50 protein-coding genes and 5 pseudogenes (2 of these 55 running past the window's edge) are annotated in these 56198 nt (G+C 70.2%); 15 read left to right on the forward strand and 40 right to left on the reverse strand.

Annotated features, from left to right (window positions below; all coding sequences use genetic code 11):
• The 4 genes from LNW71_RS00775 to LNW71_RS00790 form a co-directional block, all read right to left on the reverse strand.
• Positions 1-1327 carry the 5' portion of a 3-hydroxyacyl-CoA dehydrogenase NAD-binding domain-containing protein gene (locus LNW71_RS00775; RefSeq protein ID WP_250966434.1) on the reverse strand. The gene continues 881 nt to the left of window position 1, outside the view, so only the first 1327 of its 2208 coding nucleotides appear in the window; it begins with the start codon at positions 1325-1327; its stop codon lies off the left edge, out of view.
• 29 nt (positions 1328-1356) lie between these two features.
• Entirely contained in the window at positions 1357-2571 is a 1215-nt protein-coding gene (locus LNW71_RS00780) for an acetyl-CoA C-acetyltransferase (RefSeq protein ID WP_250966435.1), read from the reverse strand.
• Positions 2572-2635: 64 nt separating this feature from the next.
• Positions 2636-3778, reverse strand: coding sequence for an acyl-CoA dehydrogenase family protein (locus LNW71_RS00785; protein WP_250966436.1), 1143 nt, complete (start codon positions 3776-3778; stop codon positions 2636-2638).
• Positions 3778-4938 carry a CaiB/BaiF CoA-transferase family protein gene (locus LNW71_RS00790; protein WP_250966437.1) on the reverse strand — a complete coding sequence of 387 codons (1161 nt, stop codon included), beginning with the start codon at positions 4936-4938 and terminating at the stop codon, positions 3778-3780. The genes LNW71_RS00785 and LNW71_RS00790 overlap by 1 nt, the downstream gene beginning before the upstream one ends.
• Before the next feature lie 290 nt (positions 4939-5228).
• Between LNW71_RS00790 and LNW71_RS00795 the strand changes: the two genes are divergently transcribed.
• Positions 5229-6419 (forward strand): trans-acting enoyl reductase family protein, encoded by a 1191-nt coding sequence (locus LNW71_RS00795; protein WP_250966438.1) that lies wholly within the window; start codon positions 5229-5231, stop codon positions 6417-6419.
• Positions 6420-6426: 7 nt separating this feature from the next.
• Here the strand turns inward: LNW71_RS00795 and mmpA are convergent, their stop codons facing one another.
• On the reverse strand, positions 6427-6570 hold the full coding sequence (gene mmpA, locus LNW71_RS00800) for a morphogenic membrane protein MmpA (protein WP_250966439.1): 144 nt from the start codon (positions 6568-6570) through the stop codon (positions 6427-6429).
• 87 nt (positions 6571-6657) lie between these two features.
• Positions 6658-7335, reverse strand: coding sequence for an endonuclease V (locus LNW71_RS00805; protein ID WP_250966440.1), 678 nt, complete (start codon positions 7333-7335; stop codon positions 6658-6660).
• A 56-nt stretch (positions 7336-7391) separates the two neighbouring features.
• Here LNW71_RS00805 and LNW71_RS00810 point away from each other — a divergent pair, with 56 nt between their 5' ends.
• Positions 7392-7685 carry a YciI family protein gene (locus tag LNW71_RS00810; protein WP_250966441.1) on the forward strand — a complete coding sequence of 98 codons (294 nt, stop codon included), beginning with the start codon at positions 7392-7394 and terminating at the stop codon, positions 7683-7685.
• A 10-nt stretch (positions 7686-7695) separates the two neighbouring features.
• On the opposite strand, the gene LNW71_RS00815 is transcribed toward LNW71_RS00810, so the two are convergent.
• Positions 7696-8799 carry an oxidoreductase gene (locus LNW71_RS00815; RefSeq protein ID WP_250966442.1) on the reverse strand — a complete coding sequence of 368 codons (1104 nt, stop codon included), beginning with the start codon at positions 8797-8799 and terminating at the stop codon, positions 7696-7698.
• Between the two features lie 183 nt (positions 8800-8982).
• On the opposite strand from LNW71_RS00815, the pseudogene LNW71_RS00820 reads away from it, so the two are divergent.
• The 4 genes and pseudogenes from LNW71_RS00820 (at position 8983) to LNW71_RS00835 (ending at position 13606) form a co-directional block, all read left to right on the forward strand.
• Positions 8983-9398, forward strand: a pseudogene (locus LNW71_RS00820) (SsgA family sporulation/cell division regulator).
• 332 nt (positions 9399-9730) lie between these two features.
• Entirely contained in the window at positions 9731-11362 is a 1632-nt protein-coding gene (locus LNW71_RS00825) for an ABC-F family ATP-binding cassette domain-containing protein (RefSeq protein WP_250966443.1), read from the forward strand.
• Between the two features lie 236 nt (positions 11363-11598).
• Positions 11599-12573: an acyl-ACP desaturase gene (locus LNW71_RS00830; protein ID WP_250966444.1), complete on the forward strand. Its 975-nt coding sequence runs from the start codon at positions 11599-11601 to the stop codon at positions 12571-12573.
• A 122-nt stretch (positions 12574-12695) separates the two neighbouring features.
• Positions 12696-13606: pseudogene (locus tag LNW71_RS00835) on the forward strand (chitosanase).
• 9 nt (positions 13607-13615) lie between these two features.
• Here LNW71_RS00835 and LNW71_RS00840 read toward each other — a convergent pair.
• From LNW71_RS00840 to LNW71_RS36740, 9 genes and pseudogenes are all read right to left on the reverse strand, one after another.
• Positions 13616-13870, reverse strand: a complete 255-nt coding sequence (locus tag LNW71_RS00840) for a WhiB family transcriptional regulator (RefSeq protein WP_250966445.1) — start codon at positions 13868-13870, stop codon at positions 13616-13618.
• Between the two features lie 77 nt (positions 13871-13947).
• Positions 13948-14748: a VOC family protein gene (locus LNW71_RS00845; protein WP_250966446.1), complete on the reverse strand. Its 801-nt coding sequence runs from the start codon at positions 14746-14748 to the stop codon at positions 13948-13950.
• A gap of 130 nt (positions 14749-14878) precedes the next feature.
• Positions 14879-15951 (reverse strand): annotated as a pseudogene (locus LNW71_RS00850) (LLM class flavin-dependent oxidoreductase).
• 4 nt (positions 15952-15955) lie between these two features.
• Entirely contained in the window at positions 15956-16843 is an 888-nt protein-coding gene (locus LNW71_RS00855; protein WP_250966447.1) for an ABC transporter substrate-binding protein, read from the reverse strand.
• Positions 16844-17481: pseudogene (locus LNW71_RS00860) on the reverse strand (ABC transporter ATP-binding protein).
• Between the two features lie 118 nt (positions 17482-17599).
• Complete coding sequence (locus LNW71_RS00865; protein WP_250966448.1) at positions 17600-18433, reverse strand: ABC transporter permease; 834 nt, start codon at positions 18431-18433, stop codon at positions 17600-17602.
• Positions 18430-19452, reverse strand: coding sequence for an NrtA/SsuA/CpmA family ABC transporter substrate-binding protein (locus LNW71_RS00870; protein WP_250966449.1), 1023 nt, complete (start codon positions 19450-19452; stop codon positions 18430-18432). Before LNW71_RS00870 ends, LNW71_RS00865 begins: the two co-directional genes overlap by 4 nt.
• Positions 19453-19472: 20 nt before the next feature.
• The gene (locus LNW71_RS00875) at positions 19473-20477 is read right to left on the reverse strand and encodes an ABC transporter substrate-binding protein (protein ID WP_250966450.1); all 1005 of its coding nucleotides are present in this window, start codon (positions 20475-20477) and stop codon (positions 19473-19475) included.
• Between the two features lie 142 nt (positions 20478-20619).
• Complete coding sequence (locus LNW71_RS36740) at positions 20620-20730, reverse strand: putative leader peptide (protein ID WP_365397098.1); 111 nt, start codon at positions 20728-20730, stop codon at positions 20620-20622.
• Positions 20731-20915: 185 nt separating this feature from the next.
• Between LNW71_RS36740 and LNW71_RS00880 the strand changes: the two genes are divergently transcribed.
• Positions 20916-21698, forward strand: a complete 783-nt coding sequence (locus LNW71_RS00880; protein ID WP_250966451.1) for an IclR family transcriptional regulator — start codon at positions 20916-20918, stop codon at positions 21696-21698.
• Positions 21699-21806: 108 nt separating this feature from the next.
• Positions 21807-24002, forward strand: coding sequence for a DEAD/DEAH box helicase (locus tag LNW71_RS00885; RefSeq protein ID WP_250966452.1), 2196 nt, complete (start codon positions 21807-21809; stop codon positions 24000-24002).
• A gap of 97 nt (positions 24003-24099) precedes the next feature.
• Here the strand turns inward: LNW71_RS00885 and LNW71_RS00890 are convergent, their stop codons facing one another.
• Together LNW71_RS00890 and LNW71_RS00900 are read right to left on the reverse strand one after the other, a co-directional pair.
• Positions 24100-24873, reverse strand: a complete 774-nt coding sequence (locus LNW71_RS00890) for a maleylpyruvate isomerase N-terminal domain-containing protein (RefSeq protein ID WP_250966453.1) — start codon at positions 24871-24873, stop codon at positions 24100-24102.
• A gap of 372 nt (positions 24874-25245) precedes the next feature.
• Positions 25246-26334, reverse strand: a complete 1089-nt coding sequence (locus LNW71_RS00900) for a multicopper oxidase domain-containing protein (RefSeq protein ID WP_250966454.1) — start codon at positions 26332-26334, stop codon at positions 25246-25248.
• 262 nt (positions 26335-26596) lie between these two features.
• Between LNW71_RS00900 and LNW71_RS00905 the strand changes: the two genes are divergently transcribed.
• Both LNW71_RS00905 and LNW71_RS00910 read left to right on the forward strand, forming a co-directional pair.
• A complete protein-coding gene (locus tag LNW71_RS00905) occupies positions 26597-29086 on the forward strand; it encodes a ThuA domain-containing protein (protein WP_285337909.1) in 2490 nt (829 codons plus the stop codon).
• The gene (locus tag LNW71_RS00910) at positions 29083-31320 is read left to right on the forward strand and encodes an OmpL47-type beta-barrel domain-containing protein (protein ID WP_250966456.1); all 2238 of its coding nucleotides are present in this window, start codon (positions 29083-29085) and stop codon (positions 31318-31320) included. The genes LNW71_RS00905 and LNW71_RS00910 overlap by 4 nt, the downstream gene beginning before the upstream one ends.
• Positions 31321-31340: 20 nt before the next feature.
• On the opposite strand, the gene LNW71_RS00915 is transcribed toward LNW71_RS00910, so the two are convergent.
• Together LNW71_RS00915 and ligD are read right to left on the reverse strand one after the other, a co-directional pair.
• Positions 31341-32441 carry an ABC transporter permease gene (locus LNW71_RS00915; RefSeq protein WP_250966457.1) on the reverse strand — a complete coding sequence of 367 codons (1101 nt, stop codon included), beginning with the start codon at positions 32439-32441 and terminating at the stop codon, positions 31341-31343.
• Positions 32438-33448 carry a non-homologous end-joining DNA ligase gene (ligD, locus tag LNW71_RS00920; protein ID WP_250971851.1) on the reverse strand — a complete coding sequence of 337 codons (1011 nt, stop codon included), beginning with the start codon at positions 33446-33448 and terminating at the stop codon, positions 32438-32440. The genes LNW71_RS00915 and ligD overlap by 4 nt, the downstream gene beginning before the upstream one ends.
• 97 nt (positions 33449-33545) lie before the next feature.
• On the opposite strand from ligD, the gene LNW71_RS00925 reads away from it, so the two are divergent.
• A complete protein-coding gene (locus LNW71_RS00925) occupies positions 33546-34610 on the forward strand; it encodes an ATP-dependent DNA ligase (RefSeq protein ID WP_250966458.1) in 1065 nt (354 codons plus the stop codon).
• A 17-nt stretch (positions 34611-34627) separates the two neighbouring features.
• Here the strand turns inward: LNW71_RS00925 and LNW71_RS00930 are convergent, their stop codons facing one another.
• The 20 genes and pseudogenes from LNW71_RS00930 to LNW71_RS01025 all read right to left on the reverse strand — a co-directional run bounded on the left by LNW71_RS00930 (position 34628) and on the right by LNW71_RS01025 (position 52670).
• Positions 34628-35839 carry a lytic transglycosylase domain-containing protein gene (locus LNW71_RS00930; protein ID WP_250966459.1) on the reverse strand — a complete coding sequence of 404 codons (1212 nt, stop codon included), beginning with the start codon at positions 35837-35839 and terminating at the stop codon, positions 34628-34630.
• A 22-nt stretch (positions 35840-35861) separates the two neighbouring features.
• A complete protein-coding gene (locus LNW71_RS00935) occupies positions 35862-36584 on the reverse strand; it encodes a hypothetical protein (protein WP_250966460.1) in 723 nt (240 codons plus the stop codon).
• Positions 36585-36621: 37 nt separating this feature from the next.
• A complete protein-coding gene (locus LNW71_RS00940) occupies positions 36622-37152 on the reverse strand; it encodes a nuclear transport factor 2 family protein (protein WP_250966461.1) in 531 nt (176 codons plus the stop codon).
• Positions 37153-37238: 86 nt separating this feature from the next.
• A complete protein-coding gene (locus LNW71_RS00945) occupies positions 37239-37883 on the reverse strand; it encodes a hypothetical protein (protein WP_250966462.1) in 645 nt (214 codons plus the stop codon).
• Entirely contained in the window at positions 37880-38401 is a 522-nt protein-coding gene (locus LNW71_RS00950) for a hypothetical protein (RefSeq protein ID WP_250966463.1), read from the reverse strand. Before LNW71_RS00950 ends, LNW71_RS00945 begins: the two co-directional genes overlap by 4 nt.
• Complete coding sequence (locus tag LNW71_RS00955; protein ID WP_250966464.1) at positions 38398-39660, reverse strand: MlaD family protein; 1263 nt, start codon at positions 39658-39660, stop codon at positions 38398-38400. The genes LNW71_RS00950 and LNW71_RS00955 overlap by 4 nt, the downstream gene beginning before the upstream one ends.
• Positions 39657-40817 (reverse strand): MCE family protein, encoded by a 1161-nt coding sequence (locus tag LNW71_RS00960; protein ID WP_250966465.1) that lies wholly within the window; start codon positions 40815-40817, stop codon positions 39657-39659. Before LNW71_RS00960 ends, LNW71_RS00955 begins: the two co-directional genes overlap by 4 nt.
• Positions 40814-41929 carry an MCE family protein gene (locus LNW71_RS00965; RefSeq protein WP_250966466.1) on the reverse strand — a complete coding sequence of 372 codons (1116 nt, stop codon included), beginning with the start codon at positions 41927-41929 and terminating at the stop codon, positions 40814-40816. The genes LNW71_RS00960 and LNW71_RS00965 overlap by 4 nt, the downstream gene beginning before the upstream one ends.
• 1 nt (position 41930) lies before the next feature.
• A complete protein-coding gene (locus LNW71_RS00970; RefSeq protein ID WP_250966467.1) occupies positions 41931-42950 on the reverse strand; it encodes an MCE family protein in 1020 nt (339 codons plus the stop codon).
• Positions 42947-43978 (reverse strand): MCE family protein, encoded by a 1032-nt coding sequence (locus LNW71_RS00975; RefSeq protein ID WP_250966468.1) that lies wholly within the window; start codon positions 43976-43978, stop codon positions 42947-42949. Before LNW71_RS00975 ends, LNW71_RS00970 begins: the two co-directional genes overlap by 4 nt.
• Positions 43975-45282 carry an MCE family protein gene (locus LNW71_RS00980; protein WP_250966469.1) on the reverse strand — a complete coding sequence of 436 codons (1308 nt, stop codon included), beginning with the start codon at positions 45280-45282 and terminating at the stop codon, positions 43975-43977. The genes LNW71_RS00975 and LNW71_RS00980 overlap by 4 nt, the downstream gene beginning before the upstream one ends.
• On the reverse strand, positions 45282-46085 hold the full coding sequence (locus LNW71_RS00985) for an ABC transporter permease (protein WP_250966470.1): 804 nt from the start codon (positions 46083-46085) through the stop codon (positions 45282-45284). Before LNW71_RS00985 ends, LNW71_RS00980 begins: the two co-directional genes overlap by 1 nt.
• 3 nt (positions 46086-46088) lie before the next feature.
• Positions 46089-46945 (reverse strand): annotated as a pseudogene (locus LNW71_RS00990) (MlaE family ABC transporter permease).
• Positions 46942-47937 (reverse strand): ABC transporter ATP-binding protein, encoded by a 996-nt coding sequence (locus LNW71_RS00995; protein ID WP_250966471.1) that lies wholly within the window; start codon positions 47935-47937, stop codon positions 46942-46944. The pseudogene LNW71_RS00990 and the gene LNW71_RS00995 overlap by 4 nt, the downstream one beginning before the upstream one ends.
• A 716-nt stretch (positions 47938-48653) precedes the next feature.
• Positions 48654-49607 (reverse strand): hypothetical protein, encoded by a 954-nt coding sequence (locus LNW71_RS01000; protein WP_250966472.1) that lies wholly within the window; start codon positions 49605-49607, stop codon positions 48654-48656.
• Between the two features lie 78 nt (positions 49608-49685).
• Positions 49686-50123, reverse strand: a complete 438-nt coding sequence (locus LNW71_RS01005; protein WP_250966473.1) for a hypothetical protein — start codon at positions 50121-50123, stop codon at positions 49686-49688.
• Positions 50120-50431, reverse strand: a complete 312-nt coding sequence (locus tag LNW71_RS01010) for a hypothetical protein (protein WP_250966474.1) — start codon at positions 50429-50431, stop codon at positions 50120-50122. Before LNW71_RS01010 ends, LNW71_RS01005 begins: the two co-directional genes overlap by 4 nt.
• Positions 50428-51135 (reverse strand): DUF6801 domain-containing protein, encoded by a 708-nt coding sequence (locus tag LNW71_RS01015; RefSeq protein WP_250966475.1) that lies wholly within the window; start codon positions 51133-51135, stop codon positions 50428-50430. The genes LNW71_RS01010 and LNW71_RS01015 overlap by 4 nt, the downstream gene beginning before the upstream one ends.
• Before the next feature lie 145 nt (positions 51136-51280).
• Complete coding sequence (locus LNW71_RS01020) at positions 51281-51736, reverse strand: hypothetical protein (RefSeq protein WP_250966476.1); 456 nt, start codon at positions 51734-51736, stop codon at positions 51281-51283.
• Positions 51737-52034: 298 nt separating this feature from the next.
• Positions 52035-52670 carry a hypothetical protein gene (locus LNW71_RS01025; protein WP_250966477.1) on the reverse strand — a complete coding sequence of 212 codons (636 nt, stop codon included), beginning with the start codon at positions 52668-52670 and terminating at the stop codon, positions 52035-52037.
• Between the two features lie 1181 nt (positions 52671-53851).
• Here LNW71_RS01025 and LNW71_RS01030 point away from each other — a divergent pair.
• From LNW71_RS01030 to LNW71_RS01045, 4 genes are all read left to right on the forward strand, one after another.
• Positions 53852-55066: a helix-turn-helix domain-containing protein gene (locus tag LNW71_RS01030; protein ID WP_250966478.1), complete on the forward strand. Its 1215-nt coding sequence runs from the start codon at positions 53852-53854 to the stop codon at positions 55064-55066.
• Between the two features lie 257 nt (positions 55067-55323).
• Positions 55324-55587: a hypothetical protein gene (locus LNW71_RS01035; protein ID WP_250966479.1), complete on the forward strand. Its 264-nt coding sequence runs from the start codon at positions 55324-55326 to the stop codon at positions 55585-55587.
• Positions 55588-55684: 97 nt separating this feature from the next.
• The gene (locus LNW71_RS01040; RefSeq protein ID WP_250966480.1) at positions 55685-56158 is read left to right on the forward strand and encodes an SCP2 sterol-binding domain-containing protein; all 474 of its coding nucleotides are present in this window, start codon (positions 55685-55687) and stop codon (positions 56156-56158) included.
• Positions 56159-56162: 4 nt separating this feature from the next.
• Positions 56163-56198, forward strand: partial view of an acyl-CoA dehydrogenase family protein gene (locus LNW71_RS01045; protein WP_250966481.1) — the start only. Its footprint extends 1179 nt past the window's final position; 36 of the gene's 1215 nt are visible here — the first part of the coding sequence; the start codon lies at positions 56163-56165; its stop codon lies beyond the right edge, outside the window.

Below are 56198 nucleotides of genomic sequence, written 5' to 3' on the forward strand. Positions count from 1 at the left end.
GCACCGTGATGGGCAGCGTGGAGGTGTTGGAGCAGAGCAGCGCGTCGGGCTCGATGATGTCCTGGATCTCCTGGAACACCTTGTGCTTGAGCGCGGTGTCCTCGAAGACCGCCTCGATGACGGCGTCGCAGCCCGCGAGGTCGGCCGGGTCGCCGGTCGGGGTGATGCGGGCCAGCAGCTCGTCGCGCTTCGCCTCGGTCGTACGGCCCCGGGAGAGCGCCTTGTCCAGCAGCTTCTCGCTGTACGCCTTGCCCTTGGCGGCGGCCTCCGTGGTGACGTCCTTGAGGACGACGTCGATGCCGGCCCGGGCACAGGAGTAGGCGATGCCCGCGCCCATCATCCCGGCGCCGAGGACGGCGACCTTGCGGACCTGGCGCTCCTCGATGCCCTTGGGGCGGCTGGCGCCGGAGTTGACGGCCTGCAGGTCGAAGAAGAAGGCCTGGATCATGTTCTTCGAGACCTGGCCGGTGACCAGCTCGGTGAAGTAGCGGGCCTCGATGGTCAGCGCGGTGTCGAAGTCGACCTGCGAGCCCTCGACGGCCGCGGCAAGGATGTTGCGCGGCGCGGGCATGGGCGCGCCGGCGAGCTGCTTCTTCAGGTTGGCCGGGAAGGCCGGCAGGTTGGCGGCGAACTTCGGGTTCGACGGGGTGCCGCCGGGGATCCGGTAGCCCTTGACGTCCCAGGGCTGCTGCGATTCCGGGTTGGCGTCGATGAAGGCGCGGGCCTTGTCGAGCATCTCCTCGGGGGTGGCGGCGACCTCGTGGACCAGGCCGTTCTCCAGGGCGCGCCGCGGGGTGTACTGGGTGCCCTGGAGCAGCACCTTCAGCAGTGCGTCGGCGATGCCCATGAGACGTACGGTGCGGGTGACGCCGCCGCCCGCGGGCAGCAGGCCGAGGGTGACCTCGGGCAGGCCGATCCGGGAGCCGGGTGCGTCGAGGGCGACGCGGTGGTGGGAGGCGAGCGCGATCTCGTAACCCCCGCCGAGGGCGGCGCCGTTGATGGCGGCCACGACCGGCTTGCCGAGGGTCTCGATGCGGCGCAGCGACCTCTTGATAGCGGTGCCGGTGTCGAAGGCGGCCTGGGCGTTCTCGGGGCCGACCTTGATCATGTCCTTGAGGTCGCCGCCCGCGAAGAACGTCTTCTTGGCGGAGGTGTAGATGATGCCGCGGATGGAGTCCTTCTCGGCCTCGGCGCGGTCGGCGACGGCCGCGATGGAGTCCTTGAAGGCCTGGTTCATCGTGTTGGCGGACTGGTTGGGGTCGTCGAGTACGAGGGTGACGACGCCGGTCCCGTCCTGTTCCCAGCGGATGGTCGTGCTCTCGGTCATTGCTGTCTTCTCCGTTAGCAGGGGGACGGTCAGAGACGCTCGATGACGGTGGCGACACCCATGCCGCCGCCGACGCAGAGGGTGGCGAGCCCGTACCGCTTGTCCTGGCGTTCCAGCTCGTCGATGAGCGTGCCGAGGATCATCGCGCCGGTGGCACCGAGCGGGTGGCCGAGCGCGATGGCGCCGCCGTTGACGTTGATCTTGTCGAGGGAGAGCCCCATGTCCCTGGCGAAGCGCAGGACGACACCGGCGAAGGCCTCGTTGATCTCGACGAGGTCGATGTCGTCGATGGTGAGCCCGGCCTTGGCGAGCGCCTTGCGGGTGGCGGGTGCCGGCCCGGTGAGCATGATGGTGGGCTCGGAGCCGGAGACGGCGGCGGAGACGATCCGGGCGCGCGGGGTGAGGCCGTAGCGCTCCCCGATCTCCTTCGAGCCGATCGCCACCAGGGCGGCTCCGTCGACGATGCCGGAGGAGTTGCCCGCGTGGTGGACGTGGTCGATCTTCTCCACCCAGTGGTACTTCTGCAGCGCCACCGCGTCGAAGCCGCCCATCTCGCCGATCGCGGCGAACGACGGCTTGAGCGCGGCGAGGGAGTCGGCCGTGGTGCCGGGCCGCATGTGCTCGTCGTGGTCCAGGACGACCAGGCCGTTGCGGTCCTTGACCGGGACGACGGACCGGGCGAAGCGGTTGCCCTTCCACGCCTCGGCGGCCCGCTCCTGCGACAGCGCGGCGAACTCGTCGACGTCGCGGCGCGTGAAGCCCTCGACGGTCGCGATGAGGTCGGCGCCGATGCCCTGCGGTGCGAAGCCCGTCTCGTAACTGGTCATCGGGTCCATCGCCCAGGCGCCGCCGTCGGAGCCCATCGGGACCCGGGACATCGACTCGACGCCGCCCGCGAGGATGAGGTCCTCCCAGCCGGAACGGACCTTGGCGGCCGCGAGGTTGACGGCCTCCAGGCCCGAGGCACAGAAGCGGTTCTCCTGGACTCCCGCGACGGTGTCGGGCAGGCCCGCCGCGATCGCCGCGATGCGGGCGATGTCGGAGCCCTGGTCGCCGAGCGGGCTGACGACGCCGAGGACGATGTCGTCGATGGCCGCCGGGTCCAGGCCCGGGAAGCGGCTGCGGATCTCGTGGATCAGGCCGACGACGAGGTCGATCGGCTTGGTGCCGTGCAGGGCGCCGTTGGACTTGCCGCGGCCGCGCGGGGTGCGGATCGCGTCGTAGACGAACGCTTCGGTACTCAAGACAGCTGCCTTTCGGGGGAGGTGACGCAGCGGAGGTGGTGGCTCGGCAGGGATCGGGACGGGTTCAGGCGAGCAGGGAGCGTCCGATGATCTCCTTCATGATCTCGGTCGTTCCGCCGTAGATGGTCTGGATGCGGCCGTCGGTGAACGCCCTGGCCACCCGGTACTCCGTCATGTAGCCGTAGCCGCCGTGCAGTTGGAGGCAGCGGTCGGCGACACGCTTCTGCAGTTCGGTGGCCCACCACTTCGCCATGGAGGCGTGGACGGCGTCGAGCGTCCCCTGCGAGTGGTCGACGATGCACCGGTCGAGGAAGGACCGGGTGACGGCGCACTCCGTGGCCATCTCGGCGATCTCGAAACGGATGTGCTGGAGCTTGGAGAGCGGCCGCCCGAAGGCCTCGCGCTCCTTCACGTACTCGGTGGTGATCTCCAGCAGGTACTCGGCGGCGGCGATGCCGGCGACGGCGATGCCCATCCGCTCCTGGGCCAGGTTGGTCATCAGGTGGATGAAGGCGCCGTCGAGCTCGCCGAGGAGGTTCTCCTTGGGGACGCGGACGTCGTTGAAGAACAGTTCGGCGGTGTCCTGGGACTTCTGGCCGATCTTGTCGAGGTTGCGGCCCCGCTCGAAGCCCTCGGCCCCGCGCTCGACGACGAGGAGGGAGAGTCCCTTCGCGCCGCCGTCCGGCGTGGTCTTCGCCACGACGACCACCAGGTCGGCGAGGATGCCGTTGGAGATGAACGTCTTGGAGCCGTTGAGCAGCCAGTGGTCACCCTTGTCCTCGGCGGTGGTGCGGATGCCCTGGAGGTCGGAACCGGCGCCGGGTTCGGTCATCGCGATGGCGGTGATGATCTCGCCGCTGCAGAAGCCGGGCAGCCAGCGCCGCTTCTGCTCCTCGGTACCGAGACCCGTGAGGTAGGGGCCGATGATGTCGTTGTGCAGCCCGAGCGCGAGACCGGGGGCGCCCGCCCGGGTGAACTCCTCCGCCAGTACGGCGCTGTAGCGGAAGTCGGCGTTGCCGCCGCCGCCGTACTCCTCGGGCACCGCGAGGCCGAGCAGTCCCTGCCGGCCCGCCGCGAGCCAGGCCTCGCGCGAGACGATGCCGTCCTTCTCCCACTGCTCGTAGTGCGGGATGACTTCCTTGGCCAGGAAGGTGCGCACCGCCCCGCGGAACGCGTCGTGCTCTTCGGTGAAGATCTGCCGCTGCATCAGTCGGTGGTGTCCTTCCGGATGGTCCGCAGGCCCGGTACGTCCCAGTCGGCGGCGACGGCCTCGGTGTCGGCGCCCGGCCGGGCCGGGCCGCTGTGCACCGATGCGGGCGTGGCCGAGAACCGGGGTGCGGGCGCGGGCTGGGTGAGTCCGCTGTGTTCGACGAAGGTGGCGCGGGCGGCGAGGTGCGGGTGGTGCGGTGCCTCGCGGAGCGAGAGGACGGGCGCCACACACGCGTCCGAACCGGCGAAGACCTCGGTCCACTCGCTACGGGTACGGGTGCGGAACCGGGCGGCGACGACCGCGCGCAGCTCCTCCCAGCGGGAGGGGTCGCCCCGGTCGGGTGCCGTCGCCCCGAGGCCGAGCAGCTCGGTGAACTCGTCGTAGAACCGCTTCTCCAGCGGGCCGACCGCCATGTACTCGCCGTCCGCGGTCTCGTACGAGCCGTAGAACGGGCAGCCGCCGTCGAGGAGGTTGGAGCCGCGCCGGTCCTGCCAGCTGCCGGCCGCCAGCATTCCGTGGATCATCGTCGCGAGGTGGGCCGCGCCGTCGACGATCGCCGCGTCGACGACCTGGCCGGTGCCGCCGGGGGTACGGGCGTGCTGGAGGGCGGCGAGGACGCCGACGACGAGGTAGAGCGAGCCGCCCGCGTAGTCGCCGAGCAGGTTGGCCGGGACGGTGGGCGGCTCGCCCGGCTTCCCGATCATGGACAGGGTGCCGGTGAGGGCGATGTAGGAGATGTCGTGCCCGGCCCGGTCGGCGAGCGGCCCGTCCTGGCCCCAGCCGGTCATCCGCCCGTAGACGAGCCGCGGATTGCGGTCCAGGCAGGCGGCGGGGCCGACCCCGAGGCGCTCGGCGACGCCGGGCCGGTAGCCCTCGATCAGGATGTCCGCCCGCTCGGCCAGGCCGAGAACCGTCTCCGGGCCGTGCTCGGCCTTGAGGTCGACGAGCACCGAGCGCTTGTTGCGGTTGGTGAGGTCATGGGCCGGATCGATGCCGAGCCCGGCGCCGCCGGGCCGGTCGACCCGCACCACGTCGGCGCCCAGATCGGCCAGGAGCATCGCGGCGAACGGGCCGGGGCCGATGCCCGCCAGTTCGACCACGCGCACCCCGGCGAGCGGGCCCCGCGGGCCGTGCGCGCCGTTGCCTGTCGTTGCCATCCAGGGCCTCTCGTTCGGATCGTGCCGGGCTCGCGTGCCCTGGCGCCGCGCCTCGTGGCGTTGTCGTCAGTCGCCGACGCTCAGCGTGGACTCCCAGCGGTATGACACAACCGATGTAACACCGATGATGCTAAGAACCCACCGCGCTCCGCACAACCCCTTGGGGCGAGCAAGCGCTTAGTTCTTTTCGGCCGATCCTCCCCCACGAAGCCCTCCCGGCTGCACACCGCCACGTCCGGCTCCGCTACCCTCTGCCTGCTACATCGGCGCCGGCCCCTGCGGAGGCACTCGTGAACAGGCAGAACGGGGCACAACGCCCCTATGACGTAGTCCTCTTCGGCGCCACGGGGTTCGTGGGCGTCCTGACCGCCGAATACCTGGCCTCCCATGCACCGGACGGCTGCCGTTGGGCCCTGGCCGGCCGCAACCGCGCCAAACTGGAGCAACTGCGACACCGTCTGACGGCCCTGGATCCACGCTGCGCGGACCTCCCCCTGCTGCACGCCGACGCGGACGACGCCGGATCGCTGCGCGAACTGGCCGAATCCACTCATGTGGTGGCCACGACGGTCGGCCCGTACGTCTGGTACGGAGAGCAGCTCGTCGCCGCCTGTGCCGAGGCGGGGACGGACTACGCGGACCTCTCCGGCGAGCCGGAGTTCGCCGACCGGATGTACCTGGAGCACGACGCCAGGGCGCGTGAGACGGGCGCCCGGATCGTGCACGCCTGCGGCTTCGACTCCGTACCGCACGACCTCGGTGTGTACTTCACGGTCCAGCAACTGCCCGAGGACGTGCCGCTGCGCATCGACGGATTCGTCCGCAGCAACGCCGCCTTCTCCGGCGGCACCTTCGCCTCCGCGCTCACCGCGATGGGCCGCGGCCCGCAGATGCTGCGCGCCGCGAAGGAGCGCCGGCTGCACGAGCCGCGTCTGGTCGGCCGCCGCGCCCGCGCCCCGCTCGGCGCGCCCCGCTTCAGCACGGAGACCGGCACCTGGGCGCTTCCGCTGCCCACGCTCGACGCCCAGATCGTGGAGCGCTCGGCCCGCGCGCTGCCCCGCTACGGCCCCGACTTCCGCTACCGGCACTACGCCTCGGTCAAGCACCTGCCGGTGGCCCTGGGCGGTACGGCGGCGATGGGTGCCCTGCTGGGTGTCGCGCAGGTGCCGGCCGCACGGGCCTGGCTGATGGACCGGTACGAGCCGGGCTCGGGCCCGGACGCGGAGCGCAGGCGGCGCAGCTGGTTCACGGTCCGGTTCGTGGGCGAGGGCGGCGGCCGCCGGGTGTTCACCGAGGTATCGGGCGGCGATCCGGGCTACGACGAGACGGCGAAGATGCTCGCGGAGTCCGCGCTGTGCCTGGCGCTGGACGAGCTGCCGACGGTGTCGGGGCAGGTCACCACGGCCGTCGCGATGGGCGACGCGCTGGGGGAACGGCTGCGGGCGGCCGGACTGGGCTTCCGGGTGGCATCGGTGCGCTAGCGCGGTGTCAGAGGATCCATGAGGTCAGGGTGTAGAGCATCGCTCCGGCCCAGACGGACGCCACCGCACCCCCGAGCAGCATGCCCACCGCCACACGGCGCTGAGCAGGGTGGAGGGGTGCGGTTCGGGCGGACGTACGAGATGCGTTCATGTGTCCAGACTGCCCGCTCATGATCGTCTGACGCCATCCGTACGGATACTCAGACGGCCGCACGTCCGTGCCCCCTCCCGCCGGCCCTCAGGCGGTCGCCTCGCGCAGCGCCCGCCGGCAGAGTGCGTCGGCCCGCCGGGTGGTCTCGGGCTGGCGGAAGTCGCGGGCCAGCAACAGCGTGTGCGCACAGGCGTTGTCGAGGCCGGTGCGGTGGCCGACGGAGACGAACACCGGTTTGGTGCCGTCCTGGGTGCGCAGTGCCCGGCCCACCTCCTCGTCGCCGTCGAGCAGCGGCGAGCAGTCGCCGCGACGCGGGCCCGGCTGTTCGTACGAGAAGGTGAACGGGTTCTTCGCGACGCCGATGACCGGAAGGCCGGTCAGCACGCCCAGGTGGCTGGCGAGCCCGAAGCGGCGCGGGTGCGCCCGCCCGTATCCGTCGCAGACGACGAGCCCGGGGTCGACCGGCAGGGCCTCCAGCGCGGCCAGCACGGTGGGGATCTCACGGAACGCCAGCAGCCCCGGGACGTACGGGAAGGTGACCCGGCCGGCGGCGGTGGCCTCGGCCACCACGTCGAGCGTGGCCGCGTCGAGCACGACGGCCGCAGCCACGACGACATCGCGCGCGTCGTCGTAGGCGACGTCCACCCCGGTGACCCGGCCGGTGCCCGGCGGCGGTCCCGGTTCACCGAGCACCACCCGGGCGCGCAGGGCGTCCTGGACCGCGCGGGCCCCGGCCTCGTCGGAAGGCATCTGAAGTGTTGTCATGGTGGCGACCAGCGTAGATCGTCCGGCCGCGGACCCCGTCCCGTAGCCTGGCGATCATGTTCGTACTTGAGCTGTCCTACACCGCCCCGCTGGACCGCGTCGACGCGCTGATGAAGGAGCACGTCAGCTGGCTCGACGCGCAGTACGCGGCAGAGGTGTTCATCGCCTCCGGCCGCAAGAACCCGCGCGACGGCGGGGTCGTTCTCGCGGTCGGCGACGACCGGGCCGCGATCGAGCGGCTCGCGGCGACCGACCCCTTCGTCGTGAACGGCGTCTGTGCCTACCGGATCACGGAGTTCATCGCCACGAAGACGTCGCAGGCGCTCGCCCCGTACCGTCAGCAGCCGTGACCCGCTTCGGTCACAATCCGCTGAGCCTCGCCGCACGCCCCTGCTCGCCCGCTGCCCAGCAGCTCCCGTCCGCGGTGCAGTCGACCGTGTCGTAGGAACCGGTGTCGACCGTGCGCCAGGTGCGGCCGCCGTCCGTGCTGAGGTCCGTGCCTGCCGGGCCGACCGCCACCGCGGCCGACCGGCTGTGCGGCAGCCAGGCGACGCCCGAGCGGTAGGCGGCGGGAGCGGCGGCCGACTGCCGCCAGCTGCGGCCGCCGTTGTCCGTGACGGCGGAGGCGAGGGGCGACTGCTGGTCGGGGCGGTAGTCGCCGCCGACCGCGATGCCGTGGGTGCGGTCGCGGAAGGCCAGGCCGAAGACCCCGCGGGCCGGGTCGCCTGCCGGGACGGTCGATTCAGCGGCCTTCCAGGTGAGTCCGCGGTCGCCCGAGTGCAGGACGCGGGCGGTGGCCGCGCCGCCGGTGGCCAGCCAGACGTCCCTGGGGCCCGAGCTCACCAGGCACTGCCCACTGGCCGCGAACCCCGCCTCGCCGTCCTGTGCGGCGGGCATGCCCTTGTCGGGGAGTACCCGCCAGCTGCGGCCGCCGTCCGTGGTGGACAGGATGCGGAACCGCCCGTCCACGGGATCGCTCATGGCCAGCCCGTGCCGGCTGTCGAAGAAGGTGAGGCAGTCGTAGAAGGCGCGGGCGTCGCTGTTGCGGAAGGACTCGGTCCAGGTCGCTCCCCCGTCGTCGGTGCGCAGCACCCGGGACGCCTCCCCTTCGCCGATGGCCAGCACCACGGCCCGCCGGGCGTCGAAGGCCTCGATGTCGCGGAACTCCAGCTCCGCCACGTCCGCCCCGGGCGGGGAGACGTCGCGCCAGTGCCGGCCGCCGTCAGCGGTGCGCAGCACCGTGCCCTTCGTGCCCGCGAGCCAGGCCGTGCGGCTGTTCACCGCAGCCAGGCCGCGGAAGCGGGCATCGGTTCCGGTGGCGGTAGGCGTCCGGACCGGACCGTGAGGGGGCCGGTGCCGCTCCCCGGGTGTTGCGTGAGCTGCCGGTGCGGCCAGAGCGGCGGCCAGCGCCGCCCCGCACAGGCCCAGTGACATCAGTCGTCGCGTCTTCCCCTTGGCCCTCATGGCGCTGGAAGCTAACCGACGGACTGCGCCGCGTCCAGGGTGCACCGCCTGTGAGCGGGCAGGTGATCAGCCAGCGGGGTGCGGTGACGCAGCTCACTCGGTACCCGGGTGCACGGAACGGTGAATTCCGTCGTCTCCATGAATGCCGGGAACCGTTCATCCGGTCGCGAGAGGGAGCAGGTCGTGTCCACCGTTATCGAACAGTCCGTTCAGGCCCGCATGGTCGCATCCGCGCCGCAGATGGAAACACTTCCCGCCGTGCTGCAGTACGACCGCACCGACCCCTTCGCCGTCCGCATGGCGTTCCCCGCACCCGCGACGCTGGAGGGCACCGAGGTGTCCTGGGAGTTCTCCCGCGAGCTGCTCACGGCGGGGATGGAGACTCCGGCGGGCGTGGGTGACGTACGGATCAGGCCCTTCGGGTACGACCGTACGGTCCTTGAGTTCCACGCCGCCGAGGGGTCGCGATGGTGCACGTCCGCACGGCCGACCTGCGCCGTTTCCTTCGGCGGGCGCAGCATCTGGTCCCCGTCGGCGCCGAGCACCGGTTCCTGGATCTGGACGCGAGCCTGGCGGACCTGCTCGGTGACGCCTGCTGACCCGTCCTTGCTGCCCCCGTCCCTGCGGGGCCGGCCCGCCCGGACCGGGGCCCGTTAATTGGGTTGCCCCGCCCCGGGCCCTGCGTACCGTTTGCGTTGTCCTTGTCGTCGCCGATCGGAGCAGGACGTTGCTCGTCTGAGGTCTTGAGACACCGTGTCGCACCGTCTCGTGTTCTTTACACGTCCGTGTGCCCGAGTGTGACCTCAGCTCTTCGAGCCGTCCTCCGTGACCAGGGCCTTCCTCTTCCGTAACCGGAATCCTTCCGTGGAACGCCAGTGACCGGTGTCTCATCCCGTTGCCCCTGACCTTCCTCGCAACCGGGAGATTCCTCATGTCATCCCCTCTCGCCCACATCACCTGCTCGTCGCTCTCCTTCGCCTGGCCCGACGGCAGCGAGGTGCTCGACGACTTCCAGCTCACCGTGGGGCCCGGCAGGACGGGCCTCATCGGTGTCAACGGCGCCGGCAAGTCGACCCTGCTACGGCTGATCGCCGGTGAACTCACCCCTACCGAGGGCCACATCAGGATCGCCGGCGAGGTCGGCTACCTGCCGCAGAATCTGGTCCTGGACACCGGTCTGCGGGTCGACGCGGCCCTGGGCATCGCCGCGACCCGTGCGGCGCTGCACGCCATCGAGGCGGGCGACGTCGGCGAGGACCGGTTCGCGGCCGTCGGTGACGACTGGGACGTGGAGGAGCGGGCTCGCGCCACGCTCGACCAGCTCGGTCTCGGACACGTCGGGCTCGACCGCACGATCGGTGAGATGTCCGGCGGGGAGTGCGTGCTGCTGCGGCTGGCCGCGCTGCTGCTGGCCCGGCCGGAGGTGCTGCTGCTCGACGAGCCGACGAACAACCTGGATCTGTACGCGCGTGAACGCCTGTACTCCGCGGTCGACGCGTGGAGCGGAGTCCTGGTGGTCGTCAGCCACGACCGGGAGCTCCTGGAGCGCGTCGACCAGATCGCCGACCTGCGGGACTCCGCGGTCACCTGGTACGGCGGGAACCTCTCCGCGTACGAGGAGGCGCTCGCCGTGGAGCAGGATGCCGCCGAGCGCATGGTGCGGGTCGCGGAGGCCGATGTGCACCGGCAGAAGCGCGAACTCGCCGACGCGCAGGTCAAGCTGGCCCGGCGCAAGCGTTACGGGCAGAAGATGCAGGAGAGCAAGCGCGAACCGAAGATCGTCATGGGCGCCCGCAAGCGCGCCGCCCAGGAGTCGGCCGGCAAGCACCGCATCATGCACGCCGACCGGCTGGCGGAGGCGAAGGAGCGCCTGGACGACGCGGTCGAGGCGGTGCGGGACGACGACGAGATCCGGATCGAGCTGCCGCACACCAAGGTCCATCCGGGCAGCGGCGTGCTGGTCCTGCGGGATCTGGAACTGGCCTACGGGGCACGGGTCCAGGGCTCGCTCGAGGTGCGGGGTCCGGAGCGCATCGCTCTGGTGGGACGCAACGGGGCCGGCAAGACCACCTTGCTGCGGACGCTCGTCGGTGAGCTGGCACCGGTGTCCGGCGAGGCGACCGTGCAGCTCCCGACGCGGTTCCTGCCGCAGCGGCTGGACGTGCTCGACGACGGGCTGAGCGTGGTGGAGAACGTGGCACGGTTCGCACCGGAGGCCACGGACAACGGGATCAGGGCGAGGCTGGCACGCTTCCTGTTCAAGGGGGCACGGGCGGACAGGCTCGCGGCGACCCTGTCGGGCGGGGAGCGGTTCCGCGCGACCCTGGCCGCGCTGCTGCTGGCCGAGCCGGCGCCCCGGCTGCTGATGCTGGACGAGCCGACGAACAACCTGGACATGGCGAGCGTGCGCCGGCTCACCGCGGCACTGGACGCGTACGAGGGAGCACTCATCGTGGCGAGCCACGACGTGCCGTTCCTGGAGTCCCTAGGGGTCACGCGCTGGCTGCTGCTGGACGGCGAGCTGCGGGACACCACGGCCGAGGAGGTGCGGGCGGGGATGTGAGGGGCAGGAGCGGGAAAGGGCCTGGCAGGGCCTCGGGCCGGGCCCGGCCATTTCCTCTTCCTGAAGCCGCTTCCCGCGCTTACCTGACCCTCCGCACACGCCACTGACCTGGACAGATGACGTAACGTGACCTACCTTCGCCGGGACGGGCTTGGCGTCGGCCTTACTGCCGCTTTAACCTACGGTCTCGTAACCTACGAAGCCGTAGGTAATTCTCCCGTCCCCAGGAGCCCCCCGTGACTATCACCTCTCCCCACCTCGGCAGTTCACAGGCGTGGACTGACGCGCAACTGCTGTACGCGCTGGAAGAGGTGGTGGAGAAGGAGCTCAACCGCCATCTCAAGGTCGCCAAGGACTGGATGCCCCACGAGTACGTGCCGTTCTCCGACGGCCGGAACTTCCCCGGCATCTTCGAGGACGGCCAGGCCTGGGAGTCCGAGCAGTCCAAGGTCACCGACATCGGCAAGATCGCCCTGGTCGTGAACCTGCTGACCGAGGACAACCTCCCCAGCTACCACCACGAGATCGCCTCGCTCTTCGGCCGCGACGGCGCCTGGGGCACCTGGGTGCACCGCTGGACGGCCGAGGAGGGCCGCCACGGCATCGTGATGCGTGACTACCTGCTCACCTCGCGTGCCGTGGACCCGGACAAGCTGGAGCAGTTCCGGATGACGCACATGGCGGAGGGCTTCGAGTCCGACAACCGCCACTCGATGCTGCACTCCGTGGCCTACGTGGCCTTCCAGGAGCTGGCGACCCGGGTGTCGCACCGGAACACCGGCCACCAGTCGGGCGACCCGGTCTGCGACCGGATGCTGGCGCGGATCGCGACCGACGAGAACCTGCACATGGTCTTCTACCGCAACCTCCTCGGCGCGGCCTTCGAGCTCGCCCCGGACCTGACCATGCAGTCCGTGCGCGACGTCGTCGTGAACTTCCGGATGCCCGGCCACGGCATGCCCGGCTTCGAGCGGGCCGCCGCGCAGATGGCGATCGGCGAGATCTACAACATGCGGATCCACCACGACGACGTCATCCAGCCGGTGCTTCGCTACCTGAAGGTGCTGGACATCGACGGTCTGGGCCCGGAGGGCCTCCAGGCGCAGGAGGAGCTGGGTCTGTACATGAACGGGCTGGACAGCGAGGCCTCGAAGTTCGACGCGAAGCTGGCCGCGCGCAAGGCCCGGTTGGCGGCCCGCGCCGAGGCCTGACGGTCCGCGCCACCCGGCTGCCGGGCGGAGCGCGCCCGTGCGGCCCGCCCCGCACCGTCACGTCCTGGTGGGGTGGCCCCTGCCGGCGGGCGCGTGAACCGTACGCTGGGCCGGTGAAGCCTGTGACCCGTCTTGCTCTCTTCGGTGCGCCGATAGCGATCGCCGCCTCCATCCTCTTCAACAGCGGCGGTGACGAGTCCGAGGCGCCCAAGAGTCCCCCGGCGGCGGCGGATCCGGCCGACGCGTCCGTCGGGCCCGACCCGTACGCCGCCGCGGACGACGAGGGCGGCGGCAGCTGGACGCACGCGTCGACGGCATGCCGGCCGGACTGGCCGCGCCGAAGATGCGCGAGATCGCCTGGAAGCTGCTGGCCAGCTCGGAGGGTTCGACGCTGGACTGGCGCAGCCAGTACGCCGCGATCGACGACAACGGCGACGGCACCGGCTACACGGCGGGGATCGTCGGTTTCTGTTCCGGTACGCACGACATGCTGACGTTCGTCGAGGCGTTTACCAAGGACCACCCCGACAGTCCGCTGACGCCTTTCGTCCCGGCCCTGCGCAAGGTCGACGGCTCCGGCTCGCACCAGGGCCTCGACCCCGGCTTCACGGCCGCGTGGAAGAAGTCGGCCACTGACCCGGCGTTCCGCGCCGCCCAGGACCGGGTCAGGGACGAGCAGTACTTCGAGCCGGCGGTACGGCTGGCCAAGCTGGACGGGCTCGGCACCCTGGGTCAGTTCATCTACTTCGACGCGATGGTGCTGCAAGGGACCGGGACGGACGCGGACGCCTTCTACGGCATCCGGAAGGCGGCGCTGGCCGAGGCGGACACCGTCGACGAGGGCGGGGACGAGAAGGCGTATCTGGACGCCTTCCTGGACGCCGCGCGCGCCGTGATGAAGTCGAAGAAGAACCAGCAGGACACCTCCCGCATAGACACGGCGCAGCGGGAGTTCCTGTACGACGACAACCTGGGGCTCAAGCCGCCGCTGACCTGGAAGATGTACGGCGAGACGTTCCGCGTCCCGTCCTGACCCCGGGCTTCAGCCCTGCTCGCGCCCGACTCTGCGCAGCCGGTCCCGCTCCTTCTCGGAGAGCCCGCCCCAGACACCGAAGCGTTCGTCGTTGTCGAGGGCGTACTCCAGGCAGGCCAGCCGCCCTTCGCAGGCGTTGCAGAGCTGTTTGGCCTCCCGGGTGGAGCTGCCGGGGGCCGGGAAGAAGAACTCGGGTCCCGCTTGCGCGCAGAGCGCTGTCTCCTGCCAGGCGAGAGCGGGGTCGGTCATGGTGTTGATCTGCATGCGGCACACAGTGCCCTGCCGCGATAAACGACTGATCAACGAGGCATCAATCCCGGGCCGATGGCGCCGGCGCCGGATCAGCCGGCCGGCGTCGGCGCGCTCTTGATCACGGCGAACGCCGCACCGTACGGATCGGTGACGTCGGCGAACGTGCCCACGCCCCGCACCTCCAGCGGTTCCCGCGTCAGCCTGCCGCCCAGCCGCTCGGCCTCCGCCACCGCGGCGTCGCAGTCGTCGACCTCGATGTACGGCAGCCAGTGCGGCCCCACGACGGCCCGTACGGGCACGGCTTCGAGCGGGACCAGGCCGCCGAAGCCGGCCTCCTCGCCGCCGCCCGAGGTCCGGATCAGTGTGTACGAGCCGCCGCCGTCCGGGTAGGGGACCTGTGCGCTCTCCCAGCCGAAGACGGCGTGGTAGAACGCGGCGGCGGCCGGCACGTCCGGCGTGCAGAGCTCCGCCCAGCACAGGCTGCCGGTGTCACCGACGACGCCGAGTCCCGGAATCAGCTTCGGCTGCCAGACGCCGAAGTACGCCCCGGCCCGGTCGGTGAACCCGCCCATCCGGCCGAACTCCAGCACGTCCATCGGGGCGAACGCCGCCGCCCCGCCGGACTCCCGCACGAGCTGTGCGGTGGCGTCGGCGTCCGCCGTCTGGAAGTACACCGACCAGGAGGGCTTGGACTGCTCCTCGGCGACCGTCATCGCGCCGCCGACCGTCCTGCCGTCCAGCGTGAACATCCCGTAGCCGCCCGTCTCGGGGCCGCCGGGCTCGTACTCCCAGCCGAAGAGAGCGGTGTAGAAGGCCGTGGCCCCGTCGAGGTCCGGTGTACCGAGGTCCATCCAGTTGGGGGCTCCGTCGACAAAACGGGTGGTGAGCATGGTGCGCTCCTTCGGTCGTCCCGGTCCCGGACGCATGGGTTCTCCGCCCCTCCGAGTCTTGCACCGGGCACCGACAACCGCAGTCCGTCGGCGGCGCGGTGCCCGCGCCGCCGACGGACGGATCCCCCGTTCAGCGGGTGACGCCCAGCGCCGGCAGCACCGTCTCGGCCACCCGGTAGGCCTCCTCCAGCAGGGGGTTGCCGGAGAGGATGAAGGTGTCCACGCCCAGCTCCTCGAACTCCTTCAGCCGCTCGACGACCTGGGCGGTCGATCCCACCACGGCCGTGCCGGGGCCCGGGCGGAAGAGGCTCATGCCCGGCCACATGTTCGGGTGCACCTCCAGCTCGCGGGCGCGCGCGGGGACCTTCCCGCCGTGCTGGCGGAACTGCCGCTGCCAGCCCACCCCGTCCTCGCCCGCCCGGTCGCCGAGCTGACGGGCGTACGTCGCGTCGCTCGTGACGTCGAGCAGCCGGTCGGCCGCGGCCCAGGCCTCGTCCTCGGTGTCCCTGACGATGAGGTGCAGCCGCAGCCCGATCCTGAGCGTGCGGCCGTACGCGGCGGCCCTCGCCCGGACCTTCGCCAGCTTCTCCGCCAGCAGGTGCGGGGCTCGCCCCAGGTCAGGAAGACATCGACGTGCTCGGCCGCCATCTCGATGCCGGGGTCGGACGAGCCTCCGAACCAGAGCGGGATGTGCGAGTCCTGGACCGGCTTCAGCTCCCGGAAGGAGGCACCGGCGTTCTTCAGGTCGTAGAAGCGGCCCTTGTGGTCGAACACCTCGCCGGCCGTCAGCCGCTTCACGATCGACCAGTACTCCGCGCTCAGCTCGTACCGTTCGTCGTGCTCCACATGGAGGCCGTACTCCTGCAGCGTCTTGGTCGAGCCGTTGACCACGTTGAAGCGCAGCCGCCCTCCGAAAAGGGTGTCGAAGCTGAGCGCCATCTTGGCCAGCAGGGTCGGCGGGATGAGCCCCGGGTGGACGGCGAGCAGTGGTTTGAACCGGGTGCTGGTGGAGGCGGCGAGTGCGCTGCCGAGCGGCCACACGTCGTACAGGTCGGTGGCCAGCAGCGCGCCGCTGTAGCCGAGGCGTTCGACCGTTCCGGCCAGCTGGGCGAGGTAGCCGAGATCGACCGGGCGCCGGCCCGCCGGCTCCCAGGGATAGGCGCCCTCGCGCGGGATGATGTACCAGAGGACTTCGGTCGCCATGTCGTCATACCGCCTTTTCCGCGGCCGTACGGGCGCGGGCGTGGCCGACGGTGACCGGCCGGTCGATGAAGCCGGTGCGCAGGAAGATGTCCGCGGCCTCCTGCTGCTCGGCGATGAACGCGTCGGTGACCGGTTCGATCGTCCAGGGCAGGGATTCGAGCGCGGTCTCCCAGTCGTCGGCCGATCCGCCCAGGTCGGCCGCGGCGATCTCGGCGGCCTGCCGAGGATGCGCCGCCGCCCAGTCGTCGGCGCGCTGCAGGGCCCGGGTGAGTGCCTCGATGACCTCGGGCCGTGATTCCGCCAGCTCGCGGCGGGCGAAGAAGACGGAGCGGTCGCTGATGACGTCGCCGGTGCGGATCAGGGTCCGCAGTCCGCCGGTGCGCCGGGCCGCGGCCAGCCGGTCGCCCTGGGCGACCCAGGCGGCGATCTCCCCGGTGCGTACCAGCTGTTCGCTGTCGTCGGTGCTGCGGACGGCTGTGATGTCGTCGGCGTAGGAGAGTCCGGCGTCGTCGAGGGCCTTGGCGATCAGATGGGTCTGCCAGGAGCCGATGGCGAGGTGCACGGTCGAGCCCTTGAGGTCGGCGACCGTGCGCACGGGGCTGTCCTCGGGGACCAGGAGCGCGCCGTGTTCGGGGCGCGGGGCGGAGACGGCGGTGTAGACGATGTCGTGACCGGCGGCCTGGGCGGTGATCGGCGGCGTCGACCCGGTGCCGCCGAAGTCGATGACGCCCTGGGTCAGGAGTTCACCGGTGCGGACGCCGTTGGTGTACGGGTGGAAGACGACGCTCTCGCCCAGCGGGGCCAGCTCCTCCTGGGCGAAGCCCAGGCGGGAGAGGTGGTACAGGTGGTAGAGGGACGGATTGCTGCTGTGGACACCGATGGTCAGGGTCATTCAGATCACTCCGGCTTCGGCACGGTCGTGGGACGGGGTGGGCTTCGGGGCGGTCGCGACCCCGAGGTCGTCGAGCAGGCGGCGGCGCAGGGCGGCGAACGCGGGATCACCGGGGTCGCGGGGCCGGTCGACGTCGACGGTCTCGTCGGTGACGAGCCGGCCCTCGCGCAGCACGGCGACCCGGTCGGCAAGTCGCACCGCCTCGTCGACATCGTGGGTGACCAGCAGAACGGCCGGCCGGTGCCGGCGGCACAGCTCGCCGACCAGGTCCTGCATCTTCAGCCGGGTCAGGGCGTCGAGCGCGGCGAACGGCTCGTCGAGCAGCAGGAGTTCGGGCTCCCGGACCAGGGCGCGGGCCAGTGCGACGCGCTGCGCCTCGCCGCCGGAGAGAGTGGCCGGCCAGGCCTCGGCGTGACTCTCCAGTCCGACCTCGGCCAGGGCCCGGAGCCCGTGCGCGGAGCGGCTGCGCGGCAGCGCGACCGTCACATTGGCGAGGACCTTCTTCGACGGTACGAGGCGGGGCTCCTGGAAGACGACGGTGCGGGCCCGGGGACGAGCACCTCTCCCCCGTCGGCTCCGTCGAGGGCGCCGAGAATCCTGAGCAGCGTCGTCTTCCCGCTGCCGCTCGCGCCCAGCAGGGCGACGAACTCCCCCGGGCGATGTCGAGTCGCAGTCCGTCGAGGACGGCCCGGTCGCCGAAGACGCGGCGCAGGCCCCGTACCCGTACGGCGGGACCGGCGGTCGGCTCGGTGGTGGTCATCGGGCGGCTCCCTGGGGGGTGCGCCACGGCATCAGCACGCGTTCCAGCAGCCGCACGACGATGTCGGCACTCAGGCCGAGGAGTCCGTAGACGAGGATGCAGACGGCGAGGATGTCGGTGCGGGCGTAGCTCTGTGCCTGCGACATCAGATAGCCGATGCCCGCGGTGGCGTTGATCTCCTCCGCGGCGATCAGCGCGATGACGCTGAGTGTCATGGAGAGCCGCAGCCCGGCGAGCAGGGACGGCAGCGCCCCGGGCAGGACGACCTCGCGCACCAGGGCGAGGCGCCCCATGCCGAAGCTCCGCATGGCCTCGACGAGCTTCGGGTCGGTGTTGCGCACCCCGCTCGACGTCGAGACGTACATCGGGAACGTGGTGGCGACGGCGATGAGCAGGATCTTCGCCGTCTCGTTGATCCCGAACCAGACCATGAACAACGGCACCAGGGAGAGGAAGGGAACGGTGCGCAGCGTCTGGAGCGAGGAGTCCAGGAGTTCGTCGCCGAGCCGGGTGAAGCCGGTGGTGATACCGAGCGTCAGCCCGGCGGCGAGCCCGATCAGGAGGCCGAGGCCGGAGCGGGTGAGGGAGGTGGTCAGGGCGTCAGGCAGCTGGCCGTTGCCCCACAGTTCCCCTACTGCCCGCAGCACTTCGCCGGGGGATGCCAGCACATCCGGGGTGAGGAGTCCGGTCGCCGAGGCCACCCACCACAGGGCCAGCAGGGCCACCGGCCCGATGGTGCGGACGGCGAGCGCGTAGCCGCGGCTGCGGGCCTTGCGCAGCTGGGGACGGGGCCGGACGAGCCCGGTGGGCGGCGCCGCGGTGTCGCTCATGTCAGTTTCCCGACATCGAGCAGGTGCGCGGCGACATCGACCTCGGTCCTGGTGACCTTCTGCTCGGCGTAGAAGGCGGCGACGTCCTTGAAGCGCGCGATGTCCCGCGGGCCGATGGGCTCGACCGTGCCGCCCTTGGCGGTGAACTCCGTCTGGACCTGCTCGGCCTTTCCGGTGACGGCGGTCGGGCCGACGTCCGTGAAGACATTGAGGTACGCGGCCGGGTTCCGCTTCTCCTTGGCGCTCGCCTCGTGGAGGTACTGGTAGAGGGCCTTCACGACCTTCGGGTGCTGCTCGGCGAAGTCCGTCCGCACGGCGTTGAGGCTGTAGTTGTCGGAGCCGATCGCCGCCCCGTCGGCGACGAAGTGCGCCTTGCCGCTGCCGATCTCGGCGACCGCGTAGGTGGCCCAGACCGCCCAGGCGTCTACCTTGCCGGCGTTGAAGACCGCCGCGGTCTGGTCGGGCCGCAGGTAGACCCGGGTGACCTTGTCCGCCGGGATGCCGGCCTTGGCGAGGGCCTTCAGCAGCAGGTACTCGCCCGTGCCGCCCTGGTTGACGGCGACCTTCTTGCCGACCAGATCCGCCACCGACCCGATTCCCGAGCCGTTCCTGACCAGGATGCCCTCCCCCGCGGCGTCCGGGGCCACGGCGGTGAAGAACTTGAAGCCGGGGCGCTGGGCGAGTGAGGTGATGCCGGAGGTGATGGAGCCCGTGGCGATGTCCAGCTGACCGGCGTTCATCGCCTGGGCGGCCGGGGCGAAGGGGCCGGCGCTGCCGGTCCACTGCACCTTGGCGCCCACCGCGGACAGGGCCGCCGCGAGGCTGCCGTCCTTCTTGCCGAGGGCGAGCACACCCGAGTTGCCCGGGTCGGGGATGCGGACGGACACCGTGGACCGGCTGCCGGAGACCTGACCGGCGCTCTCGCTCCCGGACGTGCCGCAGGCGGTGAGGGCGACGAGCGCGGTGGCCGTCAGGAGTGCCGGAACGAGCGTGGTGCGCAGTGGTCGGGGGAGATTCATGATGAGGGGTTCCTCCGGGCTCAGGGGGCGGGGGTTCGGCGGGTCAGTGCGGCCGCGCGGCGCAGGGGCTCCGGGTCGGCCCAGGCCGCCACGTCGACGGGCTCGGGCAGGAACCCGTGGGCGCGCAGCCCGGACTCCTGTGCGGCGAGCAGGGCGAGGCGTTCGGCGGACAGGTCGGGGTGGAGGGTCAGATGGGTGCCGGGCCGGTAGGCCCCGGCGACACCGTCGGCGCCCGCCCCGGTCTCCGCGCCGAGGATGCGGTCGACCTCGGCGGGCTGCCCGGCGGCCCAGTCGGCGGCCCTCAGCAGCACGGCGAGGAAGCGGTCGACGAGTCCGGGGTGGTCGTCGAGGAGCTGCTGATGGACGGTGATGGGACGCGGGGTGCCGTTGTTGACGCGGAACCGGCGGTCGGGCAGGTCGTCGAGTTCGACGGCCACCTCGGCGCCGGCCCGGCGTGCCGCCTCCACCGCGAGCGCGCCCTTGACGTACACGGCATCGACCTCGCCGCGGCGCAGCGCGGCCAGTTCGGCCGCCCACTGGCCCTGGTGCCCGGTGGCGGGCACGTCGACGAGCGCGGCGTCGTCGAGCGCGAGGCCGGCGGAGGCGAGCGCCCCCTCGAAGCCGCGCAGCGCCATGGCCCGCCAGAAGTCGATGGCGATGTCGTGCTTCGGTACGGCCAGCCGCAGTCCGCGCAGGGCGTCGGCGCCGCGGATCCCGGAACCGGGCGCGACCAGTACGGTCTGCCGTTCCTCGATCCAGGTGAGGCCGACCAGCCGGGTGCGTTCACCGCGTGAACGGGCCCACAGGGCCGGGACGTTGCCGCCCTCCCGGAAGAGCCCGGTCAGGGCGTGGGTGTAGTGCGCGGCACGGTCGGCGTCCGGGGCGGCCTCCTGGAGGGAGCGCACGGTGATGCCGTCGGCGGCGAACTCCTCGGAGAGCCACTGCCGGTCGGCGGCGATGCCGGTGGCGGTGGGTACGGGACAGCGGGTGAACCAGAGCGTCCGGGGCAGGACGGCATGCGTCATGGGGGTCTTCCCGAGGATCGGCGGAGCAGGGGGTGGCGGCGTGGCACGTACGTCCCGGTTCCGGGCAGCGCGTACGGCAAGGGCCCGTGCCGCGTCGGAGCGACGCGGCGGGCGGGGAAAGGGTGTGGGAAGAGCGGGAAGGTCAGCGACAGGCGGCGCTGGACACGCGGGCCAGGTCGATGTGACGGCGCAGCGTGAGGGCGAGCAGGACCGGAGCGGTGCGGTCGGGGGTCGCGATTCGGCGGCCGGCCATGGCACTGCTCCCTTCAGCTCGTCGGTGGTGACGGGCTGCAGCCTGCCACGGACCGGGGCCGCCCACAACTCGCTTCCCATGATGTGGGATTGAGTGTGAACACAGTGTTTCCCAGCAGGGATGAGTGCCTGTGCGACTCCCGTAATGTGGCAACGTCGGGCACCCCACGAGTGGAGAGTGAACCCATGACCGAGGCCGCCGCAGTACGCGCTCCGGGTGGAGCGCAGGCGGTTCAGCGCGCCCTGGACGTCCTGCACTGTTTCCACGACAACGGCCCCGACCTGAGCGCGTCGGATCTCGCCCGCCGCCTCGCCCTGTCGGTCTCCACCGCCCACCGGCTCGCGCGCACCCTGCTCGGCGCCGGTTTCCTGGAACAGGACGCCCGCACGTCCCGCTACCGGCTCGGGCCCGCCGTCACGGAACTGGGCCGTCTCTCGTACCACCAGCGGGGCCTGCACCTCGCCGCCCCGGAGCTGGCCGACCTCGCCGAACGCACCGGCGTCACGGCCGACCTGGCGCTGCGCAGCGGACCGCACGCGGTGATCGTCGCGGGCGGTTCGGTGACCCCCAAGGTGGGGCTGCGCCGGCCGCTGCACTCCACCGCGCTGGGCAAGGTGCTGCTGGCCTGGGCGGGGCCGGGCGAGGGCGGTCCGTCCTCGCTGCCTCCGCTGCCCGCCTTCACCGACCGCACGATCGTCGAACCGGCGGCCCTGGAGGCAGAGCTGGCCCGGGTGCGGTCCGACGCGTACGCCGTGAACGATGGCGAGTCGGCCCACGGGGTACGCACTCTGGCGGTGCCGGTACTGGACGGCGCCGGGCACGCCCGTTTCGCGCTCGCGGTGCGGGCCACCCCCTCCGTGATCACCGATGCGCGCAAGGACTGGTTCCTGACGCAGGCCCGCTCCTGCGCCCGCGCCCTGGAGGTCCTCCTGCTGTCACCTGCCGAGCGGCGGCCGCCCACCCCCTGACCGCCCCGGGCCTGCTCCCGGCCGCTGCCCGCGCATGGGACGATATGTGTCGCTCCGGCCGGCTGCCGGGCGGGGCGGCAGCGAGGCTGCGGGGACAGAGGGACGTACATGACTGAGGCCGGGTCCACGGAGGGCGGGGCGCCGACCGGGCGGGCGGCCCGGGAGCTGCTCGCGCGGGCCGAGGGACTGCTGGGCGCGGCACAAGGGGTGCTGGCCGATCACCGCCGCGCCGTCGATGCCGTACGGGCGGCTCTTGACCCGCTGCTCGACGCCCTGGTCCGCAGCGAACTGTCGGCCATCCCGGTGTCCCGGCTCAAGGACGTCACCGAGGGGCGACTGCGCATCAGCGCGGTCGAGCAGGCCGGTTTCACGACCGTCGGACAGGTGCACGGGGCGAACCGCTACGAGCTCCGCCAGATCCCCGGGGTCGGCGCCCAGACGGCCGACCAGGCGCTCGCCGCGGCGGGCCAGATCGCCCATGCGGTACGGGACACGGTCACGGTCCGGATAGCGGTGGACACCCCGGACGAGGCCATGACCGCCCTGGTCAGCGCGTTGTACCGGCTGGTCGAGGCCGGGCCGGACGTGCGGCGGGCCGTGGACGGGGCCCGCCGGCTGACCGAGCGGCTGGGGCCGTTGCTGGTCGAGGCCGGACCCGTGCGGGGGCGGCTGCGGATGCTCTTCACGCACCGGCAGGCCCGGGCGCAGGCGCTGGCGGCGGTGGCCGCCGCCCATGCGGTGGTCGCCGACGCGGTGGAGCGTGAACTCCCGCTGCTGTTCGGGCAGGTCTCGGTCGACCTGCTACGCGATCCGGACTCCGCGGTCGCGGCCTGGGTCGACTTCGAGGTGCGGTCCGCCGAGTACTACAGCCTGCTCGCCGAGATGTCCGGCAGCGGGCCCGACCGGGACGCCGCCGAGGGGTTCCTGCCGTCCGGGATCGCCGACCGGGTGCGCGGGCTGCGGCTGGACGACGCCCGGCTGCGGGTGTCGCTGCGCGGCTACCAGTCGTTCGGTGCACGCTTCGCGCTCGCGCAGAAGCGGGTGATCCTCGGTGACGAGATGGGGCTCGGCAAGACCGTCCAGGCCATTGCCGCACTGGCCCATCTCGCGGCGCAGGGAGAGACCCACTTCCTGGTGGTCTGTCCGGCGAGCGTGCTGATCAACTGGACGCGGGAGGTCCGCGCCCGTTCCACGCTGCGCGCGCTGCCGGTGCACGGCCCCGAGCGGCAGGGCGCGTTCGCGCAGTGGCGGACGGACGGCGGGGTCGCGCTCACCACGTTCGACGCCCTGCACACCCTGCCCGTCGCGGGCGACAGCGGCATCCGGCCCGGCATGCTCGTGGTCGACGAGGCGCACTACGTGAAGAATCCCGCCACCCGCCGCTCGCAGGCGGTGTCCGGCTGGTCGCAGCGGACCGAGCGGGTGCTGTTCCTGACCGGTACCCCGATGGAGAACCGGGTGGAGGAGTTCCGCAGCCTCGTCCGCCAGATCCGGCCCGAACTGGCCCCGTCAATCAGCACCAGCCACGGCGCGGCCGGTTCGAAGGCGTTCCGCCGGGCCGTCGCCCCCGCCTACCTGCGCCGCAATCAGCAGGACGTCCTCACCGAACTCCCGGCGCTGGTACAGGTCGACGAGTGGGAGGAGTTCAGTGCGGCAGATCTGCTGGCCTACCGCGAGGCGGTGAGCGCCGGGCAGTTCATGCGGATGCGCCGGGCCGCGTACGCCCGGCCGGCCACCTCCGCGAAACTGAACCGGCTGCGCGAGCTGGTCGCGGAGGCAGCGGGCAACGGCCTGAAGGTCGTGGTGTTCTCGTACTTCCGCGAGGTGCTGGAGACGGTCCGCCAGGCCCTGGGCGAGGGCGTGATCGGCCCGCTGTCCGGGAGCCTGCCGGCCGCCCGGCGCCAGGAGCTGATCGACGGGTTCACCGCGGTGGACGGCCACGCGGTCCTGCTGAGCCAGATCCAGGCCGGCGGGATCGGGCTGAACATGCAGGCCGCCTCGGTGGTCATCCTCTGCGAGCCGCAGATCAAGCCGACGATGGAGCACCAGGCAGTGGCGCGTGCCCACCGGATGGGGCAGATACGCACGGTCCAGGTGCACCGGCTCCTCGCCGCGGACAGCGTCGACCAGCGCATGCTGGACATCCTGGCCCGCAAGGAGCGGCTGTTCGACACGTACGCACGGCGCAGCGACGTCGCCGAGACGACGCCGGACGCCGTGGACGTGTCGGACGGGTCGCTGGCCCGCCGCATCGTCGAGGAGGAACAGCAGCGCCTCGCCGCGGTGGCGGACGCGGGAAACTAGAAACATTTCCCTGTGAGGCTGGGGTCGCGGTCGGCGGCAACCGAGGCGGCGCCCGCAGGGGCGCGCACCACCGACAGACGCGTCACAAGTGCGCGTCCTACGCGTTCGGGTCCCAGTCTGCGAGCTGTTCCATCGGCTCGGTGTCGCCGGTGATCTCCAGGCCGTCGAACGGGAGGCGCTCGTAGAAGTAGAGGACCAGTTCGCTCGCTGCGCCTCGCATCACCATGTCGCCCGGCTCCGCGTCGGCGGCGAGGTCGTCGCAGCGGACGCCGTCCGCGTCGAGGGTCAGGCGCCAGGAGCGGCCCTCGGTCGCGTGCAGGTCGATGGTCGCCGGCTTGAACGGCCAGGGGACGCTCGTTGCCGCGACGGTCGTCAGGAACTCGTCCACGCCCTCGACCGCGACGTCCGTCGGCAGCGGTTGTGCGGCGCCCTGGGTGAGCTGGGCGTCGTAGGTGTGGAGGGCGATCTCCTGGATCTGGTGCCGGGCCACGGCTCCGCTGGTCTCCGGGGCCTGCGAGCGGCCCCACCAGGTCCAGCAGCCGCGGTCCGGACCGGCCTCGCGCATCGCGTCGAGCATGAGCTCGGTCGACTCGGCGAGCCAGGCGTCCAGGGCTTCGCGGTCGCGGGGCGCGGTCGGGGCGCCCTTCGGGTCCGTCCTCGCCGGGGGCTCGGCGCCCGGGCCCGCCGCGATGACGGCGGCCTGGCGGCGGCGGCCGTCGCCGAGGTGCTGCACCAGTTCACGCAGCGTCCAGTCCGGGCAGGTCGGGACCTGGGCGTCGAGGTCGGGGGCAGACGCTATCGCGGCCCGGAAGGCGGCCGAGCGGTCTTCGATCAGCCGCAGGACCTCGGGGAACTCCAAGATGTATTGCACGTCGGTTGTGTATCACGGCGCTCCGGCCGCCAGGTAGCGAATTTGTCGGCCGAAGCGTCGGCGGCCGGGCGGAGCGCCGGCGCCGGTTCGTCCGCGTGCCGGTCCGACCCTTGGGGTGAACGACCTGGCAGAGGACGGCCGTTGATGCCGAGCGGGCCGAACTCGTCGCACGCGGATGTCCGGTCGGGGAAACGGTCCAGGACACGCTCGATCCGGTCGAGTCCGGCGTGGTGGCCGGGGTCGGTGGACTCCGTCCAGAGTTTGGTGCGTGGGCAGGTGACGCCGCGTCGGGCGAGCGGTTTGCGGATTGCTCAGCGGGTGGGTGGTGGCCGTCCTGACGACGAGGTCCTCGTCGTCAGGACTGAGCAGGCACTAGTGACCGTCGTGCGACGCGGCCTTGTCGGGCGTCTTCGGGGCGGCCGGCTTCGTCGCGGCCGGCTTCATCGCGGCCGGCTTCTTCGCGTCCGGCTTCATCGCGTCCGGCTTCATCGCGTCGTGCGAGGACATGGCGTGCGCCTCGTGCCCCGGTACCGTCCCGTCCGCCTTGGCCACCAGCAGCATCCCGGCCATGCCCATGTCGGAGTGGCTCTGCACGTGGCAGTGGTACATCCACGCGCCCGCGCCCACGTGTTCGCCCGCGATGACCTGGAAGCCGAAGGAGTCCGCTGGCCCGACGATCTTCGTGTCGATCACCCGGGTCGGGTCGTCGGGCCCGGTGAGCAGGCCCGTGCGGTTGTCCGCCCAGCGGTGACCGTGGACATGGAAGGTGTGGTAGTACTCGCCGTGCGTGATCATGACGACTTCGAGCCGGTCACCCACCGTGGCCTCGAAGTCGGGGCTCTTGTCGGCGGCCTTGTTGTTGATCGTCATGTCGTTGAAGACGATCGTGATCGTCTTGTCCGGCAGGATGTCGCCCTTGCGCCGGACGATCACCGGTCCGTAGAGCCCGTTGCGGATGCCGCCCGTGCCGTGGTCGGTGCCGACGACGTGGTCGTGGTAGTGCCAGTAACCCGCGCTGCCCGGCTGCCAGGTGCCGTCACTGCGCCGGCCCGGGGCGTGGGTGCGCCAGGTGTACGTACGGGTGCCGCCAGGTTCGACGATGCTCTTGTTCATCCGGGTGCCGTCGCTCGCGATGTCGTAGTCGACGCCGTGCGCGTGGAGACTGGCCGCCACGTCCATCGTGTTCTCGAACTCGATGTGCAGGGTGTCGCCCTCGTTGATCTCGATGAGCGGGCCGGGGATCGACGCCTTCCCCTTCTCGAACCCGTACCCCATCTGACCGTCCGCCAGCTTCTCGGCGTACATCTTGAGATGGCGGACCACGCCTCCCGCGGGGGCGGTGCGCGGCGGGTTCTCGGCCGAGGTGGCCTCGATCGCACCGAGGGACAACGATGTCACGCCGGTCGCTGCCGCGACTGAACCGCCCATCAGAATCCGCCGGTTGAAGCTCCTTCGGTCCATGTCGAACTCCCCACTGTTGGACGGGTGTTGCAAAGACAGTCAAGACAACTGCGGCGCGCGACGCGGAGGCGGCCAGGTCGCGGAGGTCGACTCCGCCAAGGACGGTGGTCCTCCGGGACGGGCCACACCGTAGCCCGGGGATCTCCGTTTATCCACACTAAGGACAAAGTTCGTTTCATTGCTGCCATAGCTATTGGCGAGTCGCGAAAAGAGGTCTAGCTTCATGCGCTGTTGCAGTGACCAAAGAGGGGTGGGTGACCACATGCAGCGCACACCACATCACAGGTCCAGATCGCGACGCGGACTTGCGGCGGCCGTGGCGGCCGGCGCACTGACCGCATCCTTGCTCGGCGGCAACGCCGCCAGTGCCAGGCCGTATCCCGGACCGACCGAGTCCTTGTCGACAACGTTGTCCCTGCCGTCGCCGCCCGGCGGCGCGAACGTCAAGGTGCTCGTCTTCCATGCCTCGGCGACCGAGGAGTCGCCGACCGTCGACGCCGGTATCGCGGCGATCGAGAAGATCGGGCTCAGCGGTCCGGAGGCGGGCCGGTTCAAGACCGTGGCCACCGACGACGCGGCCGTCTTCACCAACGGCAAGCAGCTCGGCAAGTACAACGCCGTCGTCTTCCTGACCGGCGGCGGCGACGTCCTCGACCCGGAGCAGGAGGCCGGTCTCGAGTCGTACATGAAGGCCGGCGGCGGCTTCCTCGGCATCCATGACGCGGCACGTACCGAGCCGTACTCGGACTGGTTCACCGGTCTGGTCGGGGCCCGCCCCGCCGCCGACAGTCCCACCTCCGTACAGCGTGCGACGGTGGAGATCGGCGACCGGCAGCACCCGGCTACCAAGAACCTCCCACTGGAGTGGAAGCGTCCGGACAAGTGGCTGAACTGGACGGAGAACCCGTCCGGCGACGTGCACACCGTGGCGCGCGTCCGGGAGATCACGTACAAGCCGGGAGCGAGCGCCAACGGCTGGGACCACCCGGTCTCCTGGTGCCGTGACTACGACGGCGGCCGGTCCTTCTACACCGCGATGGGCGGTACGGTCGACAGCTTCGCCGAGGCCGACTTCCGCGACCACCTGCGCGGAGCGCTGGACTGGACGACCCGGATCTCGCAGGCCGACTGCAAGGCGACGATCACCTCCAACTACAAGGCGGAGCGGGTCACTCAGCCCAACCAGCCCGGCCAGAACGACCAGATCGGCGAACCGCACGGACTGGTGACGGCCCCCGACGGACGGGTGCTGTACATCGGCCGCGGCGGCGCCGACAGCAGCGTGCCGGTCGTCACCGACTGGAAGGACCCGAACGTCGGAAAGGGTCTTGGCCAGATCCACGTCTACGACCCGAAGACCAAGAAGGTCACCCTCGCCGGTGCCCTGACGGTCTTCGGCAACAAGGGCGGCGGCGACGAGCTCGTCAAGGTCGAGGAGGGCCTGCTCGGCATCGAGCTCGACCCGGACTTCGAGAAGAACGGCTGGGTGTACCTGCACTACACACCCCACGACAAGATCGACCGCGACAAGCAGATGGCGGTCCGTCAGGTCTCCCGGTTCACACTCGACCTGGCGACGAACAAGCTGGACCTCTCGTCCGAGAAGGTGCTGCTGCACTGGCCGGTCCAGATCCACAGCTGCTGCCACGCGGGCGGCGGCATGGCCTGGGACTCCAAGGGCAACCTGTACATCGCGGCCGGTGACAACAACTCCTCCGGCTTCAGCGACGGTTACTCCGGCAACAACCCGGAGCCGAACTACAAGGGCGTCTCGTTCGCCGATGCCCGGCGCACCGCGGGCAACACGAACAACCTCAACGGCAAGATCCTGCGGATCCACCCCGAGGACGACGGCACCTACACCCTGCCCGAGGGCAACCTCTTCACCGGCAAGGAGACGGACGAGGGAGGCGGCAAGACCCGCGGCGAGATCTACGTGATGGGCGTGCGCAACCCGGCCCGGATCGCCGTCGACAAGACGACCGACACGCTGTACGCGGGCTGGGTCGGCCCCGACGCGGGCGCGCCGAGCACCACCTGGGGCCCGGCCAAGTACGACACGTTCGCCGCGATCACCAAGGCGGGCAACCACGGCTGGCCGTACTGCATGGGCAACAAGCAGCCCTACCGGGACCGCAATCTGCCCGATCCGAGCAAGCCGCTCGGCTGGTACGACTGCGACCACCCCAAGAACGAGTCGCCGAACAACAACGGTCTGGTGAACCTGCCGCCGATCACCTCCAACACCATCTGGTACTCGCCGCAGGGCGGCGGCGTGGACTACCCGCGCGACGAGAACGGCATCCCGAGCTACAAGGTGGAGGACCAGAAGGAACTCCTGCCCTGGCTCAAGGGCGGCGGCCAGGCCACGATGAACGGCCCGGTCTACCGGTACGACCCGAAGGCGGGCGCCGACAAGTGGCCCTCCTACTGGGACGGCAAGTGGTTCGTCGGTGACTTCTACGACGACACCCAGCCGCGGCACGCCGTGCTCACCGACCCGAAGACGGTCGGCAAGGGCGGACTGCCCACGCACGCCGAGTCGCTCAAGGAGATCATCCCGGTCGGCGCGGACGGCATCCGCAACCTGATGGACTGGAAGTTCGCGCCGGACGGTTCGCTGTACGTCCTGGACTACGGGCGCGGCTTCTTCACCTCCGACTCCAAGTCCGCGCTGTGGCGTGTGACGTACAAGGGCGGCGCACCGACCCCGGCCGTCAAGGATCTGGCCAGGAAGGCGGCAGTGCAGTGAGACACCGTTCGATCTTGTTCCGAAGGCGTTCGCGGCCCGCGCGGCTGTGGCTCGCGCTGCTGGGATCGCTCCTGATGGTGCTGGGGCTGACGTCGACGGCGGCGTACGGCCGTACGTCCACGCCCGTCGACGCGGCAGCCGACCAGGTGCTCAACTGGACGGCCGGCAACCCCATCGACCACTATCTCTCCGCGCCGAAGACGGCGGTGGCCGGCAAGGCGACCATCGTCTTCGAGAACAGTGAGGCCACCGGGAACACCAGCGGCATGCCGCACACGCTGACCTTCAGCGTGTCGGACCCGGAGTTCAACAACGACGTGCCGCTGAACCTGCTGGCCAACCCGGGCGACGCCAAGGGCGGCAAGCAGACCGCGGAGGTCACGCTCACGCCCGGCCGGTACTTCTACCACTGCACCATGCCGGGGCACGAGGCCATGCAGGGCATCCTGACCGTGACCGACGGCGGCGGCGGTGAGGACACCACCGCGCCCGAGACCTCGGCGAAGGTCGACGGCGACAAGAACGCCGACGGCGCCTACATCGGTCAGGCCACCGTCACCGTCGCCGCCACCGACGAGGGCTCGGGCGTCGACACCGTCGAGTACGCGGTCGGGACGGACGGCGCCTGGCAGCCGTACACCGCGCCGGTCGTGGTGGACGAGGTCGGCGCGCACGCCATCCGCTACCGCGCCACCGACAAGGCGGGCAACGCGGCCGCCGAGAAGACGGCGGAATTCACCGTCGCCGCACCGCCGACGGACGACACGACGGCGCCGGAGACCTCGGCGACCGTCTCCGGTGAGAAGGACGACCAGGGGCGCTACCTGGGCATGGCGACGGTCACCGTGACCGCCTCCGACACCGGCTCAGGCGTCAACACCATCGAGTACGCGCTCGGTGCGGACGGCGCCTGGCAGCCCTACACCGCGCCGGTGATGGTGCACGAGGTGGGGGCACAGAAGGTCCGCTACCGCGCCACCGACAAGGCGGGCAACGCGGCCGCCGAGAAGGCGGTGGACTTCACCGTCGTCGAGCCGCCGACCGAGGACACCACGCCGCCGGAGACCTCCGCGAAGGCCGAGGGCGAGAAGAACTCGGACGGCGCCTACCTCACCAGCGCCAAGGTGACGGTCACCGCGACCGACGCCGGCACCGGGGTGGACAAGGTCGAGTACTCCCTCGACGGCGGCCCCTACCTCGCCTACTCCGGCACGGTCATCGTCGACCGCGTCGGCTACCACACCGTCGCCCACCGGGCCACGGACAAGGCGGGCAACACCTCCGAGGCGAAGAAGACGTCGTTCACCATCGCGCAGAGCGGCGGCGTACCGGCGCCCGATTGCCCGGAGTTCGACGAGCGGCTCACCGTCATCGTCGGCACCGTCGACACCGGGGTCCCCAACCGGATCACCGGTAATCGCTGCACGATCAACGAGCTGATCGAGGACGAGAAGGACTGGTCCTCGCAGGCCCTGTTCCTCAAGCACGTCGACAAGGTCCTCGACAAGCTGCTCACCGCCGGGGTGATCGACGCCCGCGAGCAGAAGAAGATCTACAAGGCCGCCAAGCAGTCGGCGATCGGCAAGCCGGGCCAGGACGAGGGCTACCGCAAGCTCTTCGACGGCACGGCCGCCTCGCTCGCCAAGTGGCAGCAGGTGGGTGGCGGGCAGTTCGCGCTGAACGAGGCGGACGGCGCGATCACCAGCTCCACCACGGTGGACGGCATGGGCATGCTGTGGTTCCCGGGCCGGCAGTACGGGGACTTCTCGCTGAAGCTCCAGTTCCGGGACGACGCGCCCGGCACGGGCAACGCCAACGGCGGTGTCTTCGTCCGCTTCCCGAACGTCCACGACAACCCGGAGGAGCCGAATCCGGAGTGGGTCGCCATCAAGTACGGCCATGAGATCCAGATCAACGACCGGCCGGACGGCGACATGTACAAGACCGGTTCCGTGTACGGATTCGACCGGGTCGGTCTCGGCGGCGCCGGGGTCACGCCCAAGGGCAGCTGGAACGACTACGAGATCCGCGTGGTGGACCAGCACTACTCGATCTACCGCAACGGTGTCCTGCTGAACGAATTCGACAACAACGGCGGTCAGGTCTTCGAGCCGCCGCGGGGCGACGACCCGGGCACCGACGGCCGGCGGTACGCCTCCGGGTACATCGGGCTCCAGGTCCACAGCACCTCGGACGTGATCTCCTACCGGGACATCCGGATCAAGGAGCTGTAGCAGCGGCGTCCGGGAACGGTTCAGGTGGCCGCGGCCGCATGCTGAGGCATGTGGTCGCGGCCTCCCGGGTGCCGGTGGCGCCACACCCAGAAGACGGTGCAGGAGACCAGCGCCCAGACCGCGAGCACCAGGAACGGGAAGATCCGCTGGTACCCCTGGTAGTAGACGGCGGTGTGCTGGGCGTTGACCGAGGCGCCGGGCGGCAGCCAGCGCCCGATGTGCCCGAGCAGCGACGGCAGCAGCGGCCAGGAGACCGCTCCGCCGGAGGACGGGTTCCCCAGAAGCACCATCACACCCCAGGTCGGGATCATCGCCCAGCGCCCCAGCAGGGTGTTGAACATGGTGAAGACCATGCCCGAGGTGAACATCGTGAACGCGAGGATCATCCAGGACTCGAAGAAGGGCAGGTCGACCGCGCCCAGCCACCAGTCCACCACCGCCGCGATGGCGAACGCGCCGAGCAGCGCGTACCCGATCGTGAAGGCGATCCGCTCCAGCGGGATCAGTGCACGGGCGTGCACGCTCAGCTGGATGGCGCCGACGAAGCCGATGATCACGGCGGCGAGCGAGATGTAGAAGAGCGCGAGGCCGCGCGGGTCGCCCTTCTGGAGCGGTTTGACGTCCGCGACGGCGACCGGGACGTCGAGCGCTCCCCCCACCTTCACCGCTGACTCGGCGAGCAGCTGCGCGACCGCGGCGCCCGACGCGCCGGCGACGTCCATCGCCACCCCCCGGGGGCCGGGCCGCACGATCGCGAAGACCTCCTGTTCCTCCAGGGCCTCGCGCGCCGCGGCGACGGTGTCGTACCTGTGGATGTCCAGGGACGCGTCGAGCGCCTTGTCCATCCCGGTGACGAACTCCTTGCCGCGGGCGGTCTCCTCCAGGCTGACCACGGCGGCCGGAATCCGGTGCGGGGTCGGGTTGGCCATCGCATACGTGTACGAGCCGGCGAAGAGCCCGGCGGCGGCCGCGAGGATGAACAGCAGGACCGTCGCCGGGAAGTACGGCGAGTCCTTGTAGGCCGCCCAGCGCTGTCCTCGGCTCTGCGGCCTGCCGTGCGCGCCGTGCTGCGGGGCGGACCCGGGACCGGGCGCGGCCGGGTCCGGGCCGGGTTCACTCATGCGTCGCCGTCCTCGTCGTGCCGGGCGCGGCTCGGCTGAACCCGCTTGGGTTCGCCGGGCATCTTCGGGTACTCCGGCGGGTACGGCATGTCGCCGAGGCCGCGCTCCTTCTCGTCCCGGTCGGCCAGCTCCAGCAGCGCGTCGATCCGGAAGGCCTCCTGGTCCATGTCGGCGTGCACGTCGCCCAGCTCCGCGTACCTCGTCGTCATGGTCCGGATGTCGAAGTCGCGCGGTTCGGCGTCGTCGATCTCCTCCCAGCGCAGCGGCGCCGAGACGGGGGCGTGCGGAAAGGGGCGTACCGAGTAGGCGGAGGCGATCGTGCGGTCCCGGGCGGTCTGGTTGAAGTCGACGAAGATCCGTTCGCCGCGCTCCTCCTTCCACCAGGCGGTGGTCACCCGGTCCGGCATCCGGCGCTCCAGTTCGCGTCCCGCCGCGATGGTCGCGCGGCGGACCTCGGTGAACGTCCAGCGGGCCTCGATGGGGACGAAGACATGGATGCCGCGACCGCCGGAGGTCTTGGGCCAGCCGCGCACCCCGTGGTCCTCCAGGACGGAGCGCAGCTCGTGGGCGGCCCGCACCGCGTCGGCGTAGTCCGTGCCGGGCTGAGGGTCGAGGTCGATGCGCAGTTCGTCGGGGTGGTCGGTGTCTCCGCCCCGGACGGGCCACGGATGGAAGGTGAGGGTCCCCAGGTTGGCCGCCCAGATGACGGCGGCCACCTCGGTGGGACAGATCTCGCGGGCGGGGCGGCCGCTGGGGAAGGCGATCTCGGCCGTGGGAATCCACTCGGGAAGGTTCTTCGGGGCCCGCTTCTGGTAGAAGAACTCGCCCTGGACACCGTCCACGAACCGCTGGAGGGTCGTCGGCCGGTTGCGCAGGGCGCGGATGATCCCCGGGCCCACGGCGATGAAGTACTCGGCCACGTCCCTCTTGGTGTAGCCCTTCTCCGGGAAGTAGACCTTGTCCGGGTTGGACAGCCGGACGGCCCGCCCGCCTGCTTCCAGCTCCACCGCTTTGACCGCTGCTGCCATGTCGGCCACGGTAGGCCGGGCGCACATATGCCGCATATCGGGAGACTCCGGTCGCGGGACGGTCCACAATCGGAGCATGGACCTGCCGGTGATGCCGCCCGTGAAGCCGATGCTCGCCAAGTCCGTGTCCCGGATCCCGCCGGGCATGAGTTACGAGGCCAAGTGGGACGGCTTCCGGGCGATCGTGCACCGGGACGGCGACGAGGTGGTGATCGGCAGCCGCACCGGCAAGCCGCTCACCCGCTACTTCCCCGAGCTGGTCACCGCGGTCCGGGACAACCTCCCGCCGCGTTGCGTGATCGACGGGGAGATCGTGATCGCGTACGACGGGCGGCTCGACTTCGACCGGCTCAGTGAGCGCATCCACCCGGCCGACTCCCGGGTACGGATGCTCGCCGAGCAGACCCCGGCCAGTCTGGTCGCCTTCGACGTCCTCGCGGTCGGCGACGACTCGCTGCTCGCCACGCCGCAGGCGGAGCGCAGGGCGGTGCTGGAGGCGGCACTGTCCGACGTGTCGGCCCCGGTCCACCTCGCCCCGGCGACCACCGACCCGGCCGTCGCCCAGCAGTGGTTCGAACAGTACGAGGGGGCCGGGCTCGACGGGGTCGTCGCCAAACCGCTGGATCTGCCCTACCGGCCGGACACCCGGGTGATGTACAAGATCAAGCACGAGCGGACCGCCGACTGCGTGGTGGCGGGGTACCGCCTGCACAAGAGCGGGCCGGTCGTCGGCTCGCTGCTCCTCGGCCTGTACGACGAGGAGGGAGTCCTGCAGCACGTGGGGGTCTGTGCGGCGTTCCCGATGAAGCGCCGCGCGGAGCTCATCACCGAGCTGGAGCCCCTGCTCACGGATGTCGCCGGCCATCCCTGGGGCTCCTGGGCGGACGCCGCGGCGCACGAGCACGCCCGGCTGCCCGGCACCCCGAGCCGGTGGTCCGGCAAGAAGGACATGTCGTGGGTGCCGGTGCGCCCGGAGCGGGTCTGCGAGGTGGCGTACGACCACATGGAGGGTGACCGGTTCCGGCACACGGCGCAGTTCCGCCGGTGGCGGCCGGACCGCACCCCCGAAAGCTGCACGTACGCGCAGCTGGAAGAGGTGGTGCGGTACGACCTGGCCGCGGTGCTGTCGCCGGACGGCTGACCGGCGGGCCCGGGGGCTCAGTCGGCGGCGGGCGGCACCGTGGGCGTGGAGCAGGGCTCGTCGGTCCCGGTGGGGTCCGGTGACGGCGACCCGGTGGCCCCGGTGGTGTCGCTGGGCGACGGTGACGGGGACCCCGTGGTACAGCCCGGCTCGGGCTTCGTGGTGCTCGGGTCCGGGTCCGGGGTGGTGGTCGGGCCGGGGCTGTCGGTGGGGTCGGGTGTGGCGGATCCGCTGTCGGTCGGATCGGGTGAGGGGCTCGGGTCCGGGGAGCCCGATTCGCCGGGGGTGGGCTCCGGTGAGCCCGGAGTCGTCGGGTGCTTCGTGTGGCCGGGCTGCGGGCCGACCTCGATGCCGCCGCCCTTGTCGCCGCCGCTCCCGCCCACCGGGTGTTCGGGCTCGGCCGGGCCGCCGGCGCCGGGGCTCCTGGGCACGGGGCCCTCGCCGTCGGTCACCGGGTGGGTGCCCTTGCGGTAGAACTCCAGCCAGGACAGCACGGTGCGCAGATAGGTGTCCGAGTGGTTGTAGCTGAGGATCGCGCGGTCGAGATCGGCCCGCACCTTCAGGTCACGCGGCCCGGCGCACAGGTAGGACCCGGCGGCCAGGGCCGCGTCGTACACGTTGCTCGGGTCGCTGCGCCCGTCGCCGTTCCCGTCCCTCCCCCAGTGCGCCCAGGTCGACGGGATGAACTGCATCGGGCCGACCGCCCGGTCGAAGGTCTTGTCCCCGTCGTACGCACCGCCGTCGGTGTCCGGGATGTCGGCGAAGCCCGCACCGTTGAGCACCGGTCCGAGGATCGGCGAGAGCGTCGTGCCGTGGGCGTCGACCCGGCCGCCGCCCGCGTGTCCCGACTCGACCTTGCCGATGGCCGCCAGCAGCTGCCACGGCAGCCCGCAGCCCGGGTCGCTGCGCCCCAGGGAGCTCTCCGCCTTGCGGTAGGCGGCGAGCACGGTGGCGGGGACGCCCGCCTCGGCCCACGACCTGACGACGGCCGGGCTCCGCTTCTCGCCCGCCTTCGGCGGCTCGGGGCTCTTCAGCGGCGGCAGTTCGGTGTGGTAGGAGTCGTCGTTGGCCACCTCGGACCACTTGACCTCGTCCGTCTCCTGCCGCTGCTTCGGTGACTCCTGGTGCGCGACGAGTCCCGGCGCCTGGGACGCGGTGAGCGCTGCCATCGCGGCGACGGCGGCTGCGGTGCCGCCGAGTCCGCGGCGCACGGTGCCGTTGAACCTCATGCGTGCTCCCCTCTTCCCCGGATCACCGGGTGAACGTGTCGATGGCCGAGATCCGCCAGGCTCCGTCGCGGCGGACCGCGTCCACGGCGAACATGGCCGCCGCGTAGGTCGTCTCCGCCGACTTACCGGTACGGGTGTTGCTCTGGTCGGCGAAGACCAGCAGCCGGGCCCGGTCGCCGTCCAGCAGCTCCACGCCGCTCTCGGTGACGGTGGTGGTGAGCACGAGCTTCTGCTTGGGCGCCTGGGCCCGTACGTCGGCGAGCATGGCCTTGTGCTGCTGGACTGCCTTGCCGACCAGATACTTCTTGACCGCGGTGTCGGCCTTGGCGGGCGAGGCGTAGTTGTACGAGAACACCGCGCCGACCGCCTCGGTGATCTGCCCCTTCACCTCGCTGGTGCGGCCGATGTCGGTGAGCGAGGTGTTCTGCCGGCTCGGGTCGTCGCGCAGGCTTGCGGCCGAGGTGAACTCCCAGGCGGCGAGGGCGCCGAGCAGCACGGTCAGGGCGCACAGCACGGCGGGCAGGGTGATCCGGAGCCGGGACGGCCGCCGCCTGGAAGGCGGCTCGTCCGGCGCCGGTTCCGCGCCGGGTTCGACGGCGTCGTCGGCGGCGCTCTCCTGCGCGGTCGTCCCGGCCTCGGTGTCCGGCTCGGCGGGCCGGCGGACGGTGGTGGGCGTGGCGGTGCGTTCCGCGGCGACGGTGGCCAGGCGGCGCTGCCTGTTGACGAGGTGACGGGTCGTCGACATGTCCGGGATCCTCTCGGTGCGGGTGGGAGTCGGTGGCTCAGGAGGCCGTGTTGCCGACGGGCGCCTGGCCGAGGGCGCTGAGCTTCCACCCCTCGGTGGTGCGGGTGAGCTGCCCCAGCATCCGGCTCTCCTTCACCGCGGGCTTGCCCTTCGGCGCGGTCACGGTCACCCGCAGCGCCACCATGACCCCGGCCTTGCCGGCCCGGTCGTCGAGCTCGGTGACCGCGCCGGACAGCACCTTGGCCGTGCTCACCGTCTTCGCCTGCTGGATCTGCTTCACGAACGCGTCCCGCCCGTCGACGAGTTGCTGGTGCAGATCGCCGGTGGTGGACTCCTCCCAGCTGTCCAGGCCCTGGTCCAGCCTCTGGTGGTCGAGCGTGTTCATGTTCTGCACGGCCTGCTCGCCCGCGGCCAGCGCGTCGTCGCGGGCCTGCGCGTACGCCGCCGAGCCGTCGTGCGATGCCTGGTACCGGGACACGCCGCCCCAGCCCGCCGCGCCGGCCGCCGCGACCGTCAGCACGATCGCCGCCGCCACCAGCGGATTCCTCGTCATCCGTACCCGTGCCATTGCTGCCTCTCCCCTGCCGGCTCTGTGCCGCGTCGTGCGATGCGGTGCTGTCGTGCGTGCGCGCTGCGCTGCCTTGAGGTGACGCGCTATCTGGAGGTGATCTCGACGATCGTCCAGCGCCCGTCGCGCAGTTGGGCGGTGACCGAGAGCTGCGCCGCCGCGGTGCTGGCGGCCTTGCCCTGGCGCTCGTAGACCTGGTCGAGGAAGACGAGCAGGTGCGCGCTGTCGTGGGTCAGCCGGGTCACTCCGGCGCGCACCACATGTGTGGTGAGGGTGAGCTTCTGGTCGGCGGCCTGCTTCTCGACCTGCCCGAACAGTGCCGCGTACTGCTGGAGCGCCTTGCCCGCCAGCACCTGTTTCGCGGACTCCTTGGTGACGGCGGTGGCGGAGGGGCTGTAGGAGAAGGCCTTGCCGAGCGCGTTGGTGACGTCTCCCGCCACCCGGGTGGTCGCCGCGCTGTCCGTCAGCGCCGCGTTGGAGGTGGCGGGGGTGTCACGCAGCTGACGGCCCTTGGCGAACAGTCCGCCGCCCGCCACGAGCAGCGCGACGACCAGGATCCCGGCGACGACGCGCAGCCGGCGGCGGCCCGGACCGGGCGTGGGTTCAGCGGGCTCCGGCCGGTTAGCCTCGGGCCCGGCCGGGTCCACCCGGTCCGCGCTGGCGTCGAGTTCCGCGAGGTCCTGCGGGTCCGTGGCGGTACTCACGACCGCCGTCCCTGACTGCCGCCTCATGTGCCGCTCCCGACCGGTATCGCCGTCAGTGCCTTGACCTTCCAGCCGTCCGCGGTCCGGGCAAGGGTCGCCTCGAAACGCTTGCGCTCGGTGCCGCCCTTGCCGGTGCGCGGGGTCACCTCGACGTCGACGGTCGCGATCATCTCCGCCGTACCGGTCCGCTCGTCGAGCGCGGTGAGCGCCGCGTCGGTGACCTCCCCCTTCGCGGTGGAGGCGGACTTCGTCAGCTCGGTCGCGTCCTTGCTCCGGGTCCGCTTCAGCTGGTCGTGCAGCGGGCCGGTGGAGGCGGCGAGCCAGGCGCCGAGGCCGGCGTCCACGCTCCTGGCGTCCTTGCCGTCCAGGCTGTTGAGCCTGGCGAGGTGCCGCTTCCCGTCGGCCAGCGCGGTGTCCCGGCTCTTGGCGTAGGCCAGGTCGCCGTCACCGCGCGCCTGGGCGTACGACCAGCCGCCGAGTGCGCAGATCAGTGCCGCGGCGAGCAGGACGGCCCAGCCGCCCAGCGTTCTCGTACGGGTGGTCATGAGCGCTCTCCCTGGCCGAGTCCCAGCAGTCCGGCCATTCCGTCGGCGGCCGGGGCGGTGTCCGCGGTGACGCCGAGTGCTCCGGGGAGCCGGTCCGCCCTGTCGTCGCCGAGGAGCATCGAGCCGGGCCTGGCGGGTTCGGGCACGGGGCCGCCCTTCGGGGCGTTGGCGCTGCCGCGGACGTTGACGCCGGTACCGGGTGAAGAGGTGCACCGGGCCTTGGTGTTGAGCGAGGGACCGGCGGAGACGTCGAGCCCGTTGCGATAGGTGGTGGAGCCGTAGCCCGAGGTGCAGGGCAGCGGCTCGAAGAAGGTGACCGACATGCCGAACCGGGCACCGTTCTCGTCGACCGCGCTGGCGCCCGCGGCCGCGACGGCCGGGACCTTCACCAGCAGTTCCTCCAGTCCGCGCTGCCGGGTGACGGCGACGTCCGAGGTGGTGAGGAGGTTGGCGACGACGACACCGAAGCTCGGGTCGAGGTCCCGAAGCAGGCCGCTGATCTGGCCGGTGGCGTCCGGGGTGACGGCGATCAGCTTGCGCAGATCGGTGTCGGACCCCTTGAGTTCGGCCGCCAGTTCCTTGGCGCCGGAGGCGAAGCCCTTGAGTGCCTCGCCCTGTTCGGCCTGGGTGCGCAGCACGGTCTTGCCGTCGATCATCAGCTTGGTGTTGACCGGAAGTGCGTCGTCGGCCGCCTGGACGAAGTCGCTGCTGGTGTCCAGCAGCACCTGGAGGTCGTCGCCGCGCCCCTCGAAGGCGGTGCCGAATTCGTCGACGACCGTGCGCAGCGACTCCAGGTCGACGGAGCCGGCGAGATCGTCGACGCTGGTGAGGACGTCGGTGACGGGCGCCGGAATGGTGGTGTCGGCCTGGTCGATCACGGAACCGTTCGCCAGGTACGGGCCCTCGGTGCGGGTCGGCCGCAGGTCGACGTACTGCTCGCCGACCGACGAGAGGTTGGCGACGACGGCCTTCAGGCTGTCCGGGATGGGCGGGGCGTCCTTCTCGATGCGCAGTTCGGCCTCCACCCCGTCGTCGGTCAGCTCGATCGGTCCGACCCGGCCGACGGAGACGCCGCGGTAGGTGACGTTGGAGTGGGTGAACAGGCCGCCGGTCTGCGGCAGCTGGACCTTGACGGTGTAGTAGCTGCGCAGGCCGATGTAGTGGCCGAGGTCGGCGTAGCGCACTCCGAGATAGCCAAGGACGAGCACCGCGATGATCAGGAAGGCGATGTTCTTGAGCCGGGTGGCCATGGTGATCATCGGCTGCTCCCTTCCGTGGCCGGGGTGGTGACCGAGGGAAGCGGCAGCGGAAGTGCCGCGCCGGACTTCTTGGCGGTGCTGCCCGCGACGGCGGGCGGCGTGGAGCCGGCCGGTTCCAGCGGCGGGATGATCTGGGTGCCGGGCACGGCCGTCACGTCCAGGTAGACGTTGAGGTAGTCGCCCTTCACCCCGCGCAGCACCTCGTCCGTGAACGGGTAGGTGAGCAGCACCTGGAGGGAGTCCGGGAGGTCCTGGCCCGAGTCGGCGAGAGCCTGGAGGGTGGGGGCGAGAGCCTTGAGGTCGGCCACCATGTCCGCCTTGCTCTTGTTGACCGTGTCGACGGCGACGGTGGAGAGCGTGTCGAGCGAGCTCAGCATGGTCATGAGCGAGCCGCGCTGCTTCTCCAGGACCTTCATGCCGGGGCTGAGCTTGGTCAGCACGGTGCCGACGTCCTGTTTGCGGGTGGCGAGGGTGGCGGAGAGCCGGTTGACGCCGTCGAGGGCGTCGGTGATGTCCCCCTTGTTGTCGTCCAGGTTCGTGACGAGGGTGTTGACCCGGCTGAGCATGGAGCGGACCTGGGGTTCCCGCCCGGTGAGGGCCTTGTTGAGCTCGGTGTTGATGGTCTTGAGCTGGTTGATGCCACCGCCGTTGAGGAGCATCGACAGGGCGCCGAACACCTCCTCGACCTCCGGGTTCCGGTTGGTCCGGGTGAGCGGGATGCGGTCCCCGTCGGCGAGTGCGCCCTTGGCGGTGCCGGCCGCGGGCGGCGAGAGCTGGATGTACTTCTCGCCGAGGAGGCTGGACTGCTCCAGGTGCGCGTAGGCGTTGGCGGGGAGCTTGATCCGGCCGTTGACCCGCATGGTGACCTTGGCGTTCCAGCTGCCCTGGGCCAGGGAGATCTTGGTGACGCGGCCGACGGCCACGTCGTTGACCTTCACCGAGGACTGCGGAGCGAGGCTGAGTACGTCCCCGAACTCGGCGGTGATCTCGTAGGGATGGTCGCCGAGGTCAGCGCCGCCGGGCAGCGGCACCTGGTCGATGCCGGTGAACGTCGGCAGGTCGACCGTGGTGACGATCAGGGCCAGCCCGACGCCCACCGCGAGCACAGCGGCGACGCCGGTCGCGCGGGCGCCGGGTCTGCGCAGGACGCGGCTCATCGCTTCGCCCCCTTCTTCTGCGTGGCGGTCTTCTCGGGGGTGCCGTAGACGGTGCCGACGGCGGGCAGCGGCAGCGAGGGCAGCGCCTTCTGCCGGGTGGCGTCCGCGGGCGAGAGTCCGCTGAGGGCGGTGGACTCGTCCGTGAGCGGTCCGCCCATGGAGAGTTCGTTGAGGTTGGTGCGCCCGTTGAGGGTGCGGTTCAACGGGTCGTAGGCCTGGATCACGTTGTCCGCGGCGAGCGGCAGCGTGTCCATGGACTCGGCGAGCGAGGCCCGCTGGTCGACCAGCGCCTGGGTGATCGGGACCAGGGCGTCCACGTTCGTCTTCAGTGCGCCGCGGTTCTTCTTGATGAAGGTCTTGACCTGGCCGAGGGCGGTACCGAGTTCCTTCAGGGCCGCGCTGAGGTTCTCCTTGTCGTCGGCCAGGAACCCGGTGACCGAGTTCAGCTGCTGCTCGGCGGCGCGGACGTCACCGTCGTTGTCCTTGAGCATGGTGGTGAAGGTCTGCAGGTAGGACAGCGTGTCGAAGAGGTTCCCACTGCTCTTGTCGAGGGTCTTCGTCGCCTTGCCGAACTGCTCGATGGAGTCCCCGATGGCCTTTCCGTTGCCGTCGAGGTTCTTCGCTCCGGTGTCCAGGAGCTTGGCCAGCGCGCCGTCGGCGTTGGCCCCGTCGGGGCCGAGCGCGGTGGAGAGTTCGGTGATGGAGGCGTAGAGCTGGTCGACCTCCACCGGGGTCGCGTTGTTCGACGCGGGCAGTTCGGCCTCGTCCGCCAGCACCGGTCCGCCGTCGTACGCGGGGGCGAGCTGGACGTACCTGTCGGCGACCAGGCTGGGGGCGACGACCACGGCATGGGCGTCCTTGGGCACCTTGACGCCCTTGTCGACGCGGAGCGTGACCTTGACCTCCTTGCCCTTCGGCTCCACCGATTCGACCGTGCCGACCTTCACTCCCAGGATCCGCAGGTCCGATCCGGCGTACACGCCGGTGGCCTGGTCGAAGTAGGCGGTGACGGTCGTCGTCCCCGCGTCGTCCATGGCCATCACACCGGAGCTGGCCGCGACGGCCACGACGGCGAGTCCGGCGCCGATGCCGACGATGCGCGTGAGTCTCATGTCAGCGGCCGCCTTGCTGCTTGGGTGGCATGCATCCGGTCGCCGGGGGCGTGCCCGCGGGCAGGTAGTCCTTCGGGACGACCCCGCAGACGTAGTTGTCGAGCCAGCGGCCGTTGCCGAGGGTGTTGCCGACGAGCCGGTTGTAGGAGCCGGCCAGCGAGAGCACCTTGTCGAGGCTCTTGCGGTTCTTCACCAGGACGGCGGTGACCCGGCCGAGCGAGTCCAGGGTGGGCTTCAGCTGCTTGTTGTTGTCCGCGACCAGGCCGGTGAGCTGGGTGCCGAGGTCCCGGGTGCCGGTGAGCAGCAGATGGATCGAGTCGCGGCGGGCCTGGATCTCGCCGAGGAGCAGGTTGCCGTCCTCCAGCAGCGTCTCGAAGCTGCTCTTCTTGTGGGCGAGTGTCTTGGTCAGCTGCTTGCTGCCCTTGAGCAGGGTGGCCAGCTGGGCGTCGCGCTCGGAGACGGTCTTCGAGAGCGCGGAGAGCCCGTCGGCGGCGCTCTTCACGTCGGGCGGCGAGTCCTTGAAGGTGGCGGAGATCGTCTCGAAGCTCTTGGCGAGCTGCTTGGTGTCGATGTCCCCGATGGTCTCGCCGAGTCCGTTGAACGCCTGGGTGACGTCGTACGGGGAGGTGGTGCGGCTCGCGGTGATGCGCCGGTCCGGGTCCTGGGGCCCGGTGCCGAGCGGATCGACGGCGAGGTACTTGTCGCCCAGCAGCGTCTTGATGGCGATGCCCACGGTGGAGGAGTTGCCGATCCAGGCGTCCTTGACCCGGAAGCTGACCTTCACCACGGACCCGTCGAGCGAGACTCCGGTGACCTCTCCCACCTTGACGCCGGCGATCCGTACCTCGTCGCCGTCCTCAAGTCCGGCGGACTCGGTGAAGTCGGCGGTGTACGTGGTGCCGCCGCCGATGAAGGGCAGCGAGTCGGCGCGGTAGGCGGCGAGGCCGACGAGGACCAGGACGAGGAGTCCGACGATGCCGATGGCGACGGGGTTGCGTTCCCGCAGGGGTCTGATTGTCATGCCAGGCACCTCGGCTGGGTGATCGCGATGCCGGTGGGCGGGGCACTGCCGTCCTCGGTCGTCACACCGCTGACCTTGGCCTCGCAGAGATAGAGGTTGAGCCAGGAGCCGTACGACGCCAGGCGGCCGATCGCCTCCATCTTGGCCGGGGTCTTCTTCAGGAAGTTCTCGATCTGCGGGGTTCCCTTGCCCAACTGATCGGAGAGACGCCCGAGTTGCTTGATGTCGTCCTTCAGGGGCTTGCGGCCGTCCTGCAGCAGGTCGGCGGTGACCGTGGTGAGCGCGCCCATCGCGGTGACCGCCTCCCCGAGCGGTTTGCGGTCGCCGGAGAAGCCGGTGACCAGCTGCTGGAGCGTGTCGACCAGGTCGTTGAAGCCGGCCTCCCGGTCGTTCACGGTCTTGAGGACCGTGTTGAGGTTCTTGATCACCTCACCGATCACCTTGTCCTTGGCCGCGACCGTGCTGGTCAGGGAGCCGACGTGCTGGAGGATGCTGTCGACGGTGCCGCCCTCGCCCTGGAGCACCTGGACGATGGAGCCCGCGAGCTGGTTGACGTCGGGCGGGGAGAGGCCCTCGAACAGCGGCTGGAAGCCGTTGAAGAGCTGGGTCAGGTCAAGGGCCGGTGTGGTGCGCGAGAGCGGGATGGTCGCTCCGGCTGCGAAGCTCCGGCCGACGGGTCCGGCGCCCTGGTCGAGGTCGATGAAACGCTGGCCGACCATGTTGAGGTACTTGATCGAGGCGGTCACCGACGCGGGGAGCCTGCGCCCCTTGCGGACGGCGAAGCCGACCTCGGCGAGCCGCTTGTCCGCCACCTCGATCGACTCGACCTGCCCGACCTTGACCCCGGCGATCCGGACGCTGTCGCCGACGATCAGTCCGGTGGCGTCGGTGAACCTGGCCTTGTACGTGGTGGTGTCGCCGACCCCGGTGTTGGCGATGGACAGCCCGAGGACGGTGGTGGCCAGGACGGTCACCAGAATGAAGACGATCGATTTCGCGAGCGGTCCCGCGAGGGAGCGGCGCTTCACTTGAGCTTCACCTCCGCACCGCGGAAGGCCGGACCGATGAGCACGCTGCTCCAGTCGGGCAGGGTCTGCGGCTGGACTTTCAGTGAGGGAGCGACCAGCTCGTTGACGAGCCGGCTCTCCTGCGGGGAGTTGGGCATGCCGAGGGAGGTGTCCGTGGCCCCGGCCCCGGTCCCGGTCTGCTTGTCGCCGGTCCGCTTGTCGCCGGGGGCGGGAGATCCGGCCGCGCGTCCGGCGGCCGTCGGCTCGGTCGCTCCGACGTACGGCACCGAGTAGCAGTGCGGTCCGCCGGTCGCGTCGTAGACCGGGGTGTCCCGGCCGGCGACGTACTTCCCCTTGGACTTCACGGACTTGACGGTGACGTGGAGACCGGGCTGCCCGGTGCCCTTGCCCAGCGCCTTGTCCATCGCCGGCACGAATCCGGCGACGGTCCGCAGGGTGCAGGGGAACTCGTCGGAGTACCTCGCCAGCAGCTCAAGCGTCGGCCTGCTCGTGGCGGAGAGCCGGATCAGGTTGTCCTTGTTCTCCTGGAGGAACGTGGTCACGTCCTGCGCGGACGCGGTCGTGGACCCGTACAGGTCGGCGAGCTGCGCCTGCTGGTCGGCAAGGGTGGAGCTGGTGGTGGTGAAGTCGGTGAGTGCGTCCAGGACGTCGGGTGCGGCGTCCCCGTACACCCTGCTCACCTTCACGAGCTCCTTGATGTCGGCGTTGAGCGTGGGGAGCTGGGGGTTGAACTTCTGCAGGTGGGCGTCGAGCCTGACGAGCGTGTCGCCGAGCTTCTCGCCGCGTCCCTGGAGTGCCTGGGAGACCGCGTTGAGGGTGACGGAGAGCTTCTCCGGCTTCACCGCGGTCAGCAGCGGCAGGACATTGTCGAGGACCTCTTCCAGCTCGATGGCGTTGCTGGAGCGGTCCTGCGGGATGACGGCTCCGGCCCGCAGGGTCTGCGCGGACGGTACGGCAGGGGGTACGAGCGCCACGAACCGTTCGCCGAACAGGGTGGTGGGCAGCATCTGGGCGGTGACGTCGGCCGGTATCCGGTCGAGCTTGTCGGGCTTGATGGCCAGGGTGAGACGGGCGCCCTCGCCGTCGGCCGTGATGTTGCGGACCTGTCCGATGACGACTCCGCGAAGCTTGACGTCGGCGTTGTCGTGCATCTCGTTGCCGACGCTTCCGGTGCGCACGGTCACCGTGGCGTCATCGGTGAAGTCCTTGTTGTACACCGAGACGGACACCCAGATGAGTACGGCGGGCACGAGCAGGAAGGTCACTCCGGCGAGCCTGCGGCGGGTGGACTGCGTGGACTTCATCAGCCGGCCACCTTCACCGTCGTCGTGGCGCCCCAGATGGCGAGCGAGAGGAAGAAGTCGGTGACGCTGATCAGGACGATCGCGTTGCGCACCGACCGGCCGACCGCCACCCCCACCCCGGCGGGTCCGCCGGTGGCGTGGTAGCCGTAGTAGCAGTGCGCGAGGATCACCATCACGCTGAAGATCAGCACCTTGAGCACCGACAGCAGTACGTCCTGCGGGGAGAGGAAGAGGTTGAAGTAGTGGTCGTAGGTGCCCGCCGACTGCCCGTTGAACAGGACGGTGACGTAGCGGGAGGCGAGGTACGAGGAGAGCAGCCCGATCGCGTACAGCGGGATGATCGCGACGACGCCGGCGATGATCCGGGTGGTGACGAGGTAGGGCATCGAGCGCACGCCCATCGACTCCAGGCCGTCGATCTCCTCGTTGATCCGCATGGCGCCGAGCTGGGCGGTGAAGCCCGCCCCGACGGTCGCGGAGAGGGCCAGCCCGGCGACGAGGGGAGCGATCTCCCGGGTGTTGAAGTACGCGGAGATGAAGCCGGTGAAGGCGGAGGTGCCGATCTGGTTGAGGGCCGCGTACCCCTGGAGGCCGACGACGGTACCGGTGGCCAGCGTCATCGCGATCATCACGCCGATGGTGCCGCCGACGACGCCGAGGCCGCCGCTGCCGAAGGCGACCTCGGCCAGGAGCCGCTGCACCTCCTTCAGGTAGCGGCGCAGGGTTCTCGGGATCCAGACCAGTGCCCTTACGTAGAAGGTGAGTTGGTCACCGGATCGGTCGAGCCAGCTGAGCATCGACATCGGTCAGCTCCCCTTCGCGGGGACGACCTGGAGATAGATCGCCGTGAGGACCATGTTCACGAAGAACAGCAGCATGAAGGTGATGACGACGGACTGGTTGACCGCGTCCCCGACCCCCTTCGGGCCGCCGCGCGGGTTGAGGCCGCGGTAGGCGGCGACGATGCCCGCGATGAAGCCGAAGATCAGCGCCTTGATCTCGCTGATGTACAGGTCGGGCAGCTGCGCCAGGGCGGAGAAGCTGGACAGGTAGGCCCCGGGGTGCCGTGCTGCAGGATCACGTTGAAGAAGTAGCCGCCGAGCGTGCCGACCACGGAGACGAGTCCGTTCAGCAGGACGGCCACGAGCATGGTGGCCAGCACCCGCGGGACGACGAGGCGCTGAATCGGTGAGACGCCCATGACCTCCATCGCGTCGAGCTCCTCGCGGATCTTGCGGGACCCGAGGTCGGCGCAGATGGCGGACCCGGCGGCGCCGGAGACCAGCAGCGCCACGATGATCGGGCTGGCCTGCTGGATGACGGCGAGGACGCTGGCGCCGCCGGTGAAGGACTGGGCGCCGAGCTGCTGGGTGAGGGAGCCGACCTGGAGGGCGATGACCGCGCCGAACGGGATGGAGACGAGTGCGGCGGGCAGGATCGTGACGCTGGCGACGAACCAGAACTGCTCGATGAACTCCCGCACCTGGAAGGGCCGGCGGAAGGTCTCGCGGCACACGGTCCCGGCGAGGGTGAAGAGCTTCCCGGTCTCGCGCAGCGGGGCGAACAGCCGGCTCGGGCGTCGCACCTCGGGCGCCTTCTCCGGCACCCGGTCCACCGGCGGGTCGGGCGGCCCTGGCGGCCGGACCGGCATGGGGGCGGTCACGGGCGCCCACCGCCGGCGGCCGGGCTGTAGCTGTTCAGGATGGCCGTACGGGCGGACTCCGGCAGCTGCCCCATCATCGACATGACCCGCTCCCGGCGGCGCAGCGCGCCCTGCCGTACGGGCATGCCCGGGGAGGGCTCCAGCTGGGGCACCACGGTGCGCGGGGCGTTGGCCGAACTGATGCCCTGTCCGTAGCCGTTGAGCTCCTCGGCGGCCAGGGTGGCGGCGTCCTTCTCCTCCGACATGCCGATGGGCCCTTCGCGGCGCCCGGCGAGGAACTGGGAGACGACGGGCAGATCGCTGGTCAGCAGCACCTCGCGCGGCCCGAAGGTGACGAGGTTGCGGCAGAACAGCATGCCCATGTTGTCCGGGACGGTGGAGGCGATGTCGAGGTTGTGGGTGACGATCAGCATCGTCGCGTCGATCTGCGCGTTGAGGTCGATCAGCAGCTGCGAGATGAACGCGGTGCGGACCGGGTCGAGTCCGGAGTCCGGCTCGTCGCAGAGGATGATCTGCGGGTCCAGGACGAGCGCCCGGGCCAGACCGGCCCGCTTGCGCATGCCGCCGGATATCTCCCCGGGCAGCTTGTCCTCGGCGCCGAGGAGGCCGACTATGTCGATCCGCTCCATGACGATCCGGCGGATTTCCGATTCCTTCTTGCGGGTGTGTTCACGCAAGGGGAAGGCGATGTTGTCGAAGAGGGACATCGACCCGAAGAGCGCGCCGTCCTGGAACATGAGCCCGAACAGCTTCCGGGTCTCCATGATCTGCCGCTCGGGGCTGTTCACCATGTCTACGCCGTTGATGAGCACGCGCCCGTGCTCGGGCTTCAGCAGACCGATGATGGATTTCAGGAAAACGGTCTTGCCGGTGCCGGAAGGACCGAGCATGACACTCACCTCGCCGGCCGGCAGCGTGAGGCTGACGTCCTGCCAGATGTTCTGCTTGCCGAAGGATTTCGTCAGACCCTCGACGACTACTTCGATTCCCATCAGCCCTCCCTCGAAGTGGTGGTGAACAACGTCATCTGTCAGCGCTCCGGCTCCGGTGAATCCCAACGGCGACTCGCCACACATGCACCAGGAGGCGCACGCTATGTCCGATGAATCCGCCCGGACAAGCCGTTGAGCAGCGGAAATCGTCGGACTTTGATCTCTGTGCGGATCACTTGTCACCGAGTGACAAACTCCGCCCGGGAGTTTGTCGTCAACTGCGCAAGTGCTCCGTTCCCGCCGGGTCGCACGGTCCGGGGCCGGAGCCACACGATCTCGACGGCGGGAGTACCCGGCCCGGAAGGTCGCGCGGCCGCCGAACTCCCGGAGGAATCCCGGGTCAAGAGGGTCGCGACCAGGACTCCAGGTGTTACGGACGATCAGGCACGGACGCTATTCCCAGCCGCCCAAGCGGGACGCTACGGGTCAGTAACCTTGGTTAGCAATAGCGGTTCACAAATTTTCTGCGCCACAATCGCCCGGCCTTGTTTTCTTGTGGCCCAGTGAGTGATGGGTGCGCGAAACCTATCGAAAAGTGAGGGCATTCGAGCTCGGGAGCGACCAGCTGAGGAATTACCCCCGGGCACGCCGAAGCCCGCCCCGACCAGGCTTCCTTCGGTCGGGACGGGCTCGGTGGAACGGCACACGGGCGCGCACCAAGTGACAAGAAGCGAGCGTGACGGACTCCTTGCCTTTCCCGGCCCTGCCCCCGGCGGTTACTTCACCGCGGAGTGCCAGGCCTGGGCGAGCTCCTTGCCGGCGTTGGGCACCGACAGACCCGGGGCGGTGAGACCGGCCGTGTAGGTCTTGGCGTCGTTCAGGACGAGGTTGTTCGAACCCGCCCCGGCGGGCAGCCCGACCTTGAGGTCGATCGCCCAGCTGAGGATGCCGCCGAGGCCGCAGCCGTTGGCCTTCGGCACCGAGAACTGGCTGTCGCCCTGCGCGGCTCCGGTCAGGCCGAGCTGGATGATCGAGCCCTCATCGGCGTTGGCCGATCCGTCGCCGTTGTAGCGGGTGGCGGCCAGGGTCGGGGCGCTGAGGTTTCCGGGGTGCAGCACGACCGGGGCGCTGTTGGAGCCTATGTAGCACTTCGACCCGAGCAGCGGGTTGTCCAGGCGGATCTTGACGGGGAGCGACACGATCGGCCCGGAGGAGATCCCGGCCACGAGGCTGAAGTCGGTCGGCGTACCGGCCGATTCGACCGTGGCGGTCACCTTGTTGAGGGTGGCGTCGGTGATCTGCCCGCAGACCGCGGAGATCACCGGAACGTTACTGGGACACATGATGCCCAGCAGGCCGCCGGGGATCGTGGTCTTCCCGCTGATGATCGAGCCGGCAGCGGGCGGGACCACGGTGTACGTGCCCTCGGCGGGGTGCTGGATGACACCGAACTGGAGGTTCGTCGACCCGGTGGTCGCCGTGACGTTGCCGAGCTTGATCGTGCCGTTGGGCGAGCTGGACGACACGCACAGCGGGACGTCGGTGTCGCCGTCGGTCGCGAGCATGGCGCCGGCGTCCACCGGGCACCGGTCGAACGGAGCCCAGCCGCCGTTCAGCTGGGTCGCGGCCGCGGCCGCACCCGCCGGCGACGCACTCAGCGGCATGATCAGTGCTGCGGACGCGACGGTGGCGCCGGCGGCCTTGATCCAGGTCTTCGGGGCAGGTCTCATCGTTCCCTCAATTCAGTAGCGATCGGGGTTCTGGGTACTGCTGATGGGTGAGGCGGTTCTTCGGGGGGAGCGGGGAGGTCAGCGGGTCGGCTTGGGGATGTCCACCGGTTCGTACGCGTCGGTGCAGCCGCTGTCCTCGGTGCCCGGCGTGTGCAGTGAAGCCACGCAAGGGAATCCCTGGACCTGTTTGACGTAGCCGGGCACACCGGACAGTGAGGCGGTGAAGAGACGGTCGAGGTCTTCGGCGGCACCGCAACCGCTGAACGGGGGGAGCGTCACCGATCCCGTCAGTGCACCGCCAGTCGCCAGCGTGTAGCCCTCCGTGACTCCGTTCTGCGCCCTCATCTTGCCCTCCAGGGACAGCGTGAAAGGCTTGGAACTCCGGCAGTTGTCGCCCACGTCCAGCGGCACACCGTTCACCTTGACGTCACGGAGTCTGAGCATGAGGTCGAGGTTGATGGTCGTGACGCCCGTGCTCGTAAGGGTCACCCAGTCGAACCTCAGCTTCGATTTCACGTTGTAGTCCGGGGTCCCGTCAGCATCTGTCCCAGGGGAATCTGCGTCATTTCGAGGGTCGCGGTGGTCGGCATGAAGCCGAAGGTCAGGAACGTCCCCTTGGCGGGTGGAAGCTGAGTCTTTCCCTTGTAGTCGAGCAGGACGGTCGAGACCTGATAGATATTCGAGAAACCCGGTTCGGAGACATCGACGGTGGTCGGCCCTTGCTGGACCTGTGAGCAGGCCACAGGGAACTTGGTCGCTCCGTGCAGCTTCGTCACATTGGCATAGCCGGCCACATACGCGGCCAGGTTGAAGCCGTCAGTCACATCACCGACGCACGGGGGGCATCAGGCGACGCCGGCGGCTCAGCCTTGGCGCCGACCTCAGGCGCGATCTTGGTGCCCTTACCGTGCTTCTCGGCGGACGGGGATGCGGGCGAGGCCGGCGACTCCGGGCTATCGGTGCCGGAGTCGCCGATGTCGAGCTTCGCCAGGTTCGTTTCCTGATCCGCGTCCAGAAGACAGTTCAGGGAGACAGAACGAGGCTCGGCAGGCGTGCCCTTGGCCGTTTTCAAGGAGACTTCCACCGAGAGCGCCCCCGCCGCGAACGTGAGATCGCCGGATCCCCCAGGTTTCACGTACGGCACAGAACCCGATGTGCTCAGTGACAGGCCGTCCTCCTCAGACACTGGGACGGAGTCGGTGGTCCTGCCGATCCACTCGGTCCGGGCATGCTGGTCATCCTGCGACACATCGACGACGAGCCGAGTCTCAGCGGTGACGGTCGCCACACCGGAACCGGGCGTTGCGGCGAGGATCTCCTTCGGCAGCGTCACGTCCAGCGCCACTCCTTCGGGCTGAATCGCGTCGCCGGCACGGGCCGAGTCCGGAAGCTCGGCGGCGACAGCGACCTTCACAGGCTGCTTGCCCTGGGGAGAGTCGCAGGTGTACGCCAGCTCCGCGTCGATCGTCCGCGCCTGGGATGCCTGCGCGCCTGGAATCATGCCGCCCAGCAAGACCGCCGTGGCCACTGCGGCTCCTCGCGCCGTACGCCGTCCTGGCCCCCTCATGTGCCTGCCCCTCACTGATGATCTCCGCTCGGCTGGACGATGTGCGATTCGCGAGGGGTGAACGCCCCGCGCCCTTCATCTGACGCACAGTTGAGGTGATACACCGTCAGTCGGCGTGCACGATAGTGGGCTTGACCGTGCCGCCGGCCGGAGTGGCAACCACGTAACTCGTGCTGTACTTCCAGTTGTCACCTGGAGCCAGGAGCCCCGCGCAACCACGGGTGGCTGTGTCCACAGTCAGTTTGTAGGTGGCGTCGTCGCTGACGTCCAGCTTGCCGGTGGCGTTGGTGTACTTCACCGCGAGTCGGCCTGACATCTTCGCGGTACAGGTGAGCATGTTCCAGGTGAATTTCACACCGCTGAGGTAGCCGCTGGTGACACCGTTGCTGTAGGAGTTCGCCATGACCTTCCACGGCGTGGACGTGTCTGCCTGCGGGTTCAGCGGACCGAACGGGCTGGTGCAAACGCTCCAGGTCAGCGGGGCGATGGTGCCGACCTGCACATTCGTCGTGCCGGCTGCGGAGGCCAGGTTGCCCTTCGCCGCGGACGACTGACACGTCATGGGAATGCCGTTGAAGCTGAAGGCGACTACACCGGAACTGGCGGAGAACGTCTCCGGCGAGTGGGGGCCCACCGTCCACATAGGCGCAGCAACCCCCGCGGTGGCAGCAGGTGCCGCAAAGGCGGCCGAGGCGACGGCGACACCGGCCGCCAGGGCAAGCTTTCTCAAGGACCTGCGCACAGCGACTTCTCCGATTCGTCAACGAGTGGGGCCCTCACAGGCAGTCCGGGGCGGGGTTCGCGCGGCAGGCAGACCCACCGCGCGAACCCCGCTCAGTCCTTACCGGCTGTCGGCCCGATCAGGGGGTGTAGACGATGGTCGGCTTGGTGGTGCCGCCGACCGGGGTGACCGCGTTGTAGCTGGCGGTGTACGTCGGGTTGTTGCCCACGGCCGCGATGCCCGCGCAACCGGCGGTGACGGTCGTGACGGTGAGCTTGTAGGTGGCGTTGTTGCTGACCGCCAGCTTGCCCGTCGAGTTGGTGTACGTGGCGGCGGCGTTGCCCGTCACGGTGAAGGAGCAGGTGAGCACGCTCAGCGTGGCCTTGATGCCGCTGATGTACCCGCTGGTGACACCGGCGCTGTAGCTGTTCGCGTTCAGCTTCCAGGCGGGTGAGGTGTTGGCCGTCGGGGTCACCGGGCCGAACGGGCTGGTGCAGCCGCTCCAGGTCAGCGGAGTGATGGTGCCGACCGTCACGTTGGTCGTGCCGGCGGCGGTGGCCAGGTTGCCCTGGGCCGCGGACGACGTACACGTCAGCGGGATCCCGTTGAGGGCGAGAGTGACGGTGCCGGCGCTCGCGGAGAACGCCTCCGGCGAGGTGGGACCGACCGTCCAGGTCGGAGCCGATACCCCGGCGCTGGCGGTGGTGGCTCCGAGGGCGATGGCGGCAGTGGCGGCGCCGACCGCCATCGTGAGCTTCTTGAGGGAGTTGCGCACAGTAGTTCCTCCGATTCGACAGTGCGGGTGCACTGTTGCGGGGACGCACTCGGGCTCCTGCGCTGAGGCAGGAAGTGCGGCGATGAACCGTGTTGCGTGGGGGCCGTGCATGTTCTTCAGCCACACACGTTCTGTGACAGGCCGTGACGTTACTTGCGGGAAACTTCCAGCACAATCCTGCTGGTCAAGATTCTCCGTAAGAGATTTTTTCCTCGTCCGCGAGTCACTAATTCCCGCGAACGGCTTAGCACTTACTGCGCAATTTCCCGGCCACGGCGGGGCACCGCGCCCCGGCCGCGCGACTCGGCGGCCCATGTCTCCGCGCAGTCATTCCGTACCGACCCGGGCTTCGATCCGGGTCGATCACGCCGACCGACGACGACTCCGCGGCGACTCACCGCGGCCGAATTCCCAGGTGACCAACCTTGCAGGGCGCATCAGCGCCCCACGCACGGCACGAGGTCGATGTCCAGCCATCGGTGCGCAAACAGCTCTCCCTCTTTTGTCAGTTGATGAGCGAGACAGGTCCGAACCCGTAACGGAACCGGAATGCGCGACAGTCGCACCCAGCAACCCGCATGGACCCGGACGACGCCGCCGCGGCCGACCCGTCCGTTACGGGCACGCCGAGGAAGCGCTCGGGCAACGAAGTCGGCCATGCCCCCGTGGTGACTCTCGGTGAGAATCCACCGGCACTCCACTCAGGCTCCGGGGAATGCCGGAATGGGCTCCTCCGATTACCCCTTGCCCCCACCGCAGGGAATGCCCGAGGCCCTGAAAACGCCGTGCGCAAGGGAATGCCGAAAGGAATTGGACAGGACGCCGTCGCACCCCCGGGACAGCGCGCCGAAGACGACCGGCTTCCGCCCCGGGGACAATCGGCGACGAATCGGCCCGAGATCGCCCACGCTCCCCATTACCCACGGTTACTTCATTGTCGCGAGGAGAGCAATTGACCGAAAAACATTGTCCTGAAGTGAGCATTCGCGTCTCACCTGCACGGAAGCACCACAACACGTCCACGATGCATGGCCCCTACCTTTCGATCTTGTCCAAGTGGTGTGCACGGTCGCTGCCTTGGTCTATCTTCATCGCGGACTTGGTACGCACCTGTCGGTTCGTGGGAGCGCTTTCCCCCACTGCCTCACCCCCACCGGGCGCCGGAGAGCAAGGGGACAGTCATGCCGCATCTCATTCATCCGTCCGACGCCGGCGACCCACTGGGGCCACTCCCCCAGGAATTCGCCGCCATCATGCGGCCGGAACTCCCCAGCCTGATCAAGGAGATTGGCGTCGAGGTGACCCGGGCGTATCCGGAGTACGCGCGCCTGCTCGACGGACCCAACGGACAGGCTCTGCGGGTCGGCGTGGAACAGAGCCTCTCCTCGTTCGTCGACCTGGTCGCCGAGCCCACCACGTCCACGACCCTGCGCGACGACATGTGCCGCCGCTTCGGCCGGTTCGAGGCGTACGAGGGCCGCAGCATGGAGGCGTTACAGGGGGCCTACCGCCTGGGCGCACGGGTGGCGCTGCGCCGGGCGAAGAAGGTCGGCCGGAGCTACAACTTCTCCTCCTCCCTGATGCTCAGCTTCGCCGACGCGCTGTTCGCCTACATCGACGAGCTGGAATCGCTGTCACGCGAGGGGTTCCTGGAGGTCCAGTCGCAGTCAGGCGAGCAGAGCGAGGCTATGCGCCGCCGACTGCTTCATCTGATCCTGGCCGGGCGGCCGGTGCCGCGTACGGCCATCGCCGAACTCTGCGAGCAGACCGGATGGGTGCTGCCCGAGCAGGTGACCCTCGTGGCCACCCGGGCGCCGGCCGGCCTCGACCGGGTGGACGCCGACCGCGACATGCTCGTCGATCTCAGCAGTCCGCAGCCGCACATACTGATCCCCGGGCCGCTCGACGAGGCCCGCAGACAGATGCTCGACCGGGCGCTCATCAACACCCGGGCGGCGATCGGCCCCACCGTGCCGACGGCGCAGGCCTCGGATTCCATCCGCTGGGCGCGCCGGGTGCTGGAACTCGTCGACAGCGGAATCATCGACGACGCCCCGGTCGTCCTGTGCGAGGACCACCTGGTCACCCTCTGGCTGCTGTCCGACCCCGCTCTGCTCGACCAGCTCGCCCAGCGGGAGCTCGCCCCGATCGCGGGCATCAGTGCCACCCGGCGCGACCGGCTGGTGGAGACCCTGCGCATCTGGCTGGACACCCGTGGCACCGCCGCGCACATGGGTGCCCTCCTCGATGTGCACCCGCAGACCGTCCGCTACCGCATGCGTAACCTGGAGAACATATTCGGCGAGCAACTCATCGATCCCGAAAGCCGATTCTCGACCGAGGCCGTCCTGCGCGCGCTCCAACTCCGGGCGCGCAGCGAGGACATGTCTCTCTGAGCAGCGCTCCGGCCGTGTGACCTGCGCTTCGCCCGCCGATGGGCAGCGGAGGCGGCGCCGGCTGGAGCACGTACGTCACGATGGGTCAACTTACCTACGGGTAAGAGGAAATAGCCGGTCAGTCCCAAACGGTTGCCGCACGGAGACGTTCTCAACGAGAAACCCGGAACTGCGTCCCGTACATATGGAGGAGTCGGCCGCCCACCCGGCGGACGCAACGCATGACCTCCTGGCCACCATTCGAGAGGGAACCCCCCATGACCGCCTCGCACCTGCTCGTCCCCGTGCCGATCCCGGACCGGGTCGCCGCGCTGATCGGCTCCTGCATCCCGCCGCACATCCTGGAGGCGGAGTTCGACGCCGAGTGTGCCGCGCGCGAGGTCCGCAGGTTCCGCGGTCCGCGGCTCGGCGTCGAGGACCAGGCCGACCGCGAGCAGGCCCTCTCCGAGCTGGCCCGCGCCAACAAGGTCCTGGCCGCCCACCATCCCCGGCTGGCGGTGCGCCCCGGCAGTTCCTGGTGACTCCCCGCGCCCGTCGGTGGCCGCGCCCTCCTTGCGAAGGGGCGGCCCGACGCTTACCTTACTCAAAAGTAAGTTTACTCCAGAGTAAGGAGCTGGCGTGGCCGACAACAGCAGCGGCGACCTCACCGACGAACTGGCCGGGCTCGACTTCGCGGCCGTCTCCCCGCCGGAGTTCGCGCGGATCGTGAAGGGACTGTCCGCCAAGCAGCTCGGCGAGGTCATGCACGGCGAACTGCGCACCCGGGTGCTCGGCGAGGTGTTCGGCCGGATGAGGCAGCAGTTCCGCCCGGAGGCCGCGGGACAGCTCAAGGCGCTCATCCGCTGGAAGATCACCGGGGACACCGACGAGGTCTACGAGACCTCGATCGCGGAGGGCGGCTGCACCATCAGCGAAGGCCGCTCCGACGCCGAGCCGCGCACGACCCTGGTGATGGGCGACGCCGACTTCCTCAAGCTGGTGTCCGGCAACGGCAATCCGGTGACGATGTTCATGATGCGCAAGCTGAAGGTGGCCGGCGATGTCGGTCTCGCCTCGGGGCTGACCCGCTACTTCGACATCCCGAAGGCCTGAGCCGATGAGCTACTTCTCCCTCGCCCTCACCGAGGAACAG

This window comes from Streptomyces sp. RKAG290, assembly GCF_023701695.1.
Lineage (GTDB): Bacteria > Actinomycetota > Actinomycetes > Streptomycetales > Streptomycetaceae > Streptomyces.

What these genes read in the sequence shown, in the direction of transcription:
- LNW71_RS00785 (WP_250966436.1), bottom strand. Translation starts at nt 3,778, where the DNA reads ATGCAGCGGCAGATCTTCACCGAAGAGCACGACGCGTTCCGCGGGGCG.
- LNW71_RS00790 (WP_250966437.1), bottom strand. Translation starts at nt 4,938, where the DNA reads ATGGCAACGACAGGCAACGGCGCGCACGGCCCGCGGGGCCCGCTCGCC.
- mmpA (WP_250966439.1), bottom strand. Translation starts at nt 6,570, where the DNA reads ATGAACGCATCTCGTACGTCCGCCCGAACCGCACCCCTCCACCCTGCT.
- LNW71_RS00805 (WP_250966440.1), bottom strand. Translation starts at nt 7,335, where the DNA reads ATGACAACACTTCAGATGCCTTCCGACGAGGCCGGGGCCCGCGCGGTC.
- LNW71_RS00810 (WP_250966441.1), top strand. Translation starts at nt 7,392, where the DNA reads ATGTTCGTACTTGAGCTGTCCTACACCGCCCCGCTGGACCGCGTCGAC.
- LNW71_RS00815 (WP_250966442.1), bottom strand. Translation starts at nt 8,799, where the DNA reads ATGAGGGCCAAGGGGAAGACGCGACGACTGATGTCACTGGGCCTGTGC.
- LNW71_RS00825 (WP_250966443.1), top strand. Translation starts at nt 9,731, where the DNA reads ATGTCATCCCCTCTCGCCCACATCACCTGCTCGTCGCTCTCCTTCGCC.
- LNW71_RS00840 (WP_250966445.1), bottom strand. Translation starts at nt 13,870, where the DNA reads ATGCAGATCAACACCATGACCGACCCCGCTCTCGCCTGGCAGGAGACA.
- LNW71_RS00845 (WP_250966446.1), bottom strand. Translation starts at nt 14,748, where the DNA reads ATGCTCACCACCCGTTTTGTCGACGGAGCCCCCAACTGGATGGACCTC.
- LNW71_RS00855 (WP_250966447.1), bottom strand. Translation starts at nt 16,843, where the DNA reads ATGACCCTGACCATCGGTGTCCACAGCAGCAATCCGTCCCTCTACCAC.
- LNW71_RS00865 (WP_250966448.1), bottom strand. Translation starts at nt 18,433, where the DNA reads ATGAGCGACACCGCGGCGCCGCCCACCGGGCTCGTCCGGCCCCGTCCC.
- LNW71_RS00870 (WP_250966449.1), bottom strand. Translation starts at nt 19,452, where the DNA reads ATGAATCTCCCCCGACCACTGCGCACCACGCTCGTTCCGGCACTCCTG.
- LNW71_RS00875 (WP_250966450.1), bottom strand. Translation starts at nt 20,477, where the DNA reads ATGACGCATGCCGTCCTGCCCCGGACGCTCTGGTTCACCCGCTGTCCC.
- LNW71_RS36740 (WP_365397098.1), bottom strand. Translation starts at nt 20,730, where the DNA reads ATGGCCGGCCGCCGAATCGCGACCCCCGACCGCACCGCTCCGGTCCTG.
- LNW71_RS00880 (WP_250966451.1), top strand. Translation starts at nt 20,916, where the DNA reads ATGACCGAGGCCGCCGCAGTACGCGCTCCGGGTGGAGCGCAGGCGGTT.
- LNW71_RS00885 (WP_250966452.1), top strand. Translation starts at nt 21,807, where the DNA reads ATGACTGAGGCCGGGTCCACGGAGGGCGGGGCGCCGACCGGGCGGGCG.
- LNW71_RS00900 (WP_250966454.1), bottom strand. Translation starts at nt 26,334, where the DNA reads ATGGACCGAAGGAGCTTCAACCGGCGGATTCTGATGGGCGGTTCAGTC.
- LNW71_RS00905 (WP_285337909.1), top strand. Translation starts at nt 26,597, where the DNA reads ATGCAGCGCACACCACATCACAGGTCCAGATCGCGACGCGGACTTGCG.
- LNW71_RS00915 (WP_250966457.1), bottom strand. Translation starts at nt 32,441, where the DNA reads ATGAGTGAACCCGGCCCGGACCCGGCCGCGCCCGGTCCCGGGTCCGCC.
- LNW71_RS00925 (WP_250966458.1), top strand. Translation starts at nt 33,546, where the DNA reads ATGGACCTGCCGGTGATGCCGCCCGTGAAGCCGATGCTCGCCAAGTCC.
- LNW71_RS00930 (WP_250966459.1), bottom strand. Translation starts at nt 35,839, where the DNA reads ATGAGGTTCAACGGCACCGTGCGCCGCGGACTCGGCGGCACCGCAGCC.
- LNW71_RS00935 (WP_250966460.1), bottom strand. Translation starts at nt 36,584, where the DNA reads ATGTCGACGACCCGTCACCTCGTCAACAGGCAGCGCCGCCTGGCCACC.
- LNW71_RS00940 (WP_250966461.1), bottom strand. Translation starts at nt 37,152, where the DNA reads ATGGCACGGGTACGGATGACGAGGAATCCGCTGGTGGCGGCGGCGATC.
- LNW71_RS00945 (WP_250966462.1), bottom strand. Translation starts at nt 37,883, where the DNA reads ATGAGGCGGCAGTCAGGGACGGCGGTCGTGAGTACCGCCACGGACCCG.
- LNW71_RS00950 (WP_250966463.1), bottom strand. Translation starts at nt 38,401, where the DNA reads ATGACCACCCGTACGAGAACGCTGGGCGGCTGGGCCGTCCTGCTCGCC.
- LNW71_RS00955 (WP_250966464.1), bottom strand. Translation starts at nt 39,660, where the DNA reads ATGATCACCATGGCCACCCGGCTCAAGAACATCGCCTTCCTGATCATC.
- LNW71_RS00960 (WP_250966465.1), bottom strand. Translation starts at nt 40,817, where the DNA reads ATGAGCCGCGTCCTGCGCAGACCCGGCGCCCGCGCGACCGGCGTCGCC.
- LNW71_RS00965 (WP_250966466.1), bottom strand. Translation starts at nt 41,929, where the DNA reads ATGAGACTCACGCGCATCGTCGGCATCGGCGCCGGACTCGCCGTCGTG.
- LNW71_RS00970 (WP_250966467.1), bottom strand. Translation starts at nt 42,950, where the DNA reads ATGACAATCAGACCCCTGCGGGAACGCAACCCCGTCGCCATCGGCATC.
- LNW71_RS00980 (WP_250966469.1), bottom strand. Translation starts at nt 45,282, where the DNA reads ATGAAGTCCACGCAGTCCACCCGCCGCAGGCTCGCCGGAGTGACCTTC.
- LNW71_RS00985 (WP_250966470.1), bottom strand. Translation starts at nt 46,085, where the DNA reads ATGTCGATGCTCAGCTGGCTCGACCGATCCGGTGACCAACTCACCTTC.
- LNW71_RS00995 (WP_250966471.1), bottom strand. Translation starts at nt 47,937, where the DNA reads ATGGGAATCGAAGTAGTCGTCGAGGGTCTGACGAAATCCTTCGGCAAG.
- LNW71_RS01000 (WP_250966472.1), bottom strand. Translation starts at nt 49,607, where the DNA reads ATGAGACCTGCCCCGAAGACCTGGATCAAGGCCGCCGGCGCCACCGTC.
- LNW71_RS01020 (WP_250966476.1), bottom strand. Translation starts at nt 51,736, where the DNA reads ATGACGTGTCAGTCGTCCGCGGCGAAGGGCAACCTGGCCTCCGCAGCC.
- LNW71_RS01030 (WP_250966478.1), top strand. Translation starts at nt 53,852, where the DNA reads ATGCCGCATCTCATTCATCCGTCCGACGCCGGCGACCCACTGGGGCCA.
- LNW71_RS01035 (WP_250966479.1), top strand. Translation starts at nt 55,324, where the DNA reads ATGACCGCCTCGCACCTGCTCGTCCCCGTGCCGATCCCGGACCGGGTC.